Below are 44,501 nucleotides of genomic sequence, written 5' to 3'. Positions count from 1 at the left end.
GCTACCAGGGCGGACATTTTTGGGTCCATATCATTCTCATTCTGTTCATAACCACCACGCATTCCTTCGCCAACTATGTTTAAAAATGCCAGTACTCTTGTTTGAGATTGATCTATTGTTTGCGCTTTAAAAATTGGGAATGTTCTCCATCCTGAACTTCCGGCATCAACAATTGTTGTAACTCCATTACGAAAGGTAAATCCGTCCGGCTGTATAGCCAGGTTTCCGTCCTCATATTGTTGATTTGGTTCTGTACCCCAAAAATCATGGGTGTGAATGTCTATTAATCCCGGAGTAACATACATGCCTTTTGCGTCTACCACCTGTGCTGCATTTTTTGTATCGATATTCTTGGCCACCTTCATTATTTTGCCACTATCAATAGCAACATCCATTACCTGGTCAATGTTATTTTTTGGATCCATCACGTGCCCTCCCTTAATAACGATACTATATGATTGTGAAATAACCGGGCTTGTTGCGACACATAGGGCCGCAATGAGAATCACGAATTTTTTTTTCATCTAAATTTTTTTATGGTTTTCAGTTGAGACAACGATGTCTCTATTTCTTTCTTTCTTAATAAAAATCTAAACCGCCTTACTTAAAATTTCTTTTACCCTGCGAGCTACAACATCTACCTGGTCGGGTCTCAATAATACAACCCCAATATTCAATACATTATCATTGCCATTTGCCACAATACTAGGTGTGCCATTTTTTAGCTGCTCCAGCACGTCCTTAGGTGTAGTCTTTACTTTTTGCTGGTCCCAGGTGAGATGCAAGCTGGGAAAGGCATTGGCCGGTCCTGGCTCAACATGGGTTTCACCTTTTACACTGGCGATGGTTTCGAGATGTGATTGTATACGACTGATGCGATTCAGCCAATCCTGCCATTCTTTTTTATGATCTCTTTCGACGTAAGACTTCAATGCGGCGTACATGCCAAACATCTCTTCTTTATTCACTTTCATTGGCCGGCCAATGGGTGCCTCATGTGGACTGTGATTTAGTTTAGCTGCTTCAATCAGATCTTTTCTGCCAAATAATAACCCGGCACTTTGCGGACCGCGAATCATTTTACCACCAGAAAATGTAACAAGATCAAAACCCATTTTTTGATACTTAAAAAGGTTTTCAACGGGTGGCACATCAGCTGCTGCATCTATAAAACTTGGTATTTGATGCTTTTTGCAAAGCGTTATAAAATCTTCGCGGGTTACACTGGAACTACCGGCGGCATTGAAGAACAAAGCCAGTACTGTATTACCGTTGAAAGCTTTATCCATCTCGTCATTTCCCTCAACTTCAATAATTTTTGCACCTGTTGTAGTAATAGCCTGGTCGAAAAGATAACGATGACTCTTTTGCATAATAACTTCCGGCCGAGGTCCCGGAAGATTAGGTAATAATTTTATTTTTTCAGGGTCAGTGCCGGTGATAGCGGCAGCGGCTCCAAGAAGCAATGCACATGCAGCTCCGGACGTAACCATGGCCGCCTCGCAGTGCAGCATCTCGGCAATCTTAGCGCCAACTTTATCTTGCAGGTCATACATATTTGCAAAGTCATGCGCTGTTGAATTGATAGCGTCCAATGTTTCCGGCATCATTAACGAGCCAGATAAAAACGTCATAGTTACTCCGGCATTTATTACCCGGGTAACTCCTAACTCTTTAAATAAATCTCTTGACGGAGTGGGTGGTTCGGCGAAGACTGATTCCGAAGCCAGCACTCCGCCCATAACTCCGCCTGAAAGGGGTAATAAGCTTAGTCCTTTAAGAATATCTCTGCGTTTCATAATTTCATTTTAGTTAATAATAATTTTTATTGTTTTAAATACGGTAATGCAAAATACTAAGCAGAAGCTTTGATGAGTTCTTCCCTGATTCTGTTTGCAACTATTTTTACCTGTTCGGGTCTCATCATCCACGGCGAAACAGTAATCGAATTTTTACCACCGCCGTACGCTTCAATGGAAGGGTTGCCATTTCTTAATTTCGTTAAGAGATCATCTCCGGAAAATTTTACTTTATTGGTGTCCCATTTTATATTGAGCGTAGGAGTGTGGTCTGCAATCGGCGGAACGTAAGATTCCGTTGTAACTCCATTAACTGTTTCAGCCGCTTTTGCAATCAGCGAGACACGATTTTCCCAATCCTTCCATTCTTTATCATGATCCTGGCTAATGTATCTTTCCAACGCTACATACATTCCAAGTATTTCTTCTTTATTGACTTTCATGCCTCTTCCTATTGTGCCGGAATGTGGAGACGAATTTAAACGGGCTGCTGCGATGATCTCTTTTTTGCCCATTAAAATTCCCGAACTCTGTGGTCCACGAATTGCTTTGCCGCCTGACAACGCTACGAAACTAAAACCCATATCGTTAAATTTCCAAAGATTTGATAACGGTGGAATATTTGCTGCAATATCAATGGAGGTTGGCAAATTGTGTTTATTCGCTAATGCTATCCATTCTTCATGCATAATTTTTCCATTAGGTGCACCGCTTCCTAAGAAATGCATAGACGCAGTTTTTTCGTTTACAGCCCTATCAACATCGTCCGGTGTTTCTACGTAAATTAATTTGGCACCGCAATTAAGAAATGCGTGATTATAATCAATTTGATGTCCTTTCTGTATAATCACTTCCGATTTCATTCCGGTTCCTTCCAGTTGAGGAAGTTGTTCCACCTTCTTTAAATCAGTACCAGTAAGGATTCCAGCCATACCCAGCATTAAAGCAGAAAAAGCACCTGCAGATACCAGCGCTGCTTCAGAATGAACCATCTTAGCAATTCTTTCTCCTACTTTGTCCTGCAACTCTTCCATCATGCAGAAATCTTTTGAACTGTCGTTAATAGCTTCCAATACGTAATCGTGCATTAGGGAACCAGACATAAACGTTATGGTTCCTCTTGCATTTATAAATGTGCGAACGCCCAGTTCTTTAAACAAATCCCTCTTTGGCACAGGTGGCTGAGCATATACTGGTTCTGAAGCGAGTACTCCGCCGATTACACCACCGGAGAGGGGCAACAAGCTCAATCCCTTTAGAATATCTCTGCGTTTCATCGAATGTTTTTAGCGATTATGATTTTACCTTTGTTGTTATTATAGATAAGCAATGCAATCCATTTCCACCAACGAATTACCCGGTACGCCACCCTTGGCAACGGCAACGGTTGTACGAACAGGAGGATTCTTTCCAAAACGTCCTTTATATACTTCATTCATTCCCTGGTAATCGGCTATATCATTTAGAAAAACACTCACCTTCAAAACTTTTTCCATTGATGAACCGGCTTTAATCAACTCATCCTCCAATCCTTTCAACACAATTTCAGTATGTGCTTTTATTTCAAAAGGTTCAACGTGGGCTCCCTTGCCGGCGATATAAACAAGATCGCCATGAATGGTGTGGCCTGAAAATAAAGGCACATCCTGGAAGTCAGTAACATTGCCAACCCGTTTTTCTTTACCGGTAATTCCTGTTGCTTTTGCCGCAAAGCCTAACCCTACTAATGCGGTGGCGGAGGCCAACATTTTTTTAATTAATGATCTTCTTTCTGTTTGCATAAATTAAATTTTTAAAGGTTATATAATTGGTTTGATAAAAAACTTTATAAAAATTCGCTGTTATTTGCAGGTCTTTCGTTTTAATGACAAGCAATAATTTCTTTTATTAGAGATTGTATTGCGTCAATATTGAATCATTGTTTCCGAAAAAATCGCTGTTTATATTCCTGTCTATTTAAAATTTAATTAGAAAGATTATTAACTTGAAATTCTCCTTCTTCATCAACAGATAACAATTGATTCAATCCTTTGTAAGAACCTTGAATCCAAAATTGCTTATCGTCCGCCTTCAACTCAATTGTAAAATCTTTTCCATTTAATAAGGGATCACTCTTATACAACTTATTTAATTGCTTTATTTTATTCGCGTATTTCCCATGTACTCTTTTAAATTCCTGTTGTAAATAATAATACTTCCATAGAAGCAGTTTCAATTTTTCTATTTGCTCAGAGAGAAATCCTGCCGGAGCTAATTTATCTGAAAACTGCACATAGCCCCATCTTTCGGGATAATGTAAATTAATTATTCCCTGCGGAGACCAAACGTTATAATGCTCAGGCAATGGTTTACCCGTATTAATATCTTTCCGTCGCATGTATGACCCGTTTAGTGTATCAAGGTCCCATTGTACTCTTGAAAAATTCATTCGCCAAATAGTTCCAACTCCCGGATGCCTGTCACCACTAAGGTTAACTGACTTGAAAGGAATCGCCAATTCAATACTCCATCCTTTGTCTATATCAGTAGGATTGTTAATTGTTCCATTTAGTTGTATGGCCTTCTTCAAACCTTTTATGTCCCAACTGGTTAAATTTTTTCCACCGTTGCGATAAGGCTTTGGCATAAATAAATCCCATACAGTTCCGTATGCATTAATTTGAAATTCAAAATAATTAAAATTGCTTCCTGACGGATCAATAAACATTTCAAATGCATTATCCTGGAAAACCGGTTCGTCATGTTGAGTTATCGAAGCCCATAAGTTGGTTTCATCAAGGCGGGCAAATAAATATAAGTAATCATTATCCCATAACATTTTACATTGAGTTCTTAATAAGGAGTTGCTTTCGGCGCCACTTTCAATATCCGTGAACTGCTCCATCCAGGGAACTTTATTCCAGTCTTTTTCATCATCTTTCCCATCTATCGTTATATTCTCAGTAGCCCTCAGTATCGTGTATTGCAATGGAACTTTTAATAGCCGCTTTAAATTTATACTGTTTAATTGTGCGTCAACTATTTTACAAAAAAGTGAAGCGAATAGAACAAATAAGATGAATACGCCTGTTTTTATTCTCATTTTTAGTACTCCATCAATGTTATTATTTCCCTTGTTTATTTACTTTTCCCGCCCAATGCCTTCCTCGTATTGCTAACATCCTCCAGTGTAACTGCGCTGGCGTTATTATTAAAATTTTGCCTGATGTAAGTCAATATCTGGGCAATATTTTCATCCGATAAAAGATTGAGTCGTGGCATTTTATTATTATAGGATTTTCCTTTTACCGTAATGTTTCCATCGAGGCCGCCCAATACAATTGCAATTAATGGGGTTTTATCGCCCGTAACCCATTCTGAACCACTTAAAGGCGGAAACCGATCATTTCCCAATCCATCTCTCTGGTGGCAAACAGAACAATAAGTGTTAAAAGTTTTCCCTGCTGTAGGTACACTTCCTCTATCCAAATTATCACTTATTGAGTCAGGTATTTTTATATTCGTGGCCTCATTTTTTCGTTTAACCATATCCGCCAGATCTGCTTCACCGAACTTACTGGTGTCTCCTTTATACATCACGCGCCATATTTTTCCCTTTTCAGAATCGGAAATATATAAAGACCCGTCCGGCCCCATTGACAATCCCATAGGGCGGTATTTTGCATCACTGGTATTAACAACTGTATCTACACCTGCAAAACCGTCAGCAAAAACTTCCCACGGGCCCGAAGGTGCCCCATTTTTAAATGGAACAAAAGCCACAAAATACCCGGACTGTGGATAGGGGGCGCTGCTCGTTGATCCATGAAATGCTATGAACGCCCCGTTTTTATAGTGTGCAGGAAATTGATTACCGGTATAAAACAATAAATCGTTCGGTGCAAAGTGCCCCGGGAAACCTATCAACGGTTGCGTGTAATCGGCACCGTTACCTTCCTTTTTCCCATCACCGCCATACTCCGGATTTAGCATTAATTTCCCTTTTATTTCATCATAATAATAGTATGGCCAACCTACATCTGAACCTTGTTTCAATTTTAGAAATTCTTCGGCGGGCAAAACGGCACCTTCCCATTCAGAATAATAATTTGGCCAGGTGGCGTGCAAATAATCTCTGCCATGCATCATCGTAAATAGATTATGGTCCTGGTCGTTCCACTCCAATGCCACGATGCTTCGTAAGCCCGACGCGAATTTTTGCCCGTCTTTTTGAAATTGATCTGTTTTGTTTGCATCAAATTTCCAGATGCTTGCCCGGTTCACAAGTATGGGACATGGATCCATACCTGGCGAAAATGGTGTTCTGTCTTCGGACTGGCAACAATCGGACGGAGCGCCAAAGGGAATGTACATATTTCCCTTATCATCAAATGCAATAGGCTTGGTATCATGTTGTCTCGGTGGCTGTGTGTCAGTTAATAGTAATTCAATTTTGCTATCAGGGACTAGTTGGCCCGGCGTTAGCTTCTGCCTGAAAACTCTTGTTACAGAACTGAAATAAAGATAACCGTTGTGTATTCTCATACCGGTTCCATAACTGCTTTTATCGTTATAATCGTCAAAATCTTTAATGATGTCGGCTTTGCCATCATTATCCTCATCTCTCAAGGCCGCATTTCCTCCTTCCGCAGTTGGGAATCGCAATTTCACATACACGTCACCGTTAGAGTTTACAGCGATGTGCCTGGCTGCGCCCTCAAGGCTGTCAACAACAACTACTGCTTCAAATCCTTTCGGTAGCACAAGGCCGCCATTGTCTGGATCGCCCGGTGGCAATCCTCGCCGCCGGCACTGAGTAAAATAAACGAGAATAAAAAAAGAGAGTAATACTAAAAAGCCGCTCAGCCTCATATCGTGGAGTTTATTTTTTTGATGATTAAAATTTAATGTTATTCAACATGGCCACTTACTTCAGGAGTTGTGATGCCATTTAAATCGTATACAATTTTTCCGGCACGAATCGTCGCCTCACACTCAAGTCGCTCTTTGCCTTTTAATTTATAACCAAGCCTATCCCAAAATCCAAAGTTTCCTTTTCGTAGATTTAATATGGCGATGTCGGCCACTGAACCAGCTGATAAATTTCCTAATTCTTCGTGCTTAATTTCCTTTGCCGGATTCCATGTGCTTGCCTGGATAACGTTTGGTAAATCCATACCCATTGCCAGGAACATCGACATAATGTTCAGCATATTTTTCATTGCCGCATTCATACTTCCTGTGTGCAGGTCGGTGCTGATTGAGTTGGGAAAAAAGCCGCTTTTGAGCGCTGGAATGGCCTGGCGAAAATCGAAGCTTGCGCCGCCAAAGCCAACATCGAATACAATTCCTCTTTGCTGAGCAGGCAATACAAACGGGTTAAGTTTTCTTGTAGTTGTATCGACAATCGGGTCCCTTCTTTTTAATTCAGTAAAAGTGTGCGTATAAATATCGCCCGGACGAAGGTGGTTGAAAAATAGTTCTTCAATTGATAAAGGCGGGTGAGAATCGTCGCCACCAAAATCAATCATTACCGGCAAACCTGTTATTTTACCCGCTTCCACTGCACTATCTACCGGGATCCATTTTGCAGCTTCGAAGTGGGCAACTTTAAATCCAACTATATAATTTTTGTATTGTTTTGCAACATAAGCGGCCATTTGCGGATCCATGTCATTAGCATTCTGTTCATAAGCACCTCCTCTCATACCAGCCCCGACGATATTCAGAAAAGCCAGCACTCTTGTTTGAGATCTGTCAATTGCTTGTTCTTTAAAGAGTGGAAATGTTCTCCACCCGGAACTTCCGGCATCAACTACCGTAGTAACGCCTACCCGAAAAGTAAATCCATCAGGTACTATTGCAGCTGTAGCATCCATTAAATATTGATCGGGATTATTCCCGTAAAAATCATGCGTATGAATATCGATGAGGCCCGGTGTGACATACATGCCATGTGCATCCACAACTTGTACGGCATCCTTTGCGTCGATGGTTTTTGCAACCTTGACGATTGTATCGTTTTTGATGGCGATATCCATCAATTCATTAATATTACTCTTAGGATCGATAACGTGGCCACCCTTTATAACGATACTGTAAAGTTGAGCCTGAACATAATTCTCACCGGTGCAAAACAAAGAGAACAGCAAAAAACATTTTTTTAGCATCGCGTTTATTGGAAATTTTAAGAAATTAATAAATACAACTATCCCGCAAGTCAATCATCAGGAGGAAGCCACAGAAAGTTCTTCTTTAATTCTCCTGGCAACAATCTTTTCTTCGCCCTTCTTTAACATAAAAACGGTCAGGCTTATGCTGTTATCTTCGTCGCCCCAGGAAATAACTTCTATTGAAGGATTCCCGTTACGCAATTTATCTCCAAGATTTTCGCGTGTTGTCCTTATTATATTCTTATCCCAAGCAATTTTTAACTTAGGCGTGTGATTAGCAATGGGGGGAACACTAATTTCAGTCGTAACGCCCTTAATATTTTTAACTGCATTGTTTATATAACCTACGTTGTCTTCCCACATCTTCCACTCTTTATCATGATCCTTATTGACATATGCATCCAGCGCCGCATACATTCCCAGCATTTCTTCCTTATTGACTTTCATACCCCGACCTATTGTAACTCCGTTAGGAGAATCATTTAAACGGGCTGCTGCAATGATATCCTTTTTGCCCATCAATATTCCTGTACTCTGCGGGCCCCGTATTGCTTTGCCGCCGGACAAGGCGACGAAACTAAAACCCATATCATTGTACTTCCAGAGATTCGATACAGGTGGCACGTCAGCGGCAATGTCAATTGTTGCCGGCAGGTTATGTTGTTTTGCAAGTTGCAACCATTCATCATGCATAATTTTTCCTTCAAGTGCATTGCAATTTAAGAAATGCATAGACGCAGTTTTTTCGTTCACAGCCTTTTCAACATCATCAGCTGTTTCGACAGGAATGATTGTGACACCCGTATTATAAAGTGCTTGTTCATATCCGTCAAAGTGGCCTTTCTGTAATATCACTTCTGATTTAATTCCTGACTCTTGCAAACGATGCGGGATTTGCTTGACTTTTGCCTGGTCCATCCCCGTAAGGATTCCTGCAGTACCAAGTGTTAAGGCGGAGAACGCCCCCGCTGTAACCATCGCGGCTTCAGCGTGTACCATTTGCGCAATTTTTTCACCTACTTTATCCTGCACTTCATTCAACATGCAAAATTCTTTGGCGCTGTAGTCGATCGCATTCATTACCTCATCATCCATGAGAGATGCGGTCATTGTAGTATATGTTCCTGCGGCATTAATGAAAGTGCGGATACCGAGTTCTTCAAGGAGGTTACGCCTTGATGGCGATTTAGAACGTGGTCCTGCTTTAGATTCTGTGGGCAGCATGGTACCCAAAAGGCTTCCGCCCAGGGGTAAGAGCGTTAATCCTCTGATAATATCTCTGCGCTTCATTTTAATTTATTTAATGGTGATGGAAATTAATATTAGTTCTTTATTAAAAGCGATTATGCCAAACCGTTATAGACATTTTCAACAACGTAACTTTTATTTTTTTCTTTGCATTTTCCATTCTCTGCCTGGCGTACCTACGCGGAAAGTCTCCAGATTACCCATGTCCATTAGCGTCACATAAACTGTGCAGCCATCTACTCCTCCGAAAGCCACATTGGTAGGTTTTTTCCCAATTAATTTTATTTCCATTAATAATTGTCCGTTTGGAGAAACTTTTGCCACAACACCTTTTCCTATGCGGGCGATATATAAATTCCCCGCAACGTCGCAACGCATACCATCGCAACCAAAATCAGGAAATTCAATTAATAAACTTTTATTGCTTAAGTCACCTTTGCGTGATAAATCATAAGACCATACTTTTCTGCCTGCATTTACATATAATTTCTTTTCATCAGGACTTACTTCAATTCCATTGGCTGGTCCGTTTAGTGTATCTAATAAAGTGATCTTTCTGTGCCTGTCAATTCCCCAGATGCGGCCGGTGTTTAATTTAAAGTTTGGATCGCTGGCGTAAACACGGTTCTTGCTGTCAATGGCAATATCGTTAGGCTGCGTCATCTTTGATTCATGAGCAAAAACGGTGATCTTTTTGGTCCTCATATCAACCTTCAGCACATTATGTTTTGTGTAGTCTGCAATGAACATATTGCCGTGGCTGTCAAACCTGATTCCATTTCCAACACTGCTATCTGGAAGATCAATAAATAAAGCTGGATTTCCTTGTGTGGTGATAATTCCAATCGTCCCCTCGCGGGCAAAATTTACAGCATAAACATTACCGGATCTATCTACAGCCGGACCTTCTACGCCATGGGTAAAACTTCCCGGAGCTGTAAATTCTGTCGATTTATATAATGCGGATGAATCAAGAACCTGAGCATCAGTCAGGGGACAAAAACCAGTGAGTAATAGAATAACAATTGAGATAGCTGATATTGTGTTAAATAAAGATCGTCTATGCTTCATTATAGTTTCAAATTAGAAAATCCTTAAATGGTTTATATTTTTTCAACAAAATATATTATGTATAAATATGCTGTCGGCAAACATTCCGCTGACAAAAAATAATTGCAGATGATTTCTTATAGAAACATATAATCATTATCACTTAAGTGCCGGTCTATACAATTCAGAATCTCTTAATACGATAATCGAATTTAATGTTGATAATGTTATAATCTTATGTTGTTAACCAAGTTATCATTTAGCATCTTGAATGTTCTCTCACTAAATATAACGAAAGGTCTTTTAAATATTAAAGTCAATCGTTTGCATAAATATATTTTAAAGAGGAAGGAAGAAATTTTTTGGCCACTTTAAAAATATTTCAGCTTTGACTTTGAATGTGTCGATTCCTTCCCTGGAAATTATGAGTGGTAAAGCCCTTTTTTGAATAAACCTTATTTTTGCGATCAAATAAATATTCATGAAAAAACTTGGTTTCTTTTCGATGTACATTTTATTCCTGGGTGTCAATTGTTTTGCCCAGGATTCTTCATTCACCATTAACGGCAAGTTCGAGAAAATACAAAAAGGCATTGTTTATCTAAGTATCTATGAATCCGGTAAAACCATCCAGGATTCTGCTTCCATCAATGATGGTAATTTTAAATTCACCGGCTTTGTTAAAGATCCATTTTTTGCAACGTTAACCATGCCTTCTGCAAAGCCAAGCGATTACTTTGCTTTTTATATAGAACCGGTAACGATGAGTATTTTAGGCCGTGGCGATTCACTTCAGCTTCTTACCGTAAAAGGTTCTCCCATCAACGATGAAGATAGACTGTTGAAAGAAAGAATGAAATACGTAACCAAATGGGAAGATGCAAATAGCAAAATTTTCGAAGAAGCTTATAAGGACAAGAATAAAAAAATAATGGATAGCCTTGATGAAGTAGATTTTGCAGTTCTGGCAGAAAAACGAAAAGTTGTTTCTGAATTTGTAAAAGCATATCCAAATTCTTTACTTGCTGCAATGGCCATATATGAAAATTATGCCTATTATGCTGAGGCCAATGAAGTTCAGCCTTTGTACGATATGCTTTCCCCCGAAATTAAAAATTCGGCGAAAGGAAAGGAGATAAAAAAAATGATTGATACTTATAGCAATGTTGCTATAGGTAAAATAGCCCCGGAAATTTCACAAACTGCAACTAATGGAAAAATGCTGAGTTTGTCTTCTTTGCATGGCAAATATGTGCTGGTAGATTTTTGGGCAAGCTGGTGTGGCCCATGTCGTCGTGAGAATCCAAATATTGTTGCTGCATACAATAAGTTTAAAGACAAGGGTTTTACCATTTACGGAGTTTCGTACGATTTAAAAAAAGATAAATGGGAGAAAGCCATCAAAGACGATAAATTGAACTGGAACCAGGTTTCAGATTTGCAGGGTTGGAAAAACAGCACTTCCGATCAATATGGTATCAAGGCCATTCCAGCGAACCTTTTGCTTGACAAGGATGGGAAAATCATTGCAAAGAATATTTTCGGTAAAAAATTAACTGATAAACTTTCTGAGTTGATGCCTTAATGGTATTTTTATCGCAATGAGTTTTGCTCATTTGCCTCTTAACCGATATTTTTGCCAATCAATTTTTAATTTAATGAAAGAAGTAGCATTTAGAGAAGCATTACGTGAGGCGATGAGTGAAGAAATGAGGCGTGACGAGAACGTTTTTTTAATGGGTGAAGAAGTAGCAGAGTATAACGGGGCTTATAAAGTAAGCCAGGGAATGCTGGAAGAGTTTGGTGAAAAAAGGGTAATAGATACACCGATTACTGAGCTTGGATTTACTGCCATAGCTGTTGGCGCTGCTCAGAATGGCTTGCGTCCAATTGTAGAATTCATGACGTGGAATTTTGCAACTCTTGCTATTGACCAGATTTTAAATACAGCGTCAAAAATGCTGGCTATGAGCGGCGGACAAGTGGGTTGCCCGATCGTTTTTCGTGGACCAAATGGAAGTGCCGGACAACTGGGTGCACAACATTCGACAGCCTTTGAATCGATGTATGCAAATATTCCCGGGCTTAAAGTAATATCAGTAAGCAATCCATACGATGGTAAAGGATTGTTGAAAAGTGCTATTCGCGATAATGATCCCGTAATATTTATGGAAAGTGAGGTAATGTATGGCGAAAAAGGGCAAATACCGGAAGAAGAATATTTAATACCAATTGGTAAGGCAAAAGTAGTACGTGAAGGAAATGACGTTACTATTGTTTCTTTCAATAAAATGATGAAAGTTGCATTGGGTGCAGCAACTGAACTCGAAAAAGAAAATATAAGTGCAGAAGTAATTGATTTAAGAACTATTCGCCCAATGGATTGGCAAACTATTCTTGAATCAGTTAAAAAAACTAACCGGCTGGTTATAGTTGAAGAACAATGGCCATTTGCATCTGTCTCGTCTGAGATAGCTTATCGCATACAAAAAGAAGGATTTGATTACCTGGATGCCCCGGTAAGAAGAATCACGTCGGCAGATGCGCCAATGCATTATGCGCCCAATCTTGTAGCTATGTATTTACCCGATGTTCCCCGTACTGTTAAGCTGGTTAAAGAAGTTATGTACCTAAAAAAATAATCTCCTTTTTAGGTTAATAAAGCAGTATATCTATTAATGTTGAAAACGATTCAGCATTATTTTAAATAAGTAATTTATGAATACCGGCAATTTTTATTATCCCCTTCCTTCCAACGAACCTGTACTAAATTTTGCGCCGGGAAGTACAGAAAGAGAACTGGTAAAAAGTACTTTAAAAGAACTGAAAAGTAAGAAGGCGGACATTCCAATGTACATAGGTGGTGATGAAGTGCGAACCGGAAATAAAGTCGCTATAAATGCTCCTCATGAAAAGAATCATGTACTCGGCAATTTTCATTTTGGAGATGCATCTCACGTAAAAAAGGCTATTAATGCGGCTTTAAAGGCAAAAGACAAATGGTCAGCAGCCAGTTGGGAAAATAGGGCCAATATTTTTTTAAAAGCGGCTGAGCTTCTTGCTACAAAATTCCGGCCTTATATTTTGGCTACAACCATGCTCGGTCAAAGTAAGAATGTTTACCAGGCCGAGATTGATGGTGCCTGTGAGTTGATAGATTTTTTAAGATTTAATGTTCATTTTCTAAGTGAAATTTATAAACAACAACCTTCGAGTAGCCCTGGTGTTTATAACCGGATGGAATATCGTCCGCTTGAAGGATTTATTCTTGCCATAACGCCGTTTAATTTTACAGCAATAGGTGGGAACCTTCCTACTTCCGCAGCCATGTGCGGCAACACGGTTGTTTGGAAATGTGCCCATACGCAGGTCTACAGCGCTCAGATGTTCATGCGTATTTTAAAGGAAGCTGGTCTGCCCGATGGTGTTATTAATTTGATTTATGTGGATGGGCCGGTTTTAGGTGAGGTTTGTTTTAATCATCCGGATTTTGGCGGAATTCATTTTACAGGAAGTACCGGAGTATTCAATAGCATGTGGGAAACGATTGGGAAAAATACAAAGCTGTATAAATCTTATCCAAGAATAGTTGGTGAAACAGGCGGTAAGGATTTTGTACTGGCTCATAAAACTGCCGATGTTGACGTGGTGGTTACGGCTTTATGCCGCGGCGCATTTGAATACCAGGGACAGAAATGTTCGGCCGCATCGCGGGCATATATCCCTTCCAACATTGCACAACAAGTAAAAAAGAAATTAGTTGCTGAAATAAAAACAATGAAGATGGGCAGTGTGGAAGATTTTACCTGCTTCATTAATGCGGTAATTGACGAAAAGAGTTTTGATAAACTTGAAGGTTATATTAAACAAGTTAAAAAAGATAAAGACGCTAAAATATTGGTTGGTGGAAAATGTGATAAAACTTATGGTTATTTTATTGAACCAACTGTAATAGAAGTTACTGATCCCCGTTATGTAACGATGTGTGAAGAATTGTTTGGTCCGGTACTAACGCTATACGTATACGATGAAAATAAATTTGACGAAGCCATTAAATTGGTTGATTCTACTTCGCCTTATGCACTCACCGGATCCGTAATTGCGCAAGACCGGTATGCGGTTGAAATTGCTACAAAAAAACTCGCCAATAGCGCCGGTAATTTTTACATAAACGATAAGCCTACGGGCGCTGTGGTTGGCCAACAACCTTTTGGTGGGGCCCGTGGAAGCGGAACCAATGATAAAGCAGGAAGCATCCTGAATTTATATCGTTGGTTAAGCGCAAGAACCATTAAGGAAACTTTTAATCCCGCAGTTAATTACAGATATCCCTTCATGAATGAGGATACTACAAATTCATGAAAACAATTCTTGACAAATATCAACTTCAGATAACAATTGAGCGACTGGCTTACCAGTTGATAGAAAATTATTCCGATCTTTCTTCATTAGTGATTATAGGAATTCAACCCAGGGGCATTTATTTATCTGATAAAATTTATGAGCAGTTAAAAAAGATCGTTCCGGATAAAGAAATACCATATGGGAAGATGGATATTACGTTTTACAGGGACGATATTCGCAAAGAATTACATAGCCCAAACCAAACCAATATTTCTTTTTCTATCGAAGATAAAAATGTAGTACTTATTGATGATGTGCTTTATACCGGAAGAACCATACGGGCAGCCTTAGACGCTCTTTTGGCTTTTGGCCGGCCCAAAAAAGTAGAGCTTTGTGTTCTTATCAATAGAAGGTATAGCCGTCAGTTACCCATCCAGCCGGACTATTGCGGAAAGGCAATTGACTCACTTATTTCGCAAAAAGTGAAAGTAGAATGGGATAAAGGGCATGTTGTTCTTTACTGACAATTAAAAATAATTTCAAAAAGATAAAAAATGCCTCTTCAGATAATTTTTTTATTTAGCTTTGACCTTTAATGCAACTTTCTACCAAACATCTCCTGGGCATTAAAGATTTACAACTCAGCGACATTGATCTTATTCTTTCAACAGCTACCCAATTTAAAGAAGTATTACAAAGGCCTATAAAAAAAGTGCCATCGCTTCGTGATACAACTATTGTGAACTTGTTTTATGAAAACTCCACCCGTACGAGAATTTCGTTCGAATTAGCAGAAAAGCGGTTGAGCGCTGATACTTTAAATTTTTCCGCCTCTGGTTCATCTGTATCAAAGGGCGAAACTTTGCTGGATACTGTTAACAACATCCTTTCGATGAAAGTTGATATGGTTGTTATGCGGCATAGTGCAAGTGGCGCTCCTCATTTTTTGTCAAAGCATATACCTGCAGCGATCATCAATGCCGGTGATGGCATAAACGAACATCCGACGCAAGCTTTGTTAGATGCGTTTTCAATAAAGGAAAAATGCGGCACGCTGGCAGGTAAAAAGATTGTGCTGGTTGGCGATATCATGCACTCAAGGGTAGCGCTTAGCAATATCTATTTATTGAAAAAGGCAGGCGCGGAAGTTATGGTGGCAGGACCGCCGACGTTGATTCCAAAATATATAAGAGAAGCATTTGATATTCGCGTTGAATATAATCTTAAAAAAGCATTGCTTTGGTGTGATGTTGCCAATGTATTACGTATCCAGTTGGAAAGACAAAGCCAGGTTTTATTTTCTTCGCTGAGGGAATATAACCTGGCTTACGGTGTAAGTAAGAAATTATTGGAAAGCATCAATAAAGAAATTGTGATCCTTCACCCGGGGCCTGTGAACAGGGGAGTAGAAATAGATAGTGATGTGGCAGATTCAAAGCAATCCATTATTTTACAGCAGGTAGAAAACGGCGTTGCCGTGAGAATGGCTGTTCTTTATTTGCTTAGTAATAAACAAAATTTTAATTAGAAAAATTGACGGAATATTTTGTTTATTGGAATTTACGTAATAGTTTTTTTAGCAAAAATTAATCAGGTAGCATGGAAAGAATTTGTTTATTCCCCGGAACTTTTGATCCTGTGACACTTGGCCATACCGATATTATTAACAGGGCGCTTCCACTGTTTGATAAACTCGTTATCGGCATTGGAAGAAACAGCAATAAGACGGCGATGTTTTCTGAAGAGCGAAGGCTTCAATGGTTACGGGAAATTTATAAAGAAGAACCCAAGATTAATGTTCTGGCTTATGATGGGCTAACGGTTGAATGTTGTAAATCAATTGGAGCTGATTTTATTTTAAGGGGAATTCGTTACGTGAATGATTTTGAATATGAGAAAGCTATTGCAGATATGAATCGCAGCCTGGCGCATAATGTTGAAACCATCTTTTTAACCTGCCTTCCCGAATTTACGTCTGTTGCGAGTACGCTTGTACGTGATGTTATACGAAATGGGGGAGATGTTTCTCAATTTCTTCCTGAAGCCGTCAAAAATAATATTAAATAACATGGCAATCTGGTTCGATAAAAAAATAACCATTGAAAAACTTAAAGGTTTAGGAAAAGATTCTATGGCCGGATTTTTAGGGATGGAATGGACTGCAATCGGGGACGATTTTTTAAAGTTGTCAATGCCGGTAAATGAGCGTACGACCCAGGTTTATGGAATCCTGCACGGAGGCGCTTCGTGCGCCCTGGCAGAAACAGTGGGAAGTGTGGCTTCGGCTCTTGTTATTGACCAGGATAAATTCTATTGCGTGGGACTCGAAATTAATGCAAACCACGTAAGAAGTGTGAGGCAAGGCCTTGTTATTGGTACTGCGACGCCGTTGCATTTGGGTAGAACCACTCATGTATGGGACATAAAAATTCATGATGAGATGCAAAAATTGGTATGCGTGAGCCGGCACACAGTTGCTATAATCCCGAACAATGGTATCATGCCCAGGATATAATTGCCAATTCTGGTGGCACCGGGCATTATGCATTTTTTAAAACAGAAATGATAGTTGGAAAAGTATTGCCAAAGAAATTGCTTAACTCCTTCTTCCCAACCCAACGAATTTCAGTTATATCTTCCTCGGTTTGTGGATCGGGGACATCTTCACCTGACGCCAGCATCTTGTACCAATGAGATTCTTTAAGAATGTGTTTTCCAAATTCAACATAGGTATGATAGGTAGTATTTATTTCTTCTCCGGGTGTAATGTGTGTCAGTCCGGTTTCCTCACGTACTTCTCTTACAGCGCATTGCAATAATGTTTCATTATCGTCGAGTTTACCTTTTGGCAGATCCCATTTTCCGCGACGAAAAATAAGCAGGATTTGTCCTGCCTTATTTTTTACAAGACCTCCGCCGGCTTTTACCAGCTTAAAATGTTTAAAGAATTCTTTTTTGAGTTTATTAAAATTTTCATGAATTATGATTCCGGCATGGAATTCTTTTTTCCCAATTTCATGAAGTAATGAATTTACTGCGGCAGTAGAAAGCTCATCGATGAAAACTGCGTCCGGATGATGCCTAACCTCTTCAATTTCCCTGGTTAACTCATCACATAAATAAACAGGTTTTTCTCCAAAGTAAATTGTTATATAGCTCATAGCTGTATATTATCTTCGCTGTATGAATAATAAAAAAGCCGTTGCGGAAAAGCTATTACAAATTAATGCAATTAAATTGAGTATAGATAAACCTTTTACCTGGGCCAGCGGATGGAAGAGCCCAATATATTGTGATAACCGTAAGATACTTTCTTATCCATATGCCAGGGATTTTATTAAATCTGAAATGTGCAATACAGTTTTTCAAATGTATGAAAATGCTGAAATGCTTGCAGGAGTTGCCACTGCGGGCATACCCTGGGGGGCAATGGCTGCTGACCAGCTTAAGCTTCCTTATATTTATGTGAGGCCAAAACCAAAAGAACACGGACTTGGAAACCAGATCGAAGGGTATTATCAGCCCGGAAAAAAGGTTGTAATAATCGAAGATCTCATTTCTACAGGTAAAAGTAGTCTGCAAGTAGCAGAAGTGTTGAAAAAGGAAGGGCTTATTGTTGAAGGAATGGTTTCAATATTTAATTATGGGTTTGATGTTGCCAGGACAGCCTTTAACACCGCAAAAATAACCTACCATTCTCTTACCGATTATGATACAGTTATTACATTGGCGATTGAAAAAAACTACGTTTCGGAAAAGGATCAAAACACCTTGTTAAACTGGCGGGCCGATCCTGCAAATTGGAGTGTAAAACCCTAAATTCGTAAAAAAAATAGTTAATGAACAGCGTTATTCTTAGCCTAATTATGCTGGCGGGTTTTGCAACGTCAAGCTATGCTCAGCAAAAGGCCATCCAAAAAGCCGTTATCCAAACACCAAATGTTCAATGTGAAGCCTGCAAAACGAGGATTGAGAATCATTTGGCTCATGAAGATGGGATTTCATCGGTAAAAGCGGATTGGAGAAGACACACAGTAACTGTTGCGTGGTATACCGATAGAACCAATATTGAAAATATTAAAACCGAATTGGCGAATCTTGGTTACGATGCGGACGATGTAACCGCAGACCCCGATGCCTATAAGAGGCTTCCCATTACATGCCAGCATGTGACCCATCCTCCAGCACCAAAAAAATAAGAAATTTCAAGTGATAACCGTTTGTCAGAATAATGAAAAGGTTTCTTTGGTCTCATAGTTAACCGGGAAACTCATAAATACGTTTGCCTTGCCGATTCTTATCTTGCCGGTCAACTTTACTGTCACTTCTTTTCCGGTTAAAGCGCTCCACGCATTTTTATAAATATTCTGCATGTCTACGTCAAATTTTACCGGCAACATAAAGGTGTCCCTACGCGGAATCCTGATAAGTGTATCTAATGAGCTATGCCCCAGCATACTGCCATCTACGTAGATATCCATATCACTGTTCTTTAATTGCATTCCGAAATTGTTTGGATTATAATAAACAATATCTAAACTCACTGTCGAATTATTAAATCCCAGCTTCTGTATGGAAAAATTATGAAATGATTGATATTCCAGTTCCTTAGGGGAGGAACATGATAAAATCATTAGGACAGAAATGAGAGAAAGTCGCGTCAAATTTTTCATGTTTCAAAAATTGGTTTTGTCTGCCTAATAAATTTCCTGATACTTCTTCACAATTTAAAGTAAACTATCTATCGCAGGTTCATGTACAAATCTTTTTGGTTAAACATTATAACTTTAAACCACCAGACGATTACTCCATTTTCGCATCCAAAATTTGTTTACGCATGTTAAGAATGTTGGCCCCTACATTACTGGGTTGAAAATATATTGTGCGGATAATAGTTTACACCTGGCAGAAACATGCTCATTCTTTCACTTAATCCGTCATTCGATTGTCGTCATACTCAATGTAAAATCTAGAAGGAAATTTTGACAGCGTCCCGACAAAATATTCCCAATGAGAAATTGGGTTTCATTCCCTTTTGAATTTTAAATTTCTCCAACCCCACCAAAATGTTGCGAAAGGTTAATCCCCCTTTTTTGACTTTAAATGCCCTCAAAGATTGCTTGTCAAGAGAATATCTTTTTGAAAAGAAAGAGGGGAAATGCCTCCGACACTATGGCATACTTTAAATAAAGGGCATAAATTTAATCTTGTGGATTGAAAATTACGTCCTGGCCCTGAACTTTCAATGATACTAAATTAGATAGTATTAACACAAAAATACTCGCAAAATTTGATGTTAATATAATTAGTATTTAATTATGTAACTAATAAGTTGTTTATTATAATATTATGATTATTATATTCTATTTAATTTTCTAATGCATGCCGGCTAAAAGCCAAATATTACCACACATTATCGAAAAATAGCAAACAACTGTCATATTTACATATATTATTTATTAAACAATAGATTATAAGTACATTATAAATCACATGTTATATTCAATTTCAAATTAATTTACTTATAAATCAAAATTATAATATATGCAGCACTGAGCAGTTGAAAAGGGCGAGAACAATTCAGTTTTAATCCGGGCAAGGTGAAATAATGACAGTTCTATAAGTGTAAGGGACTATCTTGAACGAAATTTGTGACTAAGGACTGGGCATTTTAAAATTATTGTAAATATTTGCCGTAAAATGAAAACACGATCTATATAAAACGATTTTTGGTTAAAATATTCTAATAATTTTTGAAATAGTTGAAATTTTTCAAATGGAAGGTTGACCGTAAATTTACGGTCTTGCATTATTGAAATATGTACTCTATGTTTGCATCTGTAAGTGAGAATGTTTTACCTCAACTTCTTATTTGCCACCAAATTTCTACCTGGTGTATTAACTAACCGCTTCACTATCCTTTCTGAAATCCCGCTTATTTTATTGCGACATTAGTTATTAAATAAAGAAACTCAAACACAAGAAATGAATAGAAATTCTACATTAAAAGGAAAGATTATTTTGATCTTCACTAATTCAACTTTCTTCTCTTCTTATTTCACCCAGGCATTTTCCTTTGCCCTAAAGCATCAATTTATTCAACCTGCTTTAGTAAAAGAAAGAGAAAGATCTCAGTCTCACCCCTCACTTAACAATTTGAGATCGGACTTCCGACAATAATTGATAATTTCCCCAGGAACATTTATCATTAACCGGAAGTAAAAAGCAGTTTCTATATTTAAGTGAAGTGTTTTAGAGATACGTCAATACCTTATGAAATTACAGCCCCATCCAATATTCATTGCAAATCAAAATTTTAAAAATTAAAAAATTTAAGCAATGAATACGAAACAAATAAGTAAAAGTATAATAGCCCTGGCAGTATTAATTTGGGCTTATTCAGAAGGAACATGCCAAACACAACAGGCTAAAATAAACTATACCAGTTTTACTCTAAATGCAGTTAAAAACGTAATAATGATTGACTGGGCAACAGATAATAAAGTTGCTACCAATTATTTTGAAATTCAAAGAAGCATTGATGGAGTAAATTTTAAAACAATTGCGATGGTAATGGGACCGGATCCAAAACAAACCAGTTGCGATTGTTACGAAGGCTTTGATAAGCCCTCAACCAATAGACATAAATATTTTTATCGCCTTAAGCACGTGAGCACAGACGGTGAAGTTGATTTGAGTGAAACGAAAATGCTGGCTTTAAAATAACTAATATAAAATTATTCTAACTCGTTTTCTTTGGGGGTTACAGAACCTAATTGGTTCTTAACAAACGCCGCATTTCTATGCGGCTTTTTTTATTTGGTTAGGATTGCAAGCACAAGGGTAAGAGGGCATGCCCCTATTTGCTTAAATGTCATCCATTCTCGTTATTAGTTATCGTTTCCTGTAGCGAAGCTGCATATGAAATTACATTATTAGAATCACGCTTATACGGGTTATGGTTTACCGGTTAAAGCGGAATTCTCGAATAAGCAGATAAAAATAAATGTTCCTGGAGCTTAAATACAATACAGAGGATGAGTAAAAGGGGATGCAATTATATCACGGTAAATCAGTCAACTCAACATTGATTATGCTTTTTTGACCTGGCTTGTTTGTATCGGTATCAAAAGAAAATTGTATAAACTTTTTTTGATGTAATTTATTGGACTTTAGATTGGGCTTATGCCTTGGCGATAAGTTTCCGCTCGTTATTGATGGCGCATCACTATTGCCATTGATGCACACAATAGTATTATCTTCCGCATTTCCTTCAGATGGCCGACCGGAGCTATAGTTTAGACCATATGAATTTTTATTCATGCTGTCAGCATACCAGTTCCGGGTTCTCTGGTATTCACGTTGCCTTCTGACATTATTGTTGTAAACCATGACCATCTTTCTGGGTAATAGTGAATCCCGAAGTTGATTTTCTTTGTTCATTATTTCTTTGAAAGACTTCGCCGCATTCTTTAATTTATCATCATTCTTCAACTTAGAAAGTTCTTTTGATTTTTCAATAAAAAATTCAACCTGCTCTTTCGTAGGCAATTTAGCAATCTTCACTTTTGAAAAGTTTTCACGTATATCATTTTGAACTTCGCTCCAGTTAATGTTTTCAATTTCTTTGTATGCCAGCTGTAAGTTTTCGTTTAATTTACTAACGTCAATGCTGCTAAGGTCAATGTTGAAATCGGTACTTGAAAACGGAAAATTTTTAATGTTGATAGAGGCAGGCAATTTTAACTGGCCGTCATCAAAGAAAACACGCGGCGCTTTTAAAGCCAGAGCTGGCGGCGCATTTTCTGGAAATCCGTCTGTGGCTGCTTTCTCGTTCAGGTTTTTATCCTGTTCATCAGGAAAGCCGGTAATAATTTCATTTTTGAGTGGCGCTATATCTCTTTTCCTTGGATTGTATTTAGAAATTGGTTGCTGAAAATCTTCCTTTGTTGTATTAAGTAAATTAGCAGCCTTTACTGAAAGATCATCTTTTTGGGATATGTTAGCTTCCATATTTTTCTGCAAATTTCTGTTAGCTGTTTGTTTCTTTTCACCGGGAGAAAGCCATGCCACTGAACAAATAATAGCAGTTACCAATAGCAGCGCAAGTAGTTTCTGGCCATAGTCGAATTGCGTTGAAACAACATTGCCGTTTGTTATTCTCTTGATGCGTGATAGGAGTTGCTTTTTTCCTGAAACGGCGCCAATAGCGAGTTTGAAATTGGTTTCCCGCGATTGTTCTAATCGTAATAAAGCAGATGCATAAGAGTGAGGATCGTAGCGATATTGTAATACAAAATCATCGCAACAATTTTCTCTTTCCCGCTTGATAACCTTCGACAGTAAGACGACAAAGGGATTAAAAAATAAGATTGTTTCAATAACGGCCACGACAATGTTGATTACATAATCGTTTCGTTTAATGTGCGATAATTCGTGCAAAATAATTGCCTCAAGTTGATCACCGGACAAATTATTTAATGAAGCAAAAGGGATTAGAATAACCGGTTTAATAAATCCTATTGTTGCCGGGACATCGATGTGTTGAGAAATCCACACACTTATCTTACTAGTAATTCCCATTTGTGCGGCAACTTTATTGGTAAAAGCTTCTAATTCCCTGGGAGGGCTCACTAAACGCTTGTTCGAAATAATGTACACATATCTGTAAGCGGTAATGAGCCTCACTGTCAGGAATAGTAAAAGAAAGATATAGGCAACTGACAAATATGGAAGCGATGACCCGGCGTACGATAAAAATTGCTGCAAAACAGTGGATGTGTGAGTGGCCGAAAGTTCAGGCGTGGAGGCCGATAAAGTGGCCACCGCTAATGCTGCCTGGTGACTTACCAGTTTAGAAATGAAACCTGAAACGAACAAAACAAAGGATAAGAATAAAAGTATCGTGCTGAGATTATTCTTAAACCTCGCTGATGCATTTTTATAAGAAACAGATATTGTTTCATACAGGATCCAAAGTATTAAAGCCTGCCACAAACTGTCCAGAATGGCGCTACCGAGGGCCTGTAGAAAAATTGAATGTTGCAATGCAGCAAAGTCCATTTATTCCTTTTTTAAGTTGTCAAGATATTTTTGAATTTCATCCAATTCATTTTTTGATGCTTTCTGATTACCCAAAGCCTGCAAAACCAATTGGGTAGACGAACCATAAAACAATCCTTTAATCATCTTATCCAAAAACTGTTTTTGTGTTTTTTGCATGCTGACAGCTGGTGTATAAATATGCGTCTTAGCACTGTCATCCCGGGTTACCAGTTTTTTTTCAAACATTATTTGCATCAGCTTTAAGGTAGTAGTATAGCCTGATGTTTTAGTCTTTGAAAGTTCTTCATGTACATCGCGAACGGTTGCAGATCCACGCTGCCAGAGAATTTGCAGGATTTCTAATTCGCCTTCTGTTGGATTTAAATTTTTATTTATTGCCATGTTACGACTTTATTCGTAGGCAATATACGATTTTGTTCGTAACGCAAATACTTTTTTTTGACGAATGGCATCAAATTAACTTTCTTATAGACTCTTCAGCCCCTTGTATCAGCATCCCAATAAATTATTGATTTTGTTTTCCTGATTATACAAGGTAAGTTCGTTGTAAAAATAATGATGAATGAAAACAGAAGAAGTCAGGTTTAGCTTTTCATTGTTCGAATCGATTGACGAGTTAAATAAAGAAGATGCAGAGTTGTTAAGAAAAGCGAGAGATGCGACAAAATTTGCCTATGCCCCGTATTCAAATTTCAAAGTAGGGGCCTTTGCAAGATTGGAAAATGGCGAAACCGTTAGCGGAACTAACCAGGAAAACGCATCGTTTCCTGCAGGAATATGTGCCGAAAGGACATTACTGTCAACCGCATCATCTTTGTTTCCCGGTGTCGGAATAGATGCGATCGCCATTACCTATGATAACCTGAATGGCAAAAGTGACAAGCCCGCCAGTCCTTGCGGTATTTGTCGTCAATCTTTTGTAGAATTTCAAGATAGGACTAAAAAGCAAATTCGTATAATACTAAGCGGCATGGAAGGTAAAGTGCAAATTATTGAAAATGCAAAGGATCTTCTTCCGCTGGTATTTGGGGCCGACGACTTGAAGTAGCCTAATTCAACACCTCGAGGCTTTTTTCAATAATTTTTATACACTCACTTATTTCCTGGCGCGTAATAATCAGCGGTGGAGCAAACCTTATTTTGTCCCCGTGGGTAGGCTTCGCCAGCAAGCCGTTATCTTTTAGTTCAATACACAACTTCCAGGCAGCATCTTTATCCGCGTGATTAATTACTATCGCATTCAAAAGCCCTTTGCCTCTGACTTCATTAATATGTGGCGAATTAATTTTTCTCAATTCTACTCTGAAATATTCTCCCATTACTTCAGCGTTTGCTGAAAGGTTTTCTTCCCGTAAAACCTGCAAAGCAGCCATAGCGACTTTACATGCTAACGGATTGCCGCCGTATGTACTTCCATGTTCACCTGGTTTTATTGTAAGCATAATTTCGTCATCTGCAAGAACGGCACTTGCTGGTAAAGTACCGCCACTAAGGGCTTTCCCCAGTATCAAAATATCCGGGCGTACATTTTCATGATCGCAACAAAGCATACGTCCAGTTCTCGATAATCCTGTTTGAATTTCATCAGCAATAAACAATGCATTGGCATCAGCACAATATTGTTTTGCTTTTGCCAGATATCCATCGCCCGGAACCAATACACCCGCTTCACCCTGTATAGGTTCAACCAAAAAGCCGGCAACATTTTCATCTTTTAATGCGTCTGATAACGCAGAAAGGTCGTTATATGGAATAATTTCGAACCCTGGCAGATATGGGCCAAAATCTTTTCTTGCCACCTGATCAGTGCTGAAAGAAATGATGCCCAATGTCCTTCCATGAAAGTTGCCTGCGCACACAATTATTTTCGCCTGGTTATCGGGAATTTTTTTTACCGCGTATCCCCAATGACGGCAAAGTTTTAGTGCAGTTTCTACCGCCTCGGCACCGGTATTCATAGGCAACACTTTATCGTAGCCAAAATAGCCGGTGATATATTGGGCAAACTCTCCAAGCATATCACTATGAAAAGCCCTGCTGGTAAGGGTTAGTTTTTTTGCTTGCTCAACTAATGATTGAGTAATACGCGGATGGCAATGGCCCTGGTTAACGGCAGAATACGCACTTAAGAAATCAAAATATTTTTTTCCCTCAACATCCCAAACATAAATGCCTTCACCCCGGTCAAGAACCACAGGAAGCGGATGGTAATTATGTGCGCCATATTGATTTTCAAGATCAATAAAATATTCGGTTTTAGAAACAGTTGATAAGACTGGCATAACGAAAAATTAAAAAATAAATAAATTAGATAAAGAAAAGAAGAACCGGGGACGATATCGTCAGGCCTTGTGATCGAGGAAATCAAGATTTTGTAAAAGAAAATCAGGTATGTAAGACGTATTGATCAATTGAAGTATTTGACGGCAAAGATATTACTTATTTCTAAAATCAGAAAAGCAAAAGATAGATTTAAATGGTAGCGGTAAGTTTGTAATAATAATCCGGATCCGCCCTATAATTGATTACTTCATCGTTTTTAAATATACCAAAAATTGAACTGCCGCTTCCGCTCATAGCAGCATATATAGCACCTGCCATATAGAGATCTTCCTTAATTTTTTCTATATGAGGATACCTTTCAAATACATAATGTTCAAAATCATTGCACAATTCGTCTTTCCAGGATTCTATCGGTTGGCGAATAATATCCTTTATTTTTTTTGCCGGCGTCGCCGGCTTAATTTTTCTAAATGCTTCGGCTGTACTTATGTGCACTCCAGGATTTATTAAAACAATCTTGAATTTTGAAAGTGATAATTTAACTGGCTCCAGAATTTCGCCGCGGCCGGTTGCAAGGCAAGGCTCATTAAGCAAAAAGAATGAACAATCACTTCCTAACTGTGAAGCGTAGCCGAACATTTTGCCTTGGGGAATATTAAGATTAAATGTTTTGTTTATTAATTGTAACATAAATGCTGCGTCGGCAGATCCCCCTCCAAGTCCGGCCCCAACTGGTATTGTTTTATGTAAATGAATGTTTATTTCGGGAAGTTGAGGATAATCATTTTTGAGTAGGGTATATGCTGTGAGACAGAGATTACTACCCGGGTTACCTGCGGCAATTCCGGTGGTAGCGATGCGGGTTTTATTTGATGAATGGACTATCTCCAGCGCATCTCTTAAAGCAACGGGGAGAAAAACAGTTTCAAGGTCGTGGTAACCATCTTCCCTTTTACGCAGAATATTGAGGCCAAGATTAATTTTACAGTTGGGAAAAACTACCACTGATTTTATGAATTATGAAAATTACGGATCAGCCTTTTGCGAGCATAAAACTATAATACAAATGCTAGCTACTTCTCCTGGCTTTTATTTCATCTCTAATTGACGCTGCCTTTATATAATCTTCCTGTTCCAGAACTTCCGTTAATAAATTTTCCAATTCTGAAACAGATAATTTTTTTAGGTCATCGCTATTGGTATCGGTGTGAGATACAACTACCTTTTTCTTTTTATCGTCTTCTTCCATCAAAATCCCTGCACTGTCAAGAATATTATCGTAAGTGTAAATAGGACAGCCAAATCTCACAGCAAGGGCTACGGCGTCGGACGTGCGTGAATCTATCTCAACCGTATCATGCTCCGTTGAACAAACCAATTTAGAATAAAAGATGCCTTCCTGCAAATCGTTAATAATAATCTCGTGGAGCTCAATGTTAAAAGCAAGCATAAAATTCTTCATAAGATCGTGCGTGAGTGGCCTGCTCGGTTGCATTCTTTCGAGCGCAACAGCAATTGCCTGCGCCTCAAAACCTCCAATAACTATTGGTAGCCTGCGCAAGCCATTTACTTCACCCAAAACAACGGCATAAGAATGCGTTTGTGTGATACTATGAGATAGGGCAACTATTTCCAATTCTATTTTCTTCATACCAATCCCTGTATTTAATGAATTTTGATATTAGCAAATATATAAAAATTAACGCCTTCCATAAATGAAATGAGCGACGGAATTAAATTGTTTCAATAATTCCTATTGATTTTCGTAATGGCTTATGCTCCATTCAATTTTTTTACGGCCTCCGTAATTTTTGGAACCACTTCAAATGCATCACCCACAATACCATAATCGGCTGCTTTAAAAAATGGCGCTTCGGGATCCTTATTAATCACCACAATTGTTTTACTACGGTTAACACCAGCAAGATGTTGTATGGCTCCTGAAATTCCAATGGCAAAATATAAATTCGGTGCTATAGTAAGGCCGGTTTGACCTACATGTTCGTGGTGAGGCCTCCAATCGCTATCGCTTACGGGCCGGCTACACGCAGTTGCGGCACCAAGCGCTTTCGCCAGGTCAGTGACAATAGCCCAGTTTTCTGGTCCCTTTAATCCGCGGCCACCGCTCACTACAATTTCTGCTTCAGACAGAGGTACCTCGCCTACAACTTTATTGACTTCCTTTACAATTACCCTTGATGGCGGAACCGTAACATTAAGCTCGGTCACCTCGGCAACGCCTTCACCTTCATTAATTTTATATGCGTTCGCATTTAAAGAAATAATTTTTATTTCGGTTTTAATTGACACATTGGCAAATGCCTTTCCACTGAAGACGTTTTTCTTTACAACAAATCCGTTGCTTAAATCGGGTAGGGCAACGGCGCCGGAAACCAGGCCTGCATTTAATTTTACTGATAACCTCGGCACTATCGCTTTGCCATTGAAATTGTTTGAGAAGATAATAACATTTGCACCAATAAGTTTTGCTGCCTCTGCTATTACATCAGTAAACACACCGTCATCAAAATTGTTAAGCGACTCATTTTTTGATGAATGGATTTTTTTTAATCCATACTTACCTAAGGCAGTAAGATCTTCGATGATTGTTCCCAGTACAATTCCTTCTGCTGTAGTGCCCATTATTTCTGCAACCTTTGCGCCATAAGAAGCTGCTTCCAGCGAATTTTTTTTAATATGCCCTTCAGACTGATCAAGAAAAATTAATACACTCATTTTATTAATTAAGAATTAAAAATTAAGAATTGAAAATTATCTCTCTAAATTCTTTTATAAACTTTTCTATCCCCTTTGGAATTAGGGACTAAAAGACTTTGGCTTCCTCATGCAGCAATCGTACAAGTTCTGCCGGATTATCCGGCAGAACTAATTTTACACCAGCTTTGGGTGGTGGCAATTCAAAAGAATCTATTGACGTTAAAGTGTCCGCGTTAACTGGTTCAACTACTTTTAGCGGTTTTGTTCTTGCGCCCATAATTCCCCTCATGTTGGGAATGCGTTGTTCAGCAACACCTTTCTGGCAACTTATTACAGCCGGAAGGGAAACTTCGTCTGTTTCCTCACCTCCTTCAATCTCACGGATAACTGTAGCCGAAGTTCCGCTAAGTGTAAATTTGGTAGCTAAAGAAATGTAGGGTAAGGCGAGCAACTCGGCCACCATGCCTCCGATGGATGAGCCATTATAATCTATGGTTTCTTTTCCGGTGAAAATAAGATCGTAATTATTTTGTTTTGCAATTGCTGCAATTTGAGAGGCTATATAAAAACTATCACTGCTAGTGCTGTTTACACGATATGCTTCATCACCGCCGAGTGCGAGTGCCTTGCGTATTATAGGATCAGCATCCGCACCTCCCACATTTATCAAATGAAGAACGGTGGTTGGGTCTGCCTCTTTTAATTCAATAGCTCTAACCAATGCATACCATTCATCGTAAGGATTTAAAATGAATTGAACGCCTGCCTCGGCAAATTTCGTATTGTTATCAGTGAAGGCTATTTTTGCTGTGGTGTCGGGGGTTTTGCTGATGCAAACAAGAATCTTCATGTACCTCTTTTTTTTGAGTTGCGAAGATACTAAGGAAAAAAAACGTAAAAAATTATTTGATGGACAGAATTGAGAAACTGAAAGAATATATGAAAACAGCAGGAAAAGATAGTTTCCTGCAACATGCATTGGCATTAGAGTATATTAAAATTGGCAATAATGAAGAGGCGAGACAACTATTTAATGAAATCCTAAAAAGAGAACCCACGTACGTTGGATCTTATTATCACCTGGGTAAAGTACTCGAAAAACTGGGAGACAACACGAAAGCATTGCGTGTTTACCAAAGAGGAATGGAAGTGGCCGAAGCAGCAAATGATCATCACTCATATACGGAATTAAGGGCGGCTTATGAAGATCTTGAAGATATTGAAACCGTTTAATGATACAGCAAATGTCCCTCCTTCAAAGATTCGTTGCGTACTGTAAAAATGAAAATCTCTTTCAAAAGAAAGATCATTTGTTATTGGCTGTTAGCGGGGGTATTGATTCGGTTGTATTATGCGAATTGTGCAGAAAAGCTGGTTTCTATTTTGAAATAGCTCATTGTAATTTTCAATTGAGAGGAGAGGAGAGTGAGCGTGATGAAACCTTTGTGCAATCGCTTGGAGACTCATATTCCACAAGAGTTTTTGTTAAGAAATTTAATACTCAAAAATACGCTGACGCGAAAAAAGTTTCAATACAGGTTGCAGCAAGAGAATTGCGATATGAATGGTTTGAAGAATTGTTGAACAGGGAGCAGGTTCCTGTTCCCGATTCGGTGGCCAGGGGACTGTTTCTCCTTACGGCTCATCACGCCAATGATAATATTGAAACACTCCTGATGAATTTTTTTAAAGGGACAGGTATCAAAGGATTGCAGGGTATTCTGCCAAAACAGGGAAAAATTATCCGGCCATTATTATTTGCCAAAAGACAAGAGATCGTGTCATTCGCAACAGAAAATAATTTATTGTTTGTGGAAGATTCTTCCAACCTATCTGACAAGTATACACGAAATTATTTTCGTAGCCGGTTGATCCCATCCATTCAAAAAGTTTTTCCTGCGGTTGAGGAAAATTTGCTTAATAACATTGAAAGATTCAAAGACTGCGAAATGTTATATCAACAGGCAATTGATCTTCATAAAAAAAAGTTGTTGGAATTTAAGCGCAACGAAATACACATTCCTGTTTTAAAACTGCTCAAAGTTCAGCCGTTAAAAACTATTGTTTACGAAATTATTAAGGAATACGGTTTCACCGCTCATCAAACAGACGAAGTACTTCATTTATTAAAAAGTGAAAGCGGAAAATATATTTCATCAGCTACTCATAAAATTATTAAAGATCGCAAATGGATTATAATATCCCCGCATAATACGAGGGAAGCAACTAACATTTTAATTTATGAAAATGACAGAAAGATTGTTTTTGAAAATGGCCAATTGGAAATAAAAAAAATTGAAAAAGGTGAGTCCTCACTTTCAACAGAAAATTCAATAGCAATGCTGGATGCAAGAGATATTACTTATCCCTTGTTATTACGAAAATGGAAACAAGGCGATTATTTTTATCCATTAGGCATGCAGAAGAAAAAGAAGATTAGTCGTTTTCTTATTGATCAGAAATTGTCTATGACTGATAAAGAAAAAATTTGGATAGTTGAAAGTAATAAGAAAATTGCCTGGATTGTGGGCAGGCGTATTGATGATCGTTTTAAAATTGTTTCTGCGACAAAAAAAATTCTCAAAATTGTTTTTACCGAACAGTAATAATTTTCCTTGGGTCCATGTTCTTTACTGCATCAATAAAATGGTCCAACACTGGATAGCCGGAAAATAATTTGCTGGCAAGAATAAGAAAGACAATTCCGAAAAGTGCACCCCATATATGCGCAGAATGATTGATGCGGCCACCTCCTTTCTGATCTAACCAATAAGAAACGGCCAGGTATATGATACCAAAAAGAAAACCCATCATATAGATAGGAATAAATATTAATCCTATTCCCTGTAAAGGATTAAATAAAATATAGGCAAACACCACAGCGGATACAGCGCCGGAAGCTCCCAGGCTTCTATAATTGGAATTTGTTTTATTCTTCAAATAGCTGGGTATTAAGCAAACAATCAGCGCAAAGAGATACATGGCGATGTAAAAAAGTTTTCCGTAATTGCCGAATATGGCATCAAATATTTCTTCTGTAATATTTCCAAATAAATAGAAGGCGTACATATTGAAAAAGAGATGACCGGGATCGGCATGGATAAAACCGCAGGTTATGAACCGGTAATATTGTTTGTTATTTGTAATCGCAGGTGGATAAAAAATCAGGTCATCCATAATTTTTGGACTGCGAAACGCAGCTATTGAAATAATGGCGGTAATTATTATTATTATAACAGTAATTGTCATCGTTGCGGTTTCTTTTTAAAAAACATCAAACATACATATAAACTAAGAATGATGGTATTTTTCATTACGGATAATTGAGCAGGCACGATAAACCTGTTCTGAGAGTATGAGCCGGGCAAGCTGATGTGGGAAAACTAATTTTGACAGACTCCATTTGTAATTACATCTTTTTAAGATAAGCTCATGTAGCCCATAAGCGCCACCAATAATGAAGATTAAGTTTTTTACACTGCTATTTGCTCTTTGTTGAATAAATGCTGCGAGTTCTTCTGAAGTCCATTGCTTTCCTTTCTCATCCAGGGCCACAACGACATCGTCTTCGTTAATCGCGTTAAGCAATTGGGTTGCCTCATATTTTTTAGCCTCGTCATTAGACGTCTTTTTTGAAGAGGCAAAGATTTTCCAGTCTACCGGGTAATAGTGTGAAATTCTTTTAGTAAAAATTTCGACTCCTTCTTTTACATAAGATTCATGGGCTTTGCCGACAGACCAAAAATAAATTTTCATAATTTTATTTGTTTGCAAGATGCTAAATTATTTGCCTGAACAAATTATTTATTATTTTTGCCGCCCATTGGCTGCGTAGCTCAATTGAATAGAGCATCTGACTACGGATCAGAAGGTTTTAGGTTTGAATCCTAACGCGGTCACTATATTCATAAACCCTGGCTGTATTACTGCTCAGGGTTTTTTGCTTAATGGATTTTGCCAAGTTTTCTTTTTACAACATCCGCGGGATATTTTAACGCTAGCTTCCTTATTTCATAACTAAAGTCATTAAAAGTTTCTTCCCACAATTTTGCTTCTTCTTCAGTATAATTATAAAAGCCTTTTCCATTGGCAACTCCTTTGCCGCCAGCTTTCACGATATCATCAATGAGTTTAGGGATTTCAGTGGCATTGCTGAGTGTAGGAAGAAGATCTTTCATTACCGTGTGATAGGCAGGCACACCTGTTAAATCCATCCAGCGAAATGCACCAACAAGAGTCATCCAATAACCGGCATTGTTGCGGCAAGCTCTATCAACATCTTCAACAGTGGCATACCCGTTCTCAACCAAATAACATGCTTCACGATATAGCGCATACATAAGCCTGTTAGTAATAAATCCCCTGATGTCTTTTCTTACAAGCGTTGGCTCTTTTCCCCATCGGTGCGACAAGTCATAAAGCTTTTCACCAAGTTCTATATTACTTAGTTCACCGCAAATAATTTCCAGGAAACGGGTTGTGTGTGAAGGTTCTGCCCAATGCAGTCCAAAAAATCTTTCAGGATGAAGTGTCTCTTTTTGTAGTATGCTGATGGGGATGGCTGATGTATTACTAGCGAGCAAAGCATTAGGCGAGATAACGGATTCAATTTTGGTATAGACGCTTTTTTTGATGTCAATACTTTCGAGTGTGCATTCAATTACGAGAGCACAGTTTGCTAATTCGCCATAGTCTTCTGTAATTACTAAATTTTTAAAATATAGCTGCAGTTCCAATACTGCCATTCCTTCTTCATGAGATTTATCAAGATGCTTCCTGATTCTTTTTTCGGCGTGATTAAGATCACCTGGTATTGGTGCAACAGCAATAACTTTATGCCCGGCAATGAGAAGACAGGTGCATATGCTGCACCCCATCAATCCAAGACCCACAACCCCTATTATTATATCAGCATTATTTGAAACATTTTCTTTCATTCATATAATTTTTTCATTTTGATAACAGGGAAATTTTATTTTATCTTAATTAATAAGTAGCTCTTCCTCCCGAAAGGTCGAAAGTAAATCCTGTGCTGAAACTGTTTTCATTTGATACAATAAAAGCAGCCATATTTGCAACTTCTTCGAGTGTGCCACACCGTTTCATTGGGATCTTGTCAGTCATGTAAGTCACCTGCTCCTGAGGCATCGCTTTCACAAGCGCAGTCTCTATTACAGCCGGCGCCAATGCATTAATGGTAATATTTGTCTCGGCATATTCCTTACCCTGTACTTTGGTCATTGCTATCACGGCGGCTTTTGATGCTGAATAGGCCAGCATGCCAGCATTGCCTTCTTTTCCTGCTATGGAAGCGATATGCAAAATGCGGCCGTGATTATTTTTGATCATCCACGGAAGAACGTATTTGGACGTGTAGAAGCTACCGAAAAAATTTACATCGAAGACTTGTCTAAGATTGTCATAATCTACATCATGTGATTTTATGTTTGTTTTGCCCGTTATACCCGCGCTATTTACCAGTATATCGATTGATCCAAAATGTGCTGCTGTTTCTGCGATCGCTTTTTTGACTTCTTCCTCATTCGTTATATTGACTACGCACAACCTGGTTTCGCCTGGAAATGCTTCCTGTTGTTTTAAAAGCAGATCTTCATTATTATCGAATAAAGCGAGCCTTACATCATAGGAAGACAATTTTTTTGCAATAGCCAATCCTATTCCGGAAGCAGCCCCGGTCACTATCGCAACTTTCCCCTCAAATTGGCTAAGCATTTATCAAATTTTTCAAGTTAAATATTCAACTAGAACGCCGATTTATAAAACGCAATCGTATAGTGAAATAAAAAAATAAACCTATGATTTATTTTACCGGGCATTCACCGAATATGCTTTTGCACTTTGTCCGTCGATACCAAATATCAATTCTTTGTTCAGATTTACCACGCTTCTCACATCGCCCCTTATATTTAATCCGCTTTTGGATTGAGGTACACTTTTAAATCCGCCTTTTCCATCGCCCTGTAATAACAATCCATGATTGGCCTCATATCTTCCGTAGCGGATTCTTGTCCACGCATTATTACCAGCCAATATCAAATCTTTTTTTCCATCGTTATTAACATCTGTTGACGTAATGGCATATACGGGAGAAAATTGCGCCTCTTCTGGTAGCGGGCGCATTACAAATCCCTTCGTGCCATCATTCTCAAGATAAACCGTGCGCATTTCTTCAGCTTTCAAAACACCCGCATCCTGGAGTTGATCAGCACTAAAAAGATCATGAATGGTTGCGTCGCTATAGTCTTTATAAGCAAGAAACTTCTTTTTTAATGAAGGCAACTGCTCCGTGAGATCGTCCCTTGAGAGGGCAGGGTAGGACTTGCCATCGATGTAATAACAAAATATGGGGTCAATGGAACCATTATCATCAAAATCCTTGTAATAAAGACTCACGGGTTCTTTTTCGCTGGCACGGAATTGTGTATTCAATCCAATGTTACCGATTACCAAATCTGTGTCTCCATCTCCATCCATATCTGCAGCATAAATTGTATTCCACCAGCCACTGCTTGGAAAGTGTATGTACTTATCCGATTCATCAAGTAATTTTCCATCTTTATTAATAAATACTTTAATGGGCATAAATTCCCCTACAACTACAAGGTCAGGTTTTTTGTCACCGTTAATGTCAATCCAAACGGCATCAGTAACCATACCCATGTTTTGAAATTCGGGAGCGATAGAAGCAGTTGCGTCAGTAAATTTTCCTTTGCCATCATTCAATAAAATTTTGCTACCGGGTGATAGCGGATATTTCCCGGGGATCACTCTGCCTCCGATAAATAAATCCATGTAGCCATCACCGTTAACATCGGCCGCTTTTACACAACTTTTGCTAAAAGCCATCGACGGCAACGCTAACGTGCTTCTTGTAAAGTGGCCTTTGCCATCATTCAGATATAACCTGTCTTCCAGCTCCGGACTATTTGATTCCAATTCGTAACCGCTACTGGTAATATACAGATCGGGATCGCCATCATTATCCGCGTCAAAAAAATCTGCTGAACTTCCCGCATACATTGAATCCCTGGCAAAAGCCGTCTGTTTGGATGCAACAAATTTTCCATCACGGGTTTGGATAAACAATTGTGCAGGCTGGTTGCGGCCTCCGCCAAAAAAGACATCCTCCAGGCCGTCCTTATTTACGTCGGCTACGGCCATGCAAGGCCCTGTTTTTGATAGAAAGTTGGTGAGTAAAGGCTGAAGATTAAAATCATTAAAGTTATTCTCACGGTGTTGCATACCCGCAGGTGGAGCAACCGGATCGAGATAAGTCGGCGTACGATGACCGGTAGTATCATATACCCATTTTCCGGTTGCGTCCGCCAGTTTAATATCCAGCGTTTGATTCACTTTTACGTTCAGCAATTTTTGCATTTGGTCGCCCGGCCATATTACTATCATGGAGTCAATTACAGTATTATTACCGAGACCAAAATGAAGCACCTGGTCCACTGATGATTGAAAACCTCTTACGGGGAATTGCTCCAGGTAATACTCATGTCCTTTGCAAAATACTTTCACCTTTGAACCAATGCCGGTACTATTTTTTGCGTCACCATGCAAAGCCACCCTCAGGTAATTGCTTTTATTTAAAACCTCACTGTTATTTTTATAAATCCCAGCCAGGTCATTGGTATTATTCACCACAAGGTCCATTGCCCCGTCATTGTCCAGGTCTGCATAGGCGGCCCCTGCAGAGACTGATTTTTGCTCCAACCCCCAATCTTTCGTTTCATTTGCAAAAGTGAGATTGCCATTGTTTCGAAAGAGATAGCTCGGCAAAATATTGTCCGGCATTTTTTTAATGTAATCTTCAACGGCATTATTTTGACCACCCGTCTGAACGTGGATGGATTTATCCATGGTATATTTAATAAAATCCATGTCAGTGTAATCTTTTACATAACCGTTAGATATAAAAATATCTTTGTTGCCATCGTTATCGAAGTCGGAGAAAAGAGCAGACCAACTCCAGTCTGTGTTTGAAACACCGGCCAGTTGACCGATTTCGCTGAAAGTTCCATCTCCATTATTTTTTTGAAGCATGTTCCTGCTGTATTGATAAAAGAATCCTTTATTAAAAAGCATTTGGAATTTGTCAAAATTTTCTGAGCCGGTATGCATTTTTTGGGCTTTGTTACTTTCCGGCAACATATCCAACGTCAGCAAATCAATTAATCCGTCATTATTAAAATCGGCGGCATCGCAGCCCATAGAGTACAGGGATACTTCATCCATACAGGAACTTGTCTTTTCCGTAAAGGTTCCATTTCTGTTATTGATAAATAAATAGTCGGGTTCATTAAAATCGTTGGACGCATAGATATCCGGCCATCCGTCGTTATTAACATCTGAAACAACTACGCCTAAACCAAAAGTGAGTACGTTAGAGGTGATGCCTGCTTGGGTTGATACATCAGTGAACACAGGATGATGAAGGCTGTCGCTCCAATCATTACGGTATAGCTTACACGAAAAATCACTGTTTTTTTCCTGGCGCCAGGAGGGGTTCTGAATAGCTCCTGTAGTGTATTGGTGCAGGGAATGATTGATAAGAAACATATCAAGATCGCCATCTTTATCGTAATCAAAAAAAACAGCCTGCGTGCTGTAGCCTGCATCTGCCAGCCCATATTCTGCTGCCTTTTCTGAAAAGGTGAGATCTCCATTGTTTATAAATAAAAGGTTTTTCCGCATTCCTGCTTTTCCATCCGCGGAACGGCAAATGTAAATGTCAAGTTTGCCATCACCGTTAATATCTACCATAGTGGCCCCCGTGCACCATCCCTGCTTGTCGGCAATGCCGCTTTTATCCGTAATATCTTCAAATTTGAAATTCCCCTTGTTCAGGAATAGGCGGTTTTTTACCATGTTGCCGGTAAACAAAATATCCGGTAACCCATCATTATTAATATCGCCGATGGCCACCCCGCCACCATTATAAAAATAAATATAGTTAAGTACGTTAAACGCATCGTTTTCAAAGAGCTGATTTCTGAAGTGTATCCCGGTTTGGCCTTCACTAAGTTTAGTAAATAGTTTAGTAGTATCATTTTTACATCCAAAGAATAAAATGATGATTAGCAGGAATGATAAAAGTTTACTGATTCGCAACATCCGAAAGATTTAAAAGATCGCCTCAGGCTTAAAAAAACAAAAAGATTCCACTTTTACAAAATGGAATCTTTAAGGTATGCATTTTATAAACATTAATTTTTATCCCACCATAATGGTGTAGTTACTTTATCAGGTCCCCCAAGCAATGATCCGGCAGCAGTTACTGCAGCAGCGTTTGTTTGCTGTTCTGAAAGAAGGAACGGTATCCTCCTTATCCACTGAGTTGATGTATTCGTAATATCCGGGTTGTCTGAATTTACAACAGGATACAATTTCAATACATGACTTCTCCTGAAATCTGCCCATGCCTCCATACCATCAGGATAAAGGGCCAGCCATTTTTGAGTAGCAATTTGTTCCAATGCAATGGAGTTGTTGGAAGTATTAAAAAGTACCGGGATATTTGTCATTGCAGGTGAATTCAGTCCATCACCCGGTGCAACGGGTGTTTTGGTGCTATTCACGTAAGCATTCTGCACTGACGCGTCTGTAACGTTCCACTGGATAAGGGAGTTGATTATACCCTGGTTATATAAATCTTTAGCCGTACCTCCCATATTCCAGCCAAGAAGAGCGCCCTCGGCACGGTTGAAATAAGACTCTGCGGTAACCATTACATTTTGAGCTGTAGCTATGGAATTTGGATCACCTAAAACATTGCCATTTTTATCAACAATGTTAGTAGAAGACCAACGCTTACCTACATGAGAGTTGTTTGCCGCCTGGTTTGGAGCATCACCCAATTGTGCGACAGAAAGACCATTACGTATACCTGAATACAGGCCCGTATTTAATGCAGGCAAAAAATATTGGGGCAACCTGGGATCCTGGTATCCTTTAAGAACGGAAGCCATGGACGCACTCATCCGGAATTCATTCCAGTCAGACATCGATTGAAGTCCATTACCATCCGGGCCACCTTTGGCACTTCTTTGCACGAATGCATCGTCGCCGGATGTTTGCGCTGTTGGATCCGTTATAGCAGCGCTGGTTGTCATAATCCATTTACCACCCCCATCAGCCACGGCAGCTTCACCAACTGATTTTGCAGTTGCAGGATCTACTTTGGATATCCTTATGGCTATTCGAAGGCGAAGTGAATTGGCAAATTTTATCCAACGGTTTACATCGCCGCCGTAAACAAGGTCATAACTTCCATAGTGATTTTCTCCTTCATGTTTATGCAATACCGCCACTGCACCCGCAAGCCGGTTAATGAAATCAGCATAAATGTCCTTTTGAGCATCGTAAGGAACCGAATTTCCAGCCGTACCGACAGAAAAATAGGGTATAGGTCCCCAATAATCTGTTACCCTTTGAAAAGTATAAACCCACCATACCTGGGCCATCGCATTTTCTGCAGATGTTGCAGAATCTGTTGCTGCGAAAATAGATTGCAGCTGCGGAGCAACCGAAGTATACATTGGGTTAAAAGCAGCCCCAACCCAATCTTGCCTTATTACCAACCTGTCAGAAGGGAAATAGGTAGCTTCGCAACCAAAATACTGACAATATTGATCGGAAAAAAGGTTCTCCGCAATCTGGTAATTCCAATAGGAGCCTGGTGCCGTAGACTCTGCCTGTGAAAACAGGAATGGAAGATCTGCAGCCCCTAAAGTAGCAATACTGTTTTTATCAATATTAATGCTGTCATATTTTTTCGTACAGGACCCCGCCAATATAATGCTAGCAATCAGCAGCATCGCATTCAACAAATTCTTCAGTGAAAACTTTTTAATATTTTTCATATATTTTAATTATTAAAGATTAGAAAGTAAGTTGCAGATTAAGTCCGTAGCTGCGTGTAGCCGGTAATGTACCATAAGAAATACCCTGGAAATTGCCATTGCCCAAGCTCATATCCGGATCAAATGTCATCTTACGTTTTCCGATCCCTGGTATGCTTAAAATAGATTCGCCGCGATATAGCCACAATACATTTCTAGCGATGGCCGATATTCTGGCCTCTTTAATGATCATTTTAGAATGTAAAGGTATTTCATATCCAAGAGACAGTTCTCTGACCCTGAAATTTGTTGCATCATAGGTGAAGAATTCAGCAGTACCATAACGTTGATTGGAAACAGTTTGCCAGAATGTCTGGGCGTTTATCGTTGTACTCACGACGGTTCCGTTTGCATTTACACCATTAAGATTCAGGCCACCTTCCCGGAACTTGGAAGTCACGTCAGGAATTCCACTAAAGGCAAGATTCATTTCTGTGCCGTCAACAATAACACCTCCAATGCGTCCATCCATCAGCACCCGTAAAGAAAATGCTTTGTATCTAAAAGTATTTGTAAAGCCCATGGTTTCTTTTGGATTGAAGTTTCCAATGAGCCCTTGGGGAGAGCCGATTCCATTGCTGGTAACTGGCCTGCCAAGGCTATCTACCTCGTGTTGGCCCTTTGTATTTTTTACCCACTGAAATCCAACCATGTCGCCAAAACTTCCGCCCTCTGCAACTTGCGGGGTAGCAGACCGACCGAAACCGCCACTTAAATAGACAACCTTAGCGTCGGGACTTAATGAAATTACTTTATTGCGATTGAGGGCAAAATTTAAAGCCATATCCCAACTAAAATCTTTCGATTTTACAGGTGTAGCATTTAGTACTAACTCTACCCCCTGGTTCTGTATGTTTCCGGCATTTATATATTTATTGTTATACCCCGTAGCCGTAGGTAATGGTATTCGCAATAACTGGTTAAAAGAGTTACTCTTATAATAAGTTATCGTAAAACCAAGACGGTCGTCTATAAACCTTGCTTCTACTCCTGCCTCAAGGTTTTTTACAATTTCAGGTTTTAAACCGGGAAAAGGAAGCGTAGTACTGCGACTTAAGAACCCGTTACCAGCCCCTTGTCCATATCCATAGCTACTGTTAAGTAAACCAAACTGACCACCGTTTCCTACTTCTGCGTAACTTAAACTAGCTTTTAGAAATGAAATACTGGTAGGTAAGGTTATCAAGTCTGATAATACCGCTGATCCTCCTACTGAATAATATTGGTAAGAATAAGGCGAGGCAAGACGGGAATCCCAATCGTTACGCAAACTTGCATCTAAGAATATGGCATCTTTATAAGCAATATTTGCCTGGCCAAAAACGGCTTGAGTCTGAACCTCATCTCCATACGAAAATATGGAAGGGTTTGATGCATAGTTTAAACTAAACTTATTGGTTACATTTAATCCATCGGCCGTATTGGTTAATTGATCTGATTTGGAATCCTGGTAAATAACACCTGCGTGATAATTTATTTTCAAATTGTCAGTGATAGTATTATTTCCCTCAAAAATTCCATCCAACCATTTTTGGGTTGTTACAATATTTTGCTGTTGGTAATATCCACCTGTATGTGCCCATAGTGTTGTACCCTGAAAATATTGGGAGCTAAGATTATCAAACGTTTTATCGATATTGACCCTTCCGGTAAAACTTAGCCAATTTGTTATCATATACTTAGCAGATAAAAATCCCATAACCCTATTCCTGGTTTGATTTAGTGAAGAATTATAGATCATCCAATAAGGGTCCTGGTAAATACCAGTATTGGTTGAAGGATAATTAGCATAGGGACTTGGAACGCCTACATTATTAATAAACTGGTATTGTTTAGCATCTGAGAGAGGCATATTCCTCGGTATGCTGAAAATATCTATTACAGGTGCGTTTTCTTCACCGGTTCGCGGTTTGTTCTTAATCTGCTCGTTTATGTAAGTAACCTTCGCGTCAGTAGAGAACTTTTTACTTATCTGGTTAGAAATCCGAAGGTCAATGTTATGGCTCAACAGGGTGTTTCGAGGAATAATACCTTGAACGTCTTTGTTAGTGTATGATAAATAAGTCTGAGCTTTTTCGGATCCCCCGGAAACGCTTATAGAATTATTTAGGCTAAGGCCGGTATTGAAAAAATCCTTGATATTGTCGGGTTGTGCCGAATAAGACGCTGAATTGCCAAGAAAATTTACGAAGTTCTGGCCAGTCATTTTAGGTCCCCAACTTGCCCCCGCTGCGGAATCAATTTTGCCATTACTGCCCTGGCCATAAGCATTTTGAACCTTTGGCAATGCAAATGGTGATTCAAAAACAGCCCCGGAGTTGACACTAACAGTCATCTTATCTTTACTCCCTTTTTTAGTAGTAATAACAATTACACCATTACCCGCCTGGCTTCCGTACAGCGCAGCTGCAGATGCGCCCCGTAAAATGGTAACTGATGCAATATCGTCTGGGTTTATGTTAGATGCTCCATCGGAACCTTGAACAGAACCAAAATCGCTACCAGCAGCGCTGTAGGTGCTGTTATCAATTGGAACACCGTCTACCACAATCAATGCATTGTTAGATCCCTGTATGGAACGGTTTCCCCTAAGAACAATCCTCGCCCCGCTACCCGGTCCGCCAGAACCTTGCGTAATTACTGCGTTCGCAACCTTTCCCGTCAATGAGTTCAACATATTATTAGGATCCCTCACGCCGGTCAGTTCAGCAGGTTTTACACTTTGGGTAGCATAAGTCAATGTTTTACTTTGCCGACTGATTCCTAAAGCTGTTACTACAACTTCATTTAATCGTTGAGAAGAAGCGTTTAAAGTGATACTTACATTGTCGGAAGAAGCATTTACCAAAACATCTTTGTTTTCGTACCCAACATAGGAAACAACCAGGGTTACATCTCCCGCGGGCGCAGCGATTGAAAATTTTCCATCATTTGTACTTGTAGTAGCTTTTCGTGAGCCCTTTATGGTTATGGTGGCTCCGGTAACAGGAGCTTGGGTGCCTTCAAACACAATCTGCCCGGTAATAGTTCTTTGCTGGGAGAATGCTGAAGTGATAAAGAATGCCATCATGATGGTCAGTAAAAATTTCAATCTGTTCATACGCAGTAGTTTTTAAATTGAGTGGAAAGAAACAATAACAAAAAATTAGTATAATCCTCACAAATATGATTTTTTTCTTTGAAAAAAAAGTCACAGAATTTTTATTGTTTTATTATTAGAGATGAGCAAACGTTTGCACGCTGCATGCAAACGTTTGCGCTATTTTAATAAAACCTTTTTCTGTGGATTATGATTAGTTAAGTGCACGAGGTAAAACATTCTGGTACGCGATTTTCATGAATCTTTCAATTCAACAAACCCCGCGGCCAGAGCCGTTAATATTGATAATGCAGATATTATAGGCAACATATAAGACGCGAAACTCAACTCAAGAACTAACCTGCCAGGTCCAAAATAGTGTCGGGGCTTATTTCTTATAAGTTGAGAAAAATAAAAGGTTTTGCTGTAAAGTTTGCGGGCAACCTATTGAATAAATATCTGTAAAATGTTCCGGTTCGAAACTGCTTCATGCGGCTCTATCATTAATACTCGCCTGTTGTGTATTTCGGTTATTTTCTTTGGGAAGTGCATCGTCATCCGGTAAAATGAATTGGAAGGGAAAACTGTTCAAATATATTCTCAATTAACGCTGATGGTCTGATGCAAATCATTAAAACCGGTGTGACTATCCCATGTGTCAAGGTTCGCGAAACGTATAGAATATTCGGGTCTTTTACTTAGTCCAACATTTGCATCAGGTAAAAATAAAAACAAGCGGTATCTGCCGATAGGTAAGTTTTTACTTATTTGTATTTCTTCTTTTACTTCATGACGCCCGGAGAATAGAAATCTTACATCCGCTTTCAATTTAATGATATTTTCTTCTTTTGTTTGTTCGTTGCGAAGCACCAATTCCAGTGGCCTTGGGTTGAACGGTGAGGCATAACCGGCATTATCAATTTCAAAAACAATATTAATTGGTTTACCCCTTTTTACTTTTTTCGGGAAACTTGTTTCCCTTAACACAAAACAATAGCCAAGCTTTTTTTTAATGCTATTCATGCATCCACTGCTATCCCAATCGTTATCCACATCGGTGTTATATGCTGCATTTAAAAAACTATAGTGCATGTTTTTCATTTCGGTTTCCGCATGGCCCGCAGGTTCACAATCGTTTTGCGGACTGAAAGTGTCGTCACATGTTTCACCTCCAACTGCTGTAAACTTCGTATCATCTTCAATATATTTTCTTAGTAGATCGTTAGCAGATTTTCGCGGTTGAGTAGAACTGCCATAATCCATATAAGTTCCATAATCATCCGGTGACGAAAGGAAACAATCATTATGAAATCCTATTCTCGATTTGTCCGCTCCGGTAAATGCCTCCTGTAATTGAAGTGGGGCGCTGGTTGCAGTTGCAGAGGGGCCATAAATATATTTCTGTTTTATTTGCGGCGTGCGAACTTGTATCATTCTATCTTTCGGCAAAGCATCAAGCAATCTCTTTAATAATTCGTTTCTCAAATTCCATCCGCTATCTGTTATTTTTCCAATTCCGTTGGTTGACGCATCTCCAAAATAATCCGTGAAATAATTTTCGCCCCAAATGCCAATAAACCCTTCCTGCATTACGGCAATCACATCAGCATTTTTTTGGATCAATGGTTTTAATTGTTCGATGTGATGAAACACCACCTGCACGGGAGCGTCGCCATAGGGCGGACAAATTTTATATTCACTGTTGCAAGTTCCATCTTTTGCCGTATTTGTGTAAGCGAAACGAATGATCATCTTTAAGCCGGCATTTCTTACTGCGTCAAAATCTTTTTGGAGGTTATTTAAAAATTCCGGTGATAGAGGTTTGTCTTTGAAG

At 39.0% G+C, this 44,501-nt stretch carries 39 protein-coding genes and 1 tRNA gene; 14 read left to right on the top strand and 26 right to left on the bottom strand.

What is annotated here, in order from left to right:
- From ACO1O5_RS01350 to ACO1O5_RS01310, 9 genes are all read right to left on the bottom strand, one after another.
- Positions 1 to 524, bottom strand: a 524-nt coding sequence (locus ACO1O5_RS01350; RefSeq protein ID WP_486267721.1) for an amidohydrolase family protein, incomplete at its 3' end; no start/stop codon positions are given.
- Positions 525 to 590: 66 nt separating this feature from the next.
- Positions 591 to 1,799, bottom strand: coding sequence for an aminotransferase class V-fold PLP-dependent enzyme (locus ACO1O5_RS01345; protein WP_486267719.1), 1,209 nt, complete (start codon positions 1,797 to 1,799; stop codon positions 591 to 593).
- A 56-nt stretch (positions 1,800 to 1,855) separates the two neighbouring features.
- A complete protein-coding gene (locus ACO1O5_RS01340; protein WP_486267717.1) occupies positions 1,856 to 3,076 on the bottom strand; it encodes a selenocysteine synthase in 1,221 nt (406 codons plus the stop codon).
- A 39-nt stretch (positions 3,077 to 3,115) separates the two neighbouring features.
- Entirely contained in the window at positions 3,116 to 3,580 is a 465-nt protein-coding gene (locus ACO1O5_RS01335) for a RidA family protein (RefSeq protein ID WP_486267715.1), read from the bottom strand.
- Between the two features lie 182 nt (positions 3,581 to 3,762).
- Positions 3,763 to 4,881 carry a carbohydrate-binding family 9-like protein gene (locus ACO1O5_RS01330; protein ID WP_486267713.1) on the bottom strand — a complete coding sequence of 373 codons (1,119 nt, stop codon included), beginning with the start codon at positions 4,879 to 4,881 and terminating at the stop codon, positions 3,763 to 3,765.
- A gap of 35 nt (positions 4,882 to 4,916) precedes the next feature.
- On the bottom strand, positions 4,917 to 6,650 hold the full coding sequence (locus tag ACO1O5_RS01325) for a PQQ-dependent sugar dehydrogenase (RefSeq protein ID WP_486267711.1): 1,734 nt from the start codon (positions 6,648 to 6,650) through the stop codon (positions 4,917 to 4,919).
- Between the two features lie 38 nt (positions 6,651 to 6,688).
- On the bottom strand, positions 6,689 to 7,930 hold the full coding sequence (locus ACO1O5_RS01320) for an amidohydrolase/deacetylase family metallohydrolase (RefSeq protein ID WP_486267709.1): 1,242 nt from the start codon (positions 7,928 to 7,930) through the stop codon (positions 6,689 to 6,691).
- A gap of 75 nt (positions 7,931 to 8,005) precedes the next feature.
- Complete coding sequence (locus ACO1O5_RS01315) at positions 8,006 to 9,241, bottom strand: selenocysteine synthase (RefSeq protein WP_486267707.1); 1,236 nt, start codon at positions 9,239 to 9,241, stop codon at positions 8,006 to 8,008.
- A 93-nt stretch (positions 9,242 to 9,334) separates the two neighbouring features.
- Complete coding sequence (locus ACO1O5_RS01310; RefSeq protein WP_486267705.1) at positions 9,335 to 10,270, bottom strand: SMP-30/gluconolactonase/LRE family protein; 936 nt, start codon at positions 10,268 to 10,270, stop codon at positions 9,335 to 9,337.
- A gap of 460 nt (positions 10,271 to 10,730) precedes the next feature.
- On the opposite strand from ACO1O5_RS01310, the gene ACO1O5_RS01305 reads away from it, so the two are divergent.
- From ACO1O5_RS01305 to ACO1O5_RS01275, 7 genes are all read left to right on the top strand, one after another.
- A complete protein-coding gene (locus tag ACO1O5_RS01305; protein ID WP_486267703.1) occupies positions 10,731 to 11,834 on the top strand; it encodes a redoxin domain-containing protein in 1,104 nt (367 codons plus the stop codon).
- A gap of 73 nt (positions 11,835 to 11,907) precedes the next feature.
- Positions 11,908 to 12,891 (top strand): pyruvate dehydrogenase complex E1 component subunit beta, encoded by a 984-nt coding sequence (locus ACO1O5_RS01300; RefSeq protein ID WP_486267701.1) that lies wholly within the window; start codon positions 11,908 to 11,910, stop codon positions 12,889 to 12,891.
- Positions 12,892 to 12,967: 76 nt separating this feature from the next.
- On the top strand, positions 12,968 to 14,611 hold the full coding sequence (gene pruA / locus ACO1O5_RS01295; RefSeq protein WP_486267699.1) for an L-glutamate gamma-semialdehyde dehydrogenase: 1,644 nt from the start codon (positions 12,968 to 12,970) through the stop codon (positions 14,609 to 14,611).
- The gene (gene pyrR / locus ACO1O5_RS01290; RefSeq protein ID WP_486267697.1) at positions 14,608 to 15,117 is read left to right on the top strand and encodes a bifunctional pyr operon transcriptional regulator/uracil phosphoribosyltransferase PyrR; all 510 of its coding nucleotides are present in this window, start codon (positions 14,608 to 14,610) and stop codon (positions 15,115 to 15,117) included. Before pruA ends, pyrR begins: the two co-directional genes overlap by 4 nt.
- Before the next feature lie 71 nt (positions 15,118 to 15,188).
- A complete protein-coding gene (locus ACO1O5_RS01285; protein WP_486267695.1) occupies positions 15,189 to 16,121 on the top strand; it encodes an aspartate carbamoyltransferase catalytic subunit in 933 nt (310 codons plus the stop codon).
- A gap of 71 nt (positions 16,122 to 16,192) precedes the next feature.
- Positions 16,193 to 16,660: a pantetheine-phosphate adenylyltransferase gene (coaD, locus tag ACO1O5_RS01280; RefSeq protein ID WP_486267693.1), complete on the top strand. Its 468-nt coding sequence runs from the start codon at positions 16,193 to 16,195 to the stop codon at positions 16,658 to 16,660.
- Between the two features lies 1 nt (position 16,661).
- Entirely contained in the window at positions 16,662 to 17,108 is a 447-nt protein-coding gene (locus ACO1O5_RS01275) for a hotdog fold thioesterase (protein WP_486267691.1), read from the top strand.
- Between the two features lie 25 nt (positions 17,109 to 17,133).
- Here ACO1O5_RS01275 and ACO1O5_RS01270 read toward each other — a convergent pair whose 3' ends face one another.
- The gene (locus tag ACO1O5_RS01270) at positions 17,134 to 17,754 is read right to left on the bottom strand and encodes an NUDIX hydrolase (RefSeq protein ID WP_486267689.1); all 621 of its coding nucleotides are present in this window, start codon (positions 17,752 to 17,754) and stop codon (positions 17,134 to 17,136) included.
- 22 nt (positions 17,755 to 17,776) lie between these two features.
- Here ACO1O5_RS01270 and pyrE point away from each other — a divergent pair, with 22 nt between their 5' ends.
- Both pyrE and ACO1O5_RS01260 read left to right on the top strand, forming a co-directional pair.
- The gene (gene pyrE, locus ACO1O5_RS01265) at positions 17,777 to 18,412 is read left to right on the top strand and encodes an orotate phosphoribosyltransferase (protein WP_486267687.1); all 636 of its coding nucleotides are present in this window, start codon (positions 17,777 to 17,779) and stop codon (positions 18,410 to 18,412) included.
- A gap of 20 nt (positions 18,413 to 18,432) precedes the next feature.
- The gene (locus ACO1O5_RS01260; protein WP_486267685.1) at positions 18,433 to 18,792 is read left to right on the top strand and encodes a heavy-metal-associated domain-containing protein; all 360 of its coding nucleotides are present in this window, start codon (positions 18,433 to 18,435) and stop codon (positions 18,790 to 18,792) included.
- Between the two features lie 24 nt (positions 18,793 to 18,816).
- Here ACO1O5_RS01260 and ACO1O5_RS01255 read toward each other — a convergent pair whose 3' ends face one another.
- Positions 18,817 to 19,266: an LEA/WHy family protein gene (locus ACO1O5_RS01255; RefSeq protein WP_486267683.1), complete on the bottom strand. Its 450-nt coding sequence runs from the start codon at positions 19,264 to 19,266 to the stop codon at positions 18,817 to 18,819.
- A 1,666-nt stretch (positions 19,267 to 20,932) separates the two neighbouring features.
- Between ACO1O5_RS01255 and ACO1O5_RS01250 the strand changes: the two genes are divergently transcribed.
- On the top strand, positions 20,933 to 21,319 hold the full coding sequence (locus ACO1O5_RS01250; protein ID WP_486267681.1) for a hypothetical protein: 387 nt from the start codon (positions 20,933 to 20,935) through the stop codon (positions 21,317 to 21,319).
- A 336-nt stretch (positions 21,320 to 21,655) separates the two neighbouring features.
- On the opposite strand, the gene ACO1O5_RS01245 is transcribed toward ACO1O5_RS01250, so the two are convergent.
- Positions 21,656 to 23,656, bottom strand: a complete 2,001-nt coding sequence (locus ACO1O5_RS01245; protein ID WP_486267679.1) for a M56 family metallopeptidase — start codon at positions 23,654 to 23,656, stop codon at positions 21,656 to 21,658.
- A complete protein-coding gene (locus ACO1O5_RS01240; protein WP_486267677.1) occupies positions 23,657 to 24,040 on the bottom strand; it encodes a BlaI/MecI/CopY family transcriptional regulator in 384 nt (127 codons plus the stop codon). It lies immediately after the preceding gene.
- Positions 24,041 to 24,221: 181 nt separating this feature from the next.
- Here ACO1O5_RS01240 and ACO1O5_RS01235 point away from each other — a divergent pair, with 181 nt between their 5' ends.
- Positions 24,222 to 24,707 (top strand): cytidine deaminase, encoded by a 486-nt coding sequence (locus ACO1O5_RS01235; RefSeq protein WP_486267675.1) that lies wholly within the window; start codon positions 24,222 to 24,224, stop codon positions 24,705 to 24,707.
- Between the two features lies 1 nt (position 24,708).
- Here the strand turns inward: ACO1O5_RS01235 and rocD are convergent, their stop codons facing one another.
- The 5 genes from rocD to ACO1O5_RS01210 all read right to left on the bottom strand — a co-directional run bounded on the left by rocD (position 24,709) and on the right by ACO1O5_RS01210 (position 29,510).
- Entirely contained in the window at positions 24,709 to 25,941 is a 1,233-nt protein-coding gene (rocD, locus tag ACO1O5_RS01230; protein WP_486267673.1) for an ornithine--oxo-acid transaminase, read from the bottom strand.
- A gap of 190 nt (positions 25,942 to 26,131) precedes the next feature.
- On the bottom strand, positions 26,132 to 26,947 hold the full coding sequence (gene ispE, locus ACO1O5_RS01225) for a 4-(cytidine 5'-diphospho)-2-C-methyl-D-erythritol kinase (RefSeq protein WP_486267671.1): 816 nt from the start codon (positions 26,945 to 26,947) through the stop codon (positions 26,132 to 26,134).
- Between the two features lie 64 nt (positions 26,948 to 27,011).
- Positions 27,012 to 27,593: a bifunctional nuclease family protein gene (locus tag ACO1O5_RS01220; RefSeq protein ID WP_486267669.1), complete on the bottom strand. Its 582-nt coding sequence runs from the start codon at positions 27,591 to 27,593 to the stop codon at positions 27,012 to 27,014.
- A gap of 122 nt (positions 27,594 to 27,715) precedes the next feature.
- Complete coding sequence (locus ACO1O5_RS01215) at positions 27,716 to 28,678, bottom strand: electron transfer flavoprotein subunit alpha/FixB family protein (protein ID WP_486267667.1); 963 nt, start codon at positions 28,676 to 28,678, stop codon at positions 27,716 to 27,718.
- A gap of 88 nt (positions 28,679 to 28,766) precedes the next feature.
- Positions 28,767 to 29,510, bottom strand: coding sequence for an electron transfer flavoprotein subunit beta/FixA family protein (locus ACO1O5_RS01210; RefSeq protein WP_486267665.1), 744 nt, complete (start codon positions 29,508 to 29,510; stop codon positions 28,767 to 28,769).
- Between the two features lie 59 nt (positions 29,511 to 29,569).
- Here ACO1O5_RS01210 and ACO1O5_RS01205 point away from each other — a divergent pair, with 59 nt between their 5' ends.
- A complete protein-coding gene (locus ACO1O5_RS01205; RefSeq protein ID WP_486267663.1) occupies positions 29,570 to 29,893 on the top strand; it encodes a tetratricopeptide repeat protein in 324 nt (107 codons plus the stop codon).
- Entirely contained in the window at positions 29,893 to 31,266 is a 1,374-nt protein-coding gene (tilS, locus tag ACO1O5_RS01200; RefSeq protein WP_486267661.1) for a tRNA lysidine(34) synthetase TilS, read from the top strand. The genes ACO1O5_RS01205 and tilS overlap by 1 nt, the downstream gene beginning before the upstream one ends.
- On the opposite strand, the gene ACO1O5_RS01195 is transcribed toward tilS, so the two are convergent.
- Positions 31,253 to 31,909, bottom strand: coding sequence for a rhomboid family intramembrane serine protease (locus ACO1O5_RS01195; protein WP_486267659.1), 657 nt, complete (start codon positions 31,907 to 31,909; stop codon positions 31,253 to 31,255). The two genes, tilS and ACO1O5_RS01195, sit on opposite strands and share 14 nt — an antisense overlap.
- A 42-nt stretch (positions 31,910 to 31,951) precedes the next feature.
- Positions 31,952 to 32,416 (bottom strand): 23S rRNA (pseudouridine(1915)-N(3))-methyltransferase RlmH, encoded by a 465-nt coding sequence (locus ACO1O5_RS01190; RefSeq protein WP_486267657.1) that lies wholly within the window; start codon positions 32,414 to 32,416, stop codon positions 31,952 to 31,954.
- A gap of 69 nt (positions 32,417 to 32,485) precedes the next feature.
- On the opposite strand from ACO1O5_RS01190, the gene ACO1O5_RS01185 reads away from it, so the two are divergent.
- Positions 32,486 to 32,559 (top strand) — tRNA-Arg (locus ACO1O5_RS01185).
- 45 nt (positions 32,560 to 32,604) lie between these two features.
- On the opposite strand, the gene ACO1O5_RS01180 is transcribed toward ACO1O5_RS01185, so the two are convergent.
- From ACO1O5_RS01180 to ACO1O5_RS01155, 6 genes are all read right to left on the bottom strand, one after another.
- Positions 32,605 to 33,597, bottom strand: a complete 993-nt coding sequence (locus ACO1O5_RS01180; RefSeq protein WP_486267655.1) for a 3-hydroxyacyl-CoA dehydrogenase family protein — start codon at positions 33,595 to 33,597, stop codon at positions 32,605 to 32,607.
- 49 nt (positions 33,598 to 33,646) lie between these two features.
- On the bottom strand, positions 33,647 to 34,393 hold the full coding sequence (locus tag ACO1O5_RS01175) for an SDR family NAD(P)-dependent oxidoreductase (RefSeq protein ID WP_486267652.1): 747 nt from the start codon (positions 34,391 to 34,393) through the stop codon (positions 33,647 to 33,649).
- A 93-nt stretch (positions 34,394 to 34,486) separates the two neighbouring features.
- Positions 34,487 to 37,801, bottom strand: a complete 3,315-nt coding sequence (locus ACO1O5_RS01170) for a VCBS repeat-containing protein (RefSeq protein ID WP_486267650.1) — start codon at positions 37,799 to 37,801, stop codon at positions 34,487 to 34,489.
- A 92-nt stretch (positions 37,802 to 37,893) separates the two neighbouring features.
- Positions 37,894 to 39,549 carry a SusD/RagB family nutrient-binding outer membrane lipoprotein gene (locus ACO1O5_RS01165; RefSeq protein ID WP_486267648.1) on the bottom strand — a complete coding sequence of 552 codons (1,656 nt, stop codon included), beginning with the start codon at positions 39,547 to 39,549 and terminating at the stop codon, positions 37,894 to 37,896.
- 19 nt (positions 39,550 to 39,568) lie between these two features.
- Positions 39,569 to 42,688 carry a SusC/RagA family TonB-linked outer membrane protein gene (locus ACO1O5_RS01160; protein WP_486267647.1) on the bottom strand — a complete coding sequence of 1,040 codons (3,120 nt, stop codon included), beginning with the start codon at positions 42,686 to 42,688 and terminating at the stop codon, positions 39,569 to 39,571.
- A gap of 579 nt (positions 42,689 to 43,267) precedes the next feature.
- A partial coding sequence (locus ACO1O5_RS01155; protein WP_486267645.1) for a DUF4832 domain-containing protein occupies positions 43,268 to 44,501 on the bottom strand: 1,234 nt, incomplete at its 5' end.

This window comes from Ginsengibacter sp. (genome assembly GCF_057362405.1).
Note: the sequence above shows the minus strand (reverse complement) of the source record. Positions and strands in the feature narration are given on the sequence as shown.

What these genes read in the sequence shown, in the direction of transcription:
- ACO1O5_RS01345 (WP_486267719.1), bottom strand. Translation starts at nt 1,799, where the DNA reads ATGAAACGCAGAGATATTCTTAAAGGACTAAGCTTATTACCCCTTTCA.
- ACO1O5_RS01340 (WP_486267717.1), bottom strand. Translation starts at nt 3,076, where the DNA reads ATGAAACGCAGAGATATTCTAAAGGGATTGAGCTTGTTGCCCCTCTCC.
- ACO1O5_RS01335 (WP_486267715.1), bottom strand. Translation starts at nt 3,580, where the DNA reads ATGCAAACAGAAAGAAGATCATTAATTAAAAAAATGTTGGCCTCCGCC.
- ACO1O5_RS01330 (WP_486267713.1), bottom strand. Translation starts at nt 4,881, where the DNA reads ATGAGAATAAAAACAGGCGTATTCATCTTATTTGTTCTATTCGCTTCA.
- ACO1O5_RS01325 (WP_486267711.1), bottom strand. Translation starts at nt 6,650, where the DNA reads ATGAGGCTGAGCGGCTTTTTAGTATTACTCTCTTTTTTTATTCTCGTT.
- ACO1O5_RS01315 (WP_486267707.1), bottom strand. Translation starts at nt 9,241, where the DNA reads ATGAAGCGCAGAGATATTATCAGAGGATTAACGCTCTTACCCCTGGGC.
- ACO1O5_RS01310 (WP_486267705.1), bottom strand. Translation starts at nt 10,270, where the DNA reads ATGAAGCATAGACGATCTTTATTTAACACAATATCAGCTATCTCAATT.
- ACO1O5_RS01305 (WP_486267703.1), top strand. Translation starts at nt 10,731, where the DNA reads ATGAAAAAACTTGGTTTCTTTTCGATGTACATTTTATTCCTGGGTGTC.
- ACO1O5_RS01300 (WP_486267701.1), top strand. Translation starts at nt 11,908, where the DNA reads ATGAAAGAAGTAGCATTTAGAGAAGCATTACGTGAGGCGATGAGTGAA.
- pruA (WP_486267699.1), top strand. Translation starts at nt 12,968, where the DNA reads ATGAATACCGGCAATTTTTATTATCCCCTTCCTTCCAACGAACCTGTA.
- pyrR (WP_486267697.1), top strand. Translation starts at nt 14,608, where the DNA reads ATGAAAACAATTCTTGACAAATATCAACTTCAGATAACAATTGAGCGA.
- ACO1O5_RS01285 (WP_486267695.1), top strand. Translation starts at nt 15,189, where the DNA reads ATGCAACTTTCTACCAAACATCTCCTGGGCATTAAAGATTTACAACTC.
- coaD (WP_486267693.1), top strand. Translation starts at nt 16,193, where the DNA reads ATGGAAAGAATTTGTTTATTCCCCGGAACTTTTGATCCTGTGACACTT.
- ACO1O5_RS01275 (WP_486267691.1), top strand. Translation starts at nt 16,662, where the DNA reads ATGGCAATCTGGTTCGATAAAAAAATAACCATTGAAAAACTTAAAGGT.
- ACO1O5_RS01270 (WP_486267689.1), bottom strand. Translation starts at nt 17,754, where the DNA reads ATGAGCTATATAACAATTTACTTTGGAGAAAAACCTGTTTATTTATGT.
- pyrE (WP_486267687.1), top strand. Translation starts at nt 17,777, where the DNA reads ATGAATAATAAAAAAGCCGTTGCGGAAAAGCTATTACAAATTAATGCA.
- ACO1O5_RS01260 (WP_486267685.1), top strand. Translation starts at nt 18,433, where the DNA reads ATGAACAGCGTTATTCTTAGCCTAATTATGCTGGCGGGTTTTGCAACG.
- ACO1O5_RS01255 (WP_486267683.1), bottom strand. Translation starts at nt 19,266, where the DNA reads ATGAAAAATTTGACGCGACTTTCTCTCATTTCTGTCCTAATGATTTTA.
- ACO1O5_RS01250 (WP_486267681.1), top strand. Translation starts at nt 20,933, where the DNA reads ATGAATACGAAACAAATAAGTAAAAGTATAATAGCCCTGGCAGTATTA.
- ACO1O5_RS01245 (WP_486267679.1), bottom strand. Translation starts at nt 23,656, where the DNA reads ATGGACTTTGCTGCATTGCAACATTCAATTTTTCTACAGGCCCTCGGT.
- ACO1O5_RS01240 (WP_486267677.1), bottom strand. Translation starts at nt 24,040, where the DNA reads ATGGCAATAAATAAAAATTTAAATCCAACAGAAGGCGAATTAGAAATC.
- ACO1O5_RS01235 (WP_486267675.1), top strand. Translation starts at nt 24,222, where the DNA reads ATGAAAACAGAAGAAGTCAGGTTTAGCTTTTCATTGTTCGAATCGATT.
- rocD (WP_486267673.1), bottom strand. Translation starts at nt 25,941, where the DNA reads ATGCCAGTCTTATCAACTGTTTCTAAAACCGAATATTTTATTGATCTT.
- ACO1O5_RS01220 (WP_486267669.1), bottom strand. Translation starts at nt 27,593, where the DNA reads ATGAAGAAAATAGAATTGGAAATAGTTGCCCTATCTCATAGTATCACA.
- ACO1O5_RS01215 (WP_486267667.1), bottom strand. Translation starts at nt 28,678, where the DNA reads ATGAGTGTATTAATTTTTCTTGATCAGTCTGAAGGGCATATTAAAAAA.
- ACO1O5_RS01210 (WP_486267665.1), bottom strand. Translation starts at nt 29,510, where the DNA reads ATGAAGATTCTTGTTTGCATCAGCAAAACCCCCGACACCACAGCAAAA.
- ACO1O5_RS01205 (WP_486267663.1), top strand. Translation starts at nt 29,570, where the DNA reads ATGGACAGAATTGAGAAACTGAAAGAATATATGAAAACAGCAGGAAAA.
- tilS (WP_486267661.1), top strand. Translation starts at nt 29,893, where the DNA reads ATGATACAGCAAATGTCCCTCCTTCAAAGATTCGTTGCGTACTGTAAA.
- ACO1O5_RS01195 (WP_486267659.1), bottom strand. Translation starts at nt 31,909, where the DNA reads ATGACAATTACTGTTATAATAATAATAATTACCGCCATTATTTCAATA.
- ACO1O5_RS01190 (WP_486267657.1), bottom strand. Translation starts at nt 32,416, where the DNA reads ATGAAAATTTATTTTTGGTCTGTCGGCAAAGCCCATGAATCTTATGTA.
- ACO1O5_RS01180 (WP_486267655.1), bottom strand. Translation starts at nt 33,597, where the DNA reads ATGAAAGAAAATGTTTCAAATAATGCTGATATAATAATAGGGGTTGTG.
- ACO1O5_RS01175 (WP_486267652.1), bottom strand. Translation starts at nt 34,393, where the DNA reads ATGCTTAGCCAATTTGAGGGGAAAGTTGCGATAGTGACCGGGGCTGCT.
- ACO1O5_RS01170 (WP_486267650.1), bottom strand. Translation starts at nt 37,801, where the DNA reads ATGTTGCGAATCAGTAAACTTTTATCATTCCTGCTAATCATCATTTTA.
- ACO1O5_RS01165 (WP_486267648.1), bottom strand. Translation starts at nt 39,549, where the DNA reads ATGAAAAATATTAAAAAGTTTTCACTGAAGAATTTGTTGAATGCGATG.
- ACO1O5_RS01160 (WP_486267647.1), bottom strand. Translation starts at nt 42,688, where the DNA reads ATGAACAGATTGAAATTTTTACTGACCATCATGATGGCATTCTTTATC.